The sequence below is a fragment of the Brackiella oedipodis DSM 13743 genome (assembly GCF_000621025.1).
Classification (GTDB): domain Bacteria; phylum Pseudomonadota; class Gammaproteobacteria; order Burkholderiales; family Burkholderiaceae_B; genus Oligella; species Oligella oedipodis.
This window is the reverse complement of sequence record NZ_KK211205.1, coordinates 1-57,671: the sequence shown is the minus strand read 5'-3', so window position 1 is coordinate 57,671 and position 57,671 is coordinate 1. Positions and strand designations below refer to the sequence as shown.

Annotated in this window: 48 protein-coding genes, 1 tRNA gene and 1 pseudogene (1 of these 50 running past the window's edge); 16 read left to right on the top strand and 34 right to left on the bottom strand. The window is 47.0% G+C overall.

Going from position 1 to position 57,671, the window contains the following annotated elements; genetic code table 11:
• Together Q335_RS09110 and Q335_RS0103595 are read left to right on the top strand one after the other, a co-directional pair.
• A protein-coding gene (locus tag Q335_RS09110) for a DUF2868 domain-containing protein (protein ID WP_084493531.1) crosses the window boundary here: on the top strand, window positions 1-1,368 show its 3' portion. 69 nt of this gene lie to the left of the window's left edge; the window shows 1,368 of its 1,437 coding nt (coding positions 70-1,437); the start codon falls outside the window, past its left edge; it ends in the stop codon at window positions 1,366-1,368.
• A 76-nt stretch (window positions 1,369-1,444) separates the two neighbouring features.
• Window positions 1,445-2,824 (top strand): DUF3482 domain-containing protein, encoded by a 1,380-nt coding sequence (locus tag Q335_RS0103595; RefSeq protein WP_028357465.1) that lies wholly within the window; start codon window positions 1,445-1,447, stop codon window positions 2,822-2,824.
• 157 nt (window positions 2,825-2,981) lie between these two features.
• Here the strand turns inward: Q335_RS0103595 and Q335_RS0103590 are convergent, their stop codons facing one another.
• The 14 genes from Q335_RS0103590 to Q335_RS0103525 all read right to left on the bottom strand — a co-directional run bounded on the left by Q335_RS0103590 (window position 2,982) and on the right by Q335_RS0103525 (window position 13,797).
• Window positions 2,982-3,473 (bottom strand): TPM domain-containing protein, encoded by a 492-nt coding sequence (locus Q335_RS0103590; protein ID WP_028357464.1) that lies wholly within the window; start codon window positions 3,471-3,473, stop codon window positions 2,982-2,984.
• Entirely contained in the window at window positions 3,463-4,446 is a 984-nt protein-coding gene (locus Q335_RS0103585) for a TPM domain-containing protein (protein ID WP_245588273.1), read from the bottom strand. The genes Q335_RS0103590 and Q335_RS0103585 overlap by 11 nt, the downstream gene beginning before the upstream one ends.
• Before the next feature lie 57 nt (window positions 4,447-4,503).
• Window positions 4,504-5,889, bottom strand: a complete 1,386-nt coding sequence (locus Q335_RS0103580; protein WP_028357462.1) for an FAD-binding oxidoreductase — start codon at window positions 5,887-5,889, stop codon at window positions 4,504-4,506.
• A 460-nt stretch (window positions 5,890-6,349) separates the two neighbouring features.
• Window positions 6,350-6,622, bottom strand: a complete 273-nt coding sequence (gene rpsQ / locus Q335_RS0103575; protein WP_028357461.1) for a 30S ribosomal protein S17 — start codon at window positions 6,620-6,622, stop codon at window positions 6,350-6,352.
• A gap of 1 nt (window position 6,623) precedes the next feature.
• On the bottom strand, window positions 6,624-6,815 hold the full coding sequence (rpmC, locus tag Q335_RS0103570) for a 50S ribosomal protein L29 (RefSeq protein ID WP_028357460.1): 192 nt from the start codon (window positions 6,813-6,815) through the stop codon (window positions 6,624-6,626).
• A gap of 9 nt (window positions 6,816-6,824) precedes the next feature.
• Entirely contained in the window at window positions 6,825-7,235 is a 411-nt protein-coding gene (gene rplP / locus Q335_RS0103565; RefSeq protein WP_028357459.1) for a 50S ribosomal protein L16, read from the bottom strand.
• A 2-nt stretch (window positions 7,236-7,237) separates the two neighbouring features.
• A complete protein-coding gene (gene rpsC / locus Q335_RS0103560; RefSeq protein ID WP_028357458.1) occupies window positions 7,238-8,059 on the bottom strand; it encodes a 30S ribosomal protein S3 in 822 nt (273 codons plus the stop codon).
• A gap of 9 nt (window positions 8,060-8,068) precedes the next feature.
• Window positions 8,069-8,398: a 50S ribosomal protein L22 gene (rplV, locus tag Q335_RS0103555; RefSeq protein WP_028357457.1), complete on the bottom strand. Its 330-nt coding sequence runs from the start codon at window positions 8,396-8,398 to the stop codon at window positions 8,069-8,071.
• A 3-nt stretch (window positions 8,399-8,401) separates the two neighbouring features.
• Complete coding sequence (rpsS, locus tag Q335_RS0103550) at window positions 8,402-8,677, bottom strand: 30S ribosomal protein S19 (RefSeq protein WP_028357456.1); 276 nt, start codon at window positions 8,675-8,677, stop codon at window positions 8,402-8,404.
• Window positions 8,678-8,690: 13 nt separating this feature from the next.
• Window positions 8,691-9,518: a 50S ribosomal protein L2 gene (gene rplB / locus Q335_RS0103545; protein ID WP_028357455.1), complete on the bottom strand. Its 828-nt coding sequence runs from the start codon at window positions 9,516-9,518 to the stop codon at window positions 8,691-8,693.
• Window position 9,519: 1 nt separating this feature from the next.
• A complete protein-coding gene (rplW, locus tag Q335_RS0103540) occupies window positions 9,520-9,822 on the bottom strand; it encodes a 50S ribosomal protein L23 (protein ID WP_028357454.1) in 303 nt (100 codons plus the stop codon).
• Complete coding sequence (gene rplD / locus Q335_RS0103535; RefSeq protein WP_028357453.1) at window positions 9,819-10,445, bottom strand: 50S ribosomal protein L4; 627 nt, start codon at window positions 10,443-10,445, stop codon at window positions 9,819-9,821. Before rplD ends, rplW begins: the two co-directional genes overlap by 4 nt.
• Window positions 10,445-11,134 carry a 50S ribosomal protein L3 gene (gene rplC / locus Q335_RS0103530; protein ID WP_038369351.1) on the bottom strand — a complete coding sequence of 230 codons (690 nt, stop codon included), beginning with the start codon at window positions 11,132-11,134 and terminating at the stop codon, window positions 10,445-10,447. Before rplC ends, rplD begins: the two co-directional genes overlap by 1 nt.
• Window positions 11,135-11,763: 629 nt before the next feature.
• Complete coding sequence (locus Q335_RS0103525; protein ID WP_084493529.1) at window positions 11,764-13,797, bottom strand: BCCT family transporter; 2,034 nt, start codon at window positions 13,795-13,797, stop codon at window positions 11,764-11,766.
• A gap of 306 nt (window positions 13,798-14,103) precedes the next feature.
• Here Q335_RS0103525 and Q335_RS0103520 point away from each other — a divergent pair, with 306 nt between their 5' ends.
• Window positions 14,104-15,477 (top strand): MATE family efflux transporter, encoded by a 1,374-nt coding sequence (locus Q335_RS0103520; protein ID WP_028357450.1) that lies wholly within the window; start codon window positions 14,104-14,106, stop codon window positions 15,475-15,477.
• 5 nt (window positions 15,478-15,482) lie between these two features.
• On the opposite strand, the gene Q335_RS0103515 is transcribed toward Q335_RS0103520, so the two are convergent.
• The 6 genes and pseudogenes from Q335_RS0103515 to Q335_RS0103490 form a co-directional block, all read right to left on the bottom strand.
• Window positions 15,483-16,706: an aromatic amino acid transporter gene (locus Q335_RS0103515; RefSeq protein WP_028357449.1), complete on the bottom strand. Its 1,224-nt coding sequence runs from the start codon at window positions 16,704-16,706 to the stop codon at window positions 15,483-15,485.
• A gap of 60 nt (window positions 16,707-16,766) precedes the next feature.
• Window positions 16,767-18,167 (bottom strand): DNA recombination protein RmuC, encoded by a 1,401-nt coding sequence (locus tag Q335_RS09105; RefSeq protein WP_051532274.1) that lies wholly within the window; start codon window positions 18,165-18,167, stop codon window positions 16,767-16,769.
• Window positions 18,168-18,292: 125 nt separating this feature from the next.
• Window positions 18,293-18,766 (bottom strand): hypothetical protein, encoded by a 474-nt coding sequence (locus tag Q335_RS0103505; RefSeq protein ID WP_028357448.1) that lies wholly within the window; start codon window positions 18,764-18,766, stop codon window positions 18,293-18,295.
• Between the two features lie 17 nt (window positions 18,767-18,783).
• Window positions 18,784-19,609, bottom strand: a pseudogene (locus Q335_RS09100) (class I SAM-dependent methyltransferase).
• 21 nt (window positions 19,610-19,630) lie between these two features.
• Window positions 19,631-20,992, bottom strand: a complete 1,362-nt coding sequence (gene hemN, locus Q335_RS0103495) for an oxygen-independent coproporphyrinogen III oxidase (RefSeq protein ID WP_028357447.1) — start codon at window positions 20,990-20,992, stop codon at window positions 19,631-19,633.
• 47 nt (window positions 20,993-21,039) lie between these two features.
• Window positions 21,040-23,721: a DNA topoisomerase III gene (locus tag Q335_RS0103490; protein ID WP_028357446.1), complete on the bottom strand. Its 2,682-nt coding sequence runs from the start codon at window positions 23,719-23,721 to the stop codon at window positions 21,040-21,042.
• A gap of 361 nt (window positions 23,722-24,082) precedes the next feature.
• Between Q335_RS0103490 and Q335_RS0103485 the strand changes: the two genes are divergently transcribed.
• Complete coding sequence (locus tag Q335_RS0103485; protein ID WP_028357445.1) at window positions 24,083-25,735, top strand: hypothetical protein; 1,653 nt, start codon at window positions 24,083-24,085, stop codon at window positions 25,733-25,735.
• Between the two features lie 9 nt (window positions 25,736-25,744).
• Here the strand turns inward: Q335_RS0103485 and gluQRS are convergent, their stop codons facing one another.
• Window positions 25,745-26,617 carry a tRNA glutamyl-Q(34) synthetase GluQRS gene (gene gluQRS / locus Q335_RS0103480; RefSeq protein WP_245588272.1) on the bottom strand — a complete coding sequence of 291 codons (873 nt, stop codon included), beginning with the start codon at window positions 26,615-26,617 and terminating at the stop codon, window positions 25,745-25,747.
• A gap of 282 nt (window positions 26,618-26,899) precedes the next feature.
• Here gluQRS and Q335_RS0103475 point away from each other — a divergent pair, with 282 nt between their 5' ends.
• Window positions 26,900-28,090, top strand: coding sequence for an acetylornithine transaminase (locus tag Q335_RS0103475; RefSeq protein WP_028357443.1), 1,191 nt, complete (start codon window positions 26,900-26,902; stop codon window positions 28,088-28,090).
• A 170-nt stretch (window positions 28,091-28,260) separates the two neighbouring features.
• Here Q335_RS0103475 and cysI read toward each other — a convergent pair whose 3' ends face one another.
• The 5 genes from cysI to Q335_RS0103450 are packed head-to-tail and all read right to left on the bottom strand — an operon-like array spanning window position 28,261 to window position 35,010.
• The gene (gene cysI, locus Q335_RS0103470; RefSeq protein WP_028357442.1) at window positions 28,261-30,027 is read right to left on the bottom strand and encodes an assimilatory sulfite reductase (NADPH) hemoprotein subunit; all 1,767 of its coding nucleotides are present in this window, start codon (window positions 30,025-30,027) and stop codon (window positions 28,261-28,263) included.
• Window positions 30,028-30,045: 18 nt separating this feature from the next.
• The gene (locus Q335_RS0103465) at window positions 30,046-31,857 is read right to left on the bottom strand and encodes an assimilatory sulfite reductase (NADPH) flavoprotein subunit (protein WP_028357441.1); all 1,812 of its coding nucleotides are present in this window, start codon (window positions 31,855-31,857) and stop codon (window positions 30,046-30,048) included.
• A 33-nt stretch (window positions 31,858-31,890) separates the two neighbouring features.
• Window positions 31,891-33,186: a sulfate adenylyltransferase subunit 1 gene (locus Q335_RS0103460; protein ID WP_028357440.1), complete on the bottom strand. Its 1,296-nt coding sequence runs from the start codon at window positions 33,184-33,186 to the stop codon at window positions 31,891-31,893.
• 40 nt (window positions 33,187-33,226) lie between these two features.
• Window positions 33,227-34,159 carry a sulfate adenylyltransferase subunit CysD gene (gene cysD, locus Q335_RS0103455; protein ID WP_028357439.1) on the bottom strand — a complete coding sequence of 311 codons (933 nt, stop codon included), beginning with the start codon at window positions 34,157-34,159 and terminating at the stop codon, window positions 33,227-33,229.
• An 11-nt stretch (window positions 34,160-34,170) separates the two neighbouring features.
• Entirely contained in the window at window positions 34,171-35,010 is an 840-nt protein-coding gene (locus Q335_RS0103450; protein WP_084493528.1) for a phosphoadenylyl-sulfate reductase, read from the bottom strand.
• A gap of 195 nt (window positions 35,011-35,205) precedes the next feature.
• On the opposite strand from Q335_RS0103450, the gene cysG reads away from it, so the two are divergent.
• From cysG to Q335_RS0103435, 3 genes are all read left to right on the top strand, one after another.
• Window positions 35,206-36,579 carry a siroheme synthase CysG gene (gene cysG / locus Q335_RS0103445; protein ID WP_028357437.1) on the top strand — a complete coding sequence of 458 codons (1,374 nt, stop codon included), beginning with the start codon at window positions 35,206-35,208 and terminating at the stop codon, window positions 36,577-36,579.
• Window positions 36,580-36,746: 167 nt separating this feature from the next.
• Window positions 36,747-38,210, top strand: coding sequence for a catalase (locus Q335_RS0103440; RefSeq protein ID WP_028357436.1), 1,464 nt, complete (start codon window positions 36,747-36,749; stop codon window positions 38,208-38,210).
• A 202-nt stretch (window positions 38,211-38,412) separates the two neighbouring features.
• Window positions 38,413-38,488 (top strand) — tRNA-Thr (locus tag Q335_RS0103435).
• Between the two features lie 177 nt (window positions 38,489-38,665).
• Here Q335_RS0103435 and Q335_RS0103430 read toward each other — a convergent pair.
• Window positions 38,666-38,926, bottom strand: coding sequence for a hypothetical protein (locus Q335_RS0103430; RefSeq protein ID WP_028357435.1), 261 nt, complete (start codon window positions 38,924-38,926; stop codon window positions 38,666-38,668).
• Window positions 38,927-39,239: 313 nt separating this feature from the next.
• Between Q335_RS0103430 and Q335_RS10400 the strand changes: the two genes are divergently transcribed.
• Complete coding sequence (locus Q335_RS10400) at window positions 39,240-39,362, top strand: hypothetical protein (RefSeq protein WP_281172885.1); 123 nt, start codon at window positions 39,240-39,242, stop codon at window positions 39,360-39,362.
• 96 nt (window positions 39,363-39,458) lie between these two features.
• Window positions 39,459-40,274, top strand: a complete 816-nt coding sequence (locus Q335_RS0103420) for a formate/nitrite transporter family protein (RefSeq protein WP_028357434.1) — start codon at window positions 39,459-39,461, stop codon at window positions 40,272-40,274.
• 866 nt (window positions 40,275-41,140) lie between these two features.
• On the opposite strand, the gene Q335_RS10000 is transcribed toward Q335_RS0103420, so the two are convergent.
• From Q335_RS10000 to Q335_RS09090, 4 genes are all read right to left on the bottom strand, one after another.
• Window positions 41,141-42,490, bottom strand: a complete 1,350-nt coding sequence (locus Q335_RS10000) for a MetQ/NlpA family ABC transporter substrate-binding protein (RefSeq protein ID WP_051532273.1) — start codon at window positions 42,488-42,490, stop codon at window positions 41,141-41,143.
• Between the two features lie 87 nt (window positions 42,491-42,577).
• Window positions 42,578-43,366, bottom strand: coding sequence for a MetQ/NlpA family ABC transporter substrate-binding protein (locus tag Q335_RS0103405; protein WP_028357433.1), 789 nt, complete (start codon window positions 43,364-43,366; stop codon window positions 42,578-42,580).
• Between the two features lie 151 nt (window positions 43,367-43,517).
• Complete coding sequence (locus Q335_RS0103400; RefSeq protein WP_028357432.1) at window positions 43,518-44,174, bottom strand: methionine ABC transporter permease; 657 nt, start codon at window positions 44,172-44,174, stop codon at window positions 43,518-43,520.
• Entirely contained in the window at window positions 44,171-45,187 is a 1,017-nt protein-coding gene (locus tag Q335_RS09090) for a methionine ABC transporter ATP-binding protein (protein WP_038369349.1), read from the bottom strand. The genes Q335_RS0103400 and Q335_RS09090 overlap by 4 nt, the downstream gene beginning before the upstream one ends.
• Window positions 45,188-45,429: 242 nt before the next feature.
• Here Q335_RS09090 and Q335_RS0103390 point away from each other — a divergent pair, with 242 nt between their 5' ends.
• The 5 genes from Q335_RS0103390 to phnX are packed head-to-tail and all read left to right on the top strand — an operon-like array spanning window position 45,430 to window position 50,804.
• A complete protein-coding gene (locus tag Q335_RS0103390; RefSeq protein WP_028357431.1) occupies window positions 45,430-46,185 on the top strand; it encodes an ABC transporter ATP-binding protein in 756 nt (251 codons plus the stop codon).
• Window positions 46,175-47,863 (top strand): ABC transporter permease subunit, encoded by a 1,689-nt coding sequence (locus Q335_RS0103385; RefSeq protein WP_028357430.1) that lies wholly within the window; start codon window positions 46,175-46,177, stop codon window positions 47,861-47,863. Before Q335_RS0103390 ends, Q335_RS0103385 begins: the two co-directional genes overlap by 11 nt.
• Before the next feature lie 20 nt (window positions 47,864-47,883).
• A complete protein-coding gene (locus Q335_RS0103380) occupies window positions 47,884-48,873 on the top strand; it encodes an extracellular solute-binding protein (protein WP_028357429.1) in 990 nt (329 codons plus the stop codon).
• Window positions 48,874-48,919: 46 nt separating this feature from the next.
• A complete protein-coding gene (locus tag Q335_RS0103375; protein ID WP_028357428.1) occupies window positions 48,920-50,023 on the top strand; it encodes a 2-aminoethylphosphonate--pyruvate transaminase in 1,104 nt (367 codons plus the stop codon).
• Window positions 50,013-50,804, top strand: coding sequence for a phosphonoacetaldehyde hydrolase (phnX, locus tag Q335_RS0103370; protein ID WP_038369347.1), 792 nt, complete (start codon window positions 50,013-50,015; stop codon window positions 50,802-50,804). Before Q335_RS0103375 ends, phnX begins: the two co-directional genes overlap by 11 nt.
• A gap of 186 nt (window positions 50,805-50,990) precedes the next feature.
• On the opposite strand, the gene Q335_RS0103365 is transcribed toward phnX, so the two are convergent.
• The gene (locus Q335_RS0103365) at window positions 50,991-52,364 is read right to left on the bottom strand and encodes an MFS transporter (RefSeq protein ID WP_038369345.1); all 1,374 of its coding nucleotides are present in this window, start codon (window positions 52,362-52,364) and stop codon (window positions 50,991-50,993) included.
• Window positions 52,365-52,468: 104 nt separating this feature from the next.
• On the opposite strand from Q335_RS0103365, the gene argE reads away from it, so the two are divergent.
• On the top strand, window positions 52,469-53,626 hold the full coding sequence (gene argE / locus Q335_RS0103360; RefSeq protein ID WP_028357425.1) for an acetylornithine deacetylase: 1,158 nt from the start codon (window positions 52,469-52,471) through the stop codon (window positions 53,624-53,626).
• Between the two features lie 175 nt (window positions 53,627-53,801).
• On the opposite strand, the gene Q335_RS0103355 is transcribed toward argE, so the two are convergent.
• Complete coding sequence (locus Q335_RS0103355) at window positions 53,802-54,875, bottom strand: alcohol dehydrogenase (protein ID WP_028357424.1); 1,074 nt, start codon at window positions 54,873-54,875, stop codon at window positions 53,802-53,804.
• Window positions 54,876-55,046: 171 nt separating this feature from the next.
• Window positions 55,047-57,671: YadA-like family protein (locus tag Q335_RS09085; protein ID WP_038369343.1), on the bottom strand; the 2,625-nt coding region annotated here is incomplete at its 5' end.

The following is a 57,671-nucleotide window of genomic DNA, read 5'->3' as shown; positions in this document are numbered from 1 at the left end:
ATCGACGATAGCGATATTATTTTTGAGGTCCGCAATCTGGATCTACCCTTATCTGCCAAGATTCAGACGCGAGCCGAGAAACTCGCGCACAGCAAACACATCGATCTCTATATTCAACGCTATCAACGCATTCTACAGCTCAGTGCCCGGCTCTTAGTGATCGTGGCGTTTTGCCTGGGGCTGGCCAGTGCCTATGCGGCACTTGGTAGTCACGGTGGTACGGTCAACTTAGTCACGGCCTGGTTAGGCTTATTGGGGCCGCATTTTTTAATGCTACTCTTATGGTGTCTCGGCCTACTGTGGCGGCGGCAAGCGGGGACATGGTTAGGCCAGCTTTGGCTCGACCTCAGTGGTAAGCTCGCTCGCGGTTCCGATCACAGTTTGCTTGTCAATGCGCTGATCCATACGCTACGCCACAAAAAACTGCTCACCCCCCTTACCTCTGGGCTCAGTCACGCTTTTTGGTTATTCTTTTTGAGTGGCTCATTAGCGGGCTTGTTGTTTTTATTGGCCACACGCAATTATCAATTTGTTTGGGCCACCACGATTTTGCCTTTGCAAACCTTTGATCAGCTTGCACATGGCCTAGCGCTGCTACCCGCGCTCTTTGGCTTTCCGAGTCCACAACAGTTGCCTTTAATCTCGCAACTCAATCAAAGCGTCCCCGAATCGCAGGCGCAATTGCAGCTCTACAGTCAATGGTCGGCCTGGTTAGTCGGTCAGGTGCTTTTTTATGGGGTGTTACCTCGCCTACTTTTGGCCATTTATTTTTTGGTACAAACTAAACGCCGCTTGCATAAGCCACAGGCCGCTTTAGATCTTAACCAGGCAGGTTTTGCTGAATTAGTACCACGCTTACAACCTAGTGTGCAATCATTGGGCATTGATGCACCAGCGCCTGCTGCCACCCCCGCATCTGCACCGCTTGATAGACAGCGCCCTGCGCATGGCAGCGGCTTAGCCATGTGTGCACTCGAACTTAATCCCGATCTAGATTGGCCAACACTCACAGCGGATGTGCACTTACAGAATCTGGGCCGCATCGACAGTCGCGAAGATCGTCAACAATTATTAGCCTACTTGGCTCAGCACGGTCCGCTCGAAGGGCTATTGATGGCTTGTGACGCTCGGCAAACGCCGGACCGCGGTATTTTAAATTTTGTGCAAAGTCTGAGTCGTAAATCTCAGCATACCGTCATATGGTTATGCCAAGCACAGCAGGCCGAGCGTCTGGCTTTATGGCAGCAGCAATTACAACAGCTCGGCTTTGAGGCTGAGGCCATTTGTATCGATGTGCACGCCGCACAAGCCCAACTGCAGGCCGACATTCAGGCCTCCCAAACGCCATCATCCCCTGCACAACCATAAATGAGTCAACAGCACGATGAATTTTGCAAACTCTTTGGATCATCTCGGTCAAACCCTCAGTCAAAAAGGCGGACAGTTGCGTAAAGCGGAACTGAAATTAGCTATTGTAGGGCATACCAATACTGGCAAGACCTCTTTGCTTCGCACCTTACTGCACAACGATCATTTCGGTGAGGTGCAAAATGCACCAGGCACTACCCGTCACGTGGAAGGCGCTCGCTTGACATTGAGTGACACCCATGGCGTGCAATGGTATGACACCCCAGGGCTCGAGGACAGTATTGCCCTGCTTGAATATATTGATCGCTTATCGCTGCAAAATGGGCAACGGCTCGACCCCGTTGCCAGCATCGAAAAATTTCTTGCTAGTCCAGAGAGTCAGGGCCGTTTTGAGCAAGAGGCTCGTGTCCTCAAACGCCTCATGGCGTGCGATGCTGGCCTCTATGTCGTGGACGTGCGCGATCCCGTATTACCGCGCCACAAAGACGAACTCGCAGTGCTCAATCGCTGTGGCAAACCATTAATACCGATTTTGAACTTTCTGCACAGCGAGCACAATTATTTAACCCAGTGGAAAGACAATTTTGCGCGTTTAGGTATCCACGTCAGTATTGAATTTGATACGGTGGCCCCGGCCTTAGATGGTGAAGTGCAGCTCTATCAAAAACTGGCTTTAGTGCTCGAAGAGCATAAGACTATCTTGCATCAATTGGCGGCACAAACGGATCAAGAACGGCGCCAACGGCGTCAGCAAGCCTGCCGACGTTTGGCGGAATTATTAATTAATGTCTGTGCCTTTAGACGTCGCAGCCAACCCGATAGTGCACAAGCTGCTGAGGTTTGGCAAACCATGCAAGAAGAGGTGCGCCGCGCCGAAAAAGACTTTATCCATGACCTTTTGCGTCTGTATCAATTCGATACTGCCATCTATCAAGATGATCCGCTACTTTTGCAAGAAGGGCGCTGGGGCATGGATTTATTCAGTCAGGAAGCGATTAAAGACATGGGTATTCAATTAAGCAAAGGGATTGCCACTGGAGCGACAGCGGGCATGGCCATTGACTTATTTACGGGTGGGCTAAGCTTAGGAGCGGCAACATTAATCGGTGGTTTAGCGGGTGGCCTCTGGCAAGGCGCCGATAAATGGGGCTCGCGCTTGATGGGGCATTTACAAGGTTACCGTGAATTAACCGTCGATGAAGCCGTGCTGCGCCACTTGGCCCTGCGTGGATTGGGCCTGATTAAGCGCCTAGAAAGCCGCGGTCATGCTGCGCAAACGCCTTTACAGCAAGTCGCTCTCGAAGACTCACCGCTTAAAGATCAATCCCTACCCGAATCGTTAAGTGAGGCTCGAGGCAGCACGCATTGGTCAGCGCTCAACCCAGATTTTAGAACCTCGTCACGGCGTCAAGAGGCGATTCAGTCCTTGACCGACTATTTGCAAAAGCAATTGTAAAGATACAAAAAAAGCCTAAGCACTGGGCTTAGACTTGAGTACGTCGCTCTCGCGCTTCTGCAAGAACGAAAGCGAGATAAAAACTGGCTCTAAAGTTTATGCTCTGCAAGGAGCCAAGGTACTTACTAGACGAGCGCTCATGCTCGTCTAGAAGGTATTAAAGCACGACTGGGGTATCAGAGAGCCAATTCTTTTCGTCATTTTCAGAGGGTGGGCACACTCGAATCAAGACCTCAGTGATGGCATTAATGGCATCATTAATGCCTTCTTTGTATTCACCCGCCTTAAAGCGACTCGCCATATGCTCACAGATGCGCGCCCACTCGGCATTATCGACCTCTAGACCGCGATCAGCGATGATTTCTATCGCCTGCAAATCAAAAGAGATATACAACAAAACCCCGGTATTACGAGGTGTGTCCCAAACGCCTAAACGACCAAATACTTCGAGGGCGCGCTCACGTGGAACATTAATGTGTGACGGTGTGACAGGTTCAAGCGCTAAGACAAATTCGGCTCCATGTTGGGACTCGGACAAAGCGATCTTGTCAGTTAAACGCTGTAAAACCTCCGTAGAAAAATGCTTGCGCGAAATATATTGACCCTTGATGGTCGACCAACCACTAAAATTACTTAACTTACCAACCACCTGAAGCACCTCCGCCGCCGCTCATACCGCCGCCGCCACTGAAACCACCCCCGCCGCCGAAGCCGCCGCCTCCAAAGCCACCAAAACCGCCTGGAAAGCCACCGCCACCGCCACCGCCACGACCACCACGGTGAGAATTAATCTGACGTAATTGTTCTAACGGGATGAAAAAGCGAATGATTCTTTGCAGCACAAAAGCGACGATCGCCCCGATCACACCAAAAATAATGGAACCGCTCAGTAAACCAATGACAATGCCTGCGAAAATAGCAAACATAATCCCTGGTAAAAACGTGCCCGCTATAAATAAGAAAAAAATCGTAAAGATGGAGAAGCCACCGACATCATCTTCGGCGGCATTGGCGTGTTTGCTCGGCGGTGGTAGATCCTCGCCACGAATCAGACCCGCTAAGTTGTCGACTCCAGCATTGACACCGCCCGCAAAATCATTTTGTTGGAAATGGGGCGCCACATATTCGGAAATAATGCGTGAGGCCTGTAAATCAGTAATCGCGCCTTCGAGGCCATACCCTGGCTCGATACGCATGCGTCTATCCTCTTTGGCGATCACAAACAGCACACCATCATCGATTTTTTTGCGACCAATACGCCATTGATCCATGACACGGCGCGCGTATTCCTCGATGGTTTCCTGGCCGGTGGTAGGCACCATCAGCACCGCCAGTTGTGCGCCCTTATCGGCCTCGAGTTGCGCGGATTTCTGTTCGAGCATTTGCAGTTGCTGGGCATTGAGGGTATGTGTAGTATCTGTAATCCGAGTATGTAACTCGGGTACGGCGACTAATTCTTGCGCCTGCACACCAGACACCAGAACCGAGACCATCAGTAATAACAACAAAAAGAAGGCGCCAAGACTGCGCTTAAATCGCTGCAAAAGGCGGACAGCAGATGTCTGACACCCTGCCTGCGAGGCCAAGTGGCGGGCACTTGGTGAGAGAATAGACAAACTCAAAACGGTTCCTAGAAAACGAAAAATAAACCTAGACCTACGGTCTGACTATTTTTAATATTAATCCAAGACTCGGCCTTGATTCAATAAATTGTCGCTATTGAGCAATTTTCTGAGGGCTTCTTGGATGGCAATCTCTGGCGCTGAGCGACTGCTACTCAAATACGGTTTTTTGAGGATACCTACGCCGTGTTCGGCCGTAATGCTGCCCTCATATTTCACAATAAGCGCCGACATGATCTGGTCCAAATCGTGCAGTTCTTGTTCTTTTAGTCCTGTGATGGTGGGATGTAAATTACCATCACCCAAGTGACCAAACAAGAGCAGGTGTGCGTCTTTAAAATTGTCTAGGATCGCCACTTCCATATCGTGTACAAAGGCCTTCATGTTCTTGAGCGGGAAGCTGACGTCATACGCGACATGCAAGCCTTTTTCACTAAACTTACCAATTAATTTACCAATAGCGTCACGGATATCCCATAAGCGTTGAGTCTGCTCAATGCTGTGCGGCAAGATGAGATCTTCGACTAAACCCTGCTCAACCGCGGCTTCGGCACAGGCCATAAAGCGATCATGAAAGTCTTGCGTATTAAGTCCTTCGGTTTCGACTAAGGCATAGAGTGGGTATTGACCATTAAATGGCGCCTCACGTTCGAGCGCTTGACTGGCAGCAATCAAATAATTATCCCACATCACCTCAAAGCTTGATAAATCGACTAATTGCTGACGCGCAAATTTAAGCATGGTAACCAATTGATCAAAATCTTTGAAGGCCATGAGGGCGGATTGCCGCGCTTGTGGTTTTGGAAAAAGGCGCAGAACAACACGGGTGATAATGCCATAACGCCCCTCAGTACCGATAAACAGATGTTTAAGATCCATGCCGGTATTATTTTTGAGCATACGCCGTAGCATATTGAGTACCGTACCATCTGGCAAGACCACCTCTAGGCCCAGTACTAATTCACGTGTCGTACCGTAGCGCAACACCCGATTACCCCCAGCGTTAGTGCTGACATTGCCACCAATTGTGCAGCTACCCCGAGCCCCCAGATCCAATGGGAAATACCAGTCTTTGGCTTGCACGGCTTCTGTCAGATTGTGCAATATAACCCCCGCCTGAGCCACCACAGTACCCCCTACATCATCGATTTCCTCGATTTGGGTCATATTATCGAGCGTAATGACTACCTCGCCCTCTTGCACCGTAGCCCCTGCGGCCAAACCCGTTAAGCCGCCTTGTACGACATATTTTTGGTGAAATTGACGACAGGCTTTAACGATTTGTACGACTTCTTCGGTGTTTTTGGGACGCAGCACAAGAAGGGGTAGCACCCCCTCGCGCGCAACCGTATAGTCACGCTGATATTTTTGCATGGCAGCAGCGTCAGAGAATTGACTAATCTCTGCCACCGCTTGTAGAAACTCAGAAGATAATTGACTCATAACATTCCTAATCGACGATAGCGGCTAGTGAGAACTTAGATAAGCTGCACAAAAATAGAGGTAGAAAACTAGCATACAGGCTTATGATCTGTTCGTAAGCGTTGTGCCTCATGCCTTGGTGGATTAAGGCTTAGTCTCGCGCTGTCTTAATTTGACAAAACGACTAGCTTCAATCGCTAAACCTAAACACACCTATGCTTATCCGTCCCAGCCGCAAAGCTAAAAGATTCAGTGTACTCCTCTCTGTCCTTAGCACTTTGGTCTCTCATCCCAGCCTAGTGAAACCCCTAGGTCATGAACTATAAAGTCGGTAATCATTGCTCTTTTAGGCGGCTTGACAGGCCTTCATCAACCACCACACTTCTGATCGGATAAACGCAAAAAACCCAGACAACTTAGGCCAAGGCTTAAGCTGTCTGGGTGGAATCGGCGACCTAGGTCGCCATCGCGTACGATTAACTTAGATAATACGTGCCGCTTCGATCAAACGAGTCACGCTCCAAGATTTGGAACGAGAGATCGGACGACCTTCAGCGATTTCGACGATATCACCTTCGTTGTACTGGTTGTTTTCGTCATGCGCTTTGTATTTACCTGAACGAATAACGATTTTGCCATAAATTGGATGTTTAACGCGGCGCTCTACGCGAACGACGACTGTTTTGTCCATTTTATTGCTAACCACTTTACCGACCAGGGTACGCTGACGTTTAGTGTCTTGAGTTTCGCTCATATTACTTTCCTGCTTTCTCGGTTAAGATGGTGCGTACACGGGCAATATCACGACGCACTTTACGTAACTGGCTGGTATCAGACAGTTGTTGAGTAGCGCGTTGCATACGCAAGTTAAATTGTGCTTTCAACAAGGACTCTAGCTCTTTATTAAGCCCGTCCGTGTCTTTTTCACGTAATTCAGTAGCTTTCATAAAGACCTCTTAGAAGTGACGAGTCACAAAAACGGTTGAAATAGGGAGTTTAGCGGCCGCTAAGCGGAAAGCTTCACGGGCTAATTCTTCACTGACACCATCCATTTCGTACAAGACTTTACCAGGTTGGATTTCAGCGACCCAGTACTCTGGGTTACCTTTACCTTTACCCATACGAACTTCGGCGGGTTTTTCAGAGATTGGCTTGTCCGGGAAAATACGGATCCAGACACGACCACCACGTTTAATGTGACGCGTCATGGCACGACGAGCTGCCTCGATTTGACGTGCCGTCAAACGACCACGACCCGTGGCTTTTAGACCGAAGTCGCCAAAGTTTACATTAGTACCGCGAGTAGCTAGACCCGTGTTACGGCCTTTCTGCTCTTTGCGGTATTTTCTGCGAGCTGGTGACAACATAATTACTCTCCTTTAGCTGCTTGAGCAGCTTCAGTCGTGTTAGCTTCTGGGGCTTTTTGTTGTTGTGCACTAGCTGCGCCAGAGGCTTTACGACGACCACCACGGCTAGGACGACGACCTTCACGATCACCACGTGGACGACGTGAACGACGATCATCTTCACGAGGGGCGTTGATTTCTGGTGGGACTTCACCGTTAGGCAATAAGTCACCTTTGTAGATCCATACTTTGATACCGATGATACCGTAAGTAGTCGCGGCTTCAGACGTTGCGTAGTCAATGATAGCGCGTAGGGTGTGTAGAGGTACACGGCCTTCGCGATACCATTCGGTACGAGCAATCTCGATACCGTTTAGACGACCAGAAGACGCGATCTTGATACCTTTAGCACCTGCACGCATAGCATTTTGCATAGCGCGTTTCATGGCACGACGGAACATGATACGTTTTTCAAGTTGTTGAGCGATAGAATCGGCAACAAGTTGTGCATCTGTTTCTGGTTTACGGATTTCTTCGATACCTACATGGACAGGTACGCCCATTAAACGTTGTAAGTCTTGGTTTAAAGCACCAATATCTTCGCCACCTTTACCGATGACAACGCCTGGACGAGCTGTGTGAATGGTAATACGTGCATTTTTGGCTGGACGCTCGATAAGCACACGACCCACAGATGCATGTTTAAGTTTACGTTTTAGATACTCACGTACTTGTACGTCTTCGATTAACATGCCTGCGTAATTTTTGCTTTTCGCATACCAGCGAGAGCTCCAATCACGGTTAACAGCGAGACGGAACCCTGTAGGGTTTACTTTTTGACCCATTATGACTCCTTATACGCCGACTTTAACCACGATGTGGCAAGTCTGCTTCTCTATACGGTTACCACGGCCTTTAGCACGTGCTGAGAATCGCTTCATTGATTGCGCTTTGTCTACGTAAATCGTAGTCACTTTAAGTTCATCAATATCAGCACCGTCATTGTGTTCAGCATTGGCAATGGCTGATTCCAATGCTTTTTTGACGATGCCAGCGGCTTTTTTCTGTGTGAATGTGAGAATATCTAGTGCTTGAGCCACAGACTTGCCACGGATTAAGTCCGCAACAAGACGGGTTTTTTGCGCTGAGATATGCACATTACGAATAATGGCTGTTGTTTCCATCGCTTACCTCTTAGACTTTTTGTCAGCAGCATGACCCTTGAATGTACGGGTATGCGCGAATTCGCCAAGCTTATGACCAACCATATTTTCGTTCACGTACACAGGTACATGTTGACGGCCGTTGTGTACGGCGATTGTCAAACCGATAAACTCGGGAAGAATGGTTGAACGACGAGACCAAGTTTTAATTGGTCGTTTGTTTTTGCCCTCGAGTGCCGTTTCTACCTTTTTGATAAGGTGAGCATCTACAAATGGGCCTTTTTTAGTTGAACGTGACATAGTTTATTGCCCCTTATTTACGCTTACGACGTGAGACAATCATATTGTCTGTACGTTTGTTACTGCGGGTTTTGAAACCTTTAGTAGGTGTACCCCAAGGACTTACAGGTTCACGTGCTTCACCCGTACGGCCTTCACCACCACCATGAGGGTGATCGACCGGGTTCATAGCCACACCGCGTACAGTTGGACGGAAACCGCGCCAACGTACCGCACCTGCTTTACCAAACTGACGTAAGCTATTTTCTTCATTGCCTACTTCACCTAGCGTTGCACGGCAGTCAATGTGAATACGACGTACTTCGCCAGAACGTAAACGCACTTGAGCGTATGTACCTTCACGTGCTAACAAGACTGCAGTGACACCTGCTGAGCGAGCTAATTGCGCGCCTTTGCCTGGTTTCAATTCGATGCAATGAATTTGAGAACCCACTGGAATATTACGGATAGGCATGCAGTTACCTGGACGAATAGCAACTTCTTTACCAGATTGAACTGTAGCGCCTACAGCTAGACCACGTGGGGCAATAATGTAACGACGCTCACCGTCGGCATAGCAAATTAATGCAATATGCGCAGTACGGTTAGGATCGTATTCCAAACGTTCTACTTTGCCTGGAATGTCGTCTTTATCACGACGGAAATCAATCACACGATAGTGTGATTTGTGGCCACCGCCACGGTGACGAACAGTGATATGGCCATGGTGATTACGGCCAGAACTGCGTTTTTTGGATTCGACTAAAGCAGCGTACGGCGCACCTTTGTGTAAGCCAGTAGTGACTACTTTAAGCATGCCGCGACGACCAGCTGAAGTTGGTTTTGTTTTTACTAGTGCCATCTTAGTTCACCTCCGAAAAGTCAAGTTCCTGACCTTTTTTGAGTGCAACGTAAGCAATGCGTTTAGCACGGCGACGGCCGACAAAACGACCGGTACGTTTTACTTTACCTTTACGGTTAAGTACGGAAACGGACTCAACTTCTACATTAAACAGTTTTTCTACTGCGGCTTTGATTTCTGGCTTGCTTGCATTAGGAGCAACGTGTAAAGCAATTTGTGTGTTATCGGCTTTTTCGGCGATAAACGTTGCTTTTTCTGTGATCACTGGAGCCAGAATGACTTGCATTAAACGATCTGCTCTCATCCTAAGATCTCCTCAATTTGTTGCACCGCTGCTTTGGTGATCACGACTTGTTTGTAGTACACCAAAGATAACGGATCGGCGTAACGTGGCTCGACAACAGCAACTTGCGCTAAGTTACGAGTAGCCAGATATAAGTTTTCATCAACAGTGTCAGTCACAATAAGGACTGAATCGTTGTTTAAACCCATGTCTTTAAGTTTAGTCACGGCCGCTTTAGTTTTTGGAGTGTCTAGAGTGAATGATTCAACCACTACTAAACGCTCTTCGCGCACGAGTTGTGACAAGATTGAGCGGATACCAGCACGGTACATTTTTTTGTTAACTTTCTGACTGAAGTTTTCGTCAGGTTTGTTAGGGAATGTACGGCCACCTCCACGCCACAATGGTGACGCAGTTGAACCAGCGCGGGCACGACCTGTGCCTTTTTGGCGCCATGGTTTTTTGGTGCTGTGTTTAACTTCGCTACGATCTTTTTGGGCACGGTTACCACTACGAGCGTTGGCTTGGTAAGCCACGATCAATTGGTGTACCAATGCTTGATTAAAGTCACGGGCAAAAATGGCGTCAGAAGCGCTAACAGTGGCGCTAGACTGACCTTGTTCGTTTAGGAGCTTAAGATCCATTATTTGGCTCCTTTTTGTGTCATTTTGATGGCAGGCCATACAACGATGTGACCATTTTTGTGGCCAGGTACAGCGCCTTTCACCATTAACAAACCGCGCTCTGCATCGACGCGGACGATATCAAGATTTTGGACGGTACGAGTCGCATCACCCATGTGACCGGCCATGCGTTTACCTTTGAGGACGCGACCTGGGTCTTGTGCTTGACCAGTTGAACCTGGCGCACGGTGAGAGACAGAGTTACCGTGAGTTTTGCGTTGAGCACCAAAGTTGTGGCGTTTGATAGTACCTGCGTAGCCTTTACCTTGAGTCGTACCTTGAACGTCGACTTTTTGGCCTGCTTCAAACACAGATTCTACAGCGACCACTGAACCAGCAGAAAGTTCTGCTAATTTAGCTGGGTCTAAACGGAACTCTTTGAGGATGGAACCGGCTTCGGTGCCTGCTTTAGCGTAGTGACCGGCTTGTGGCTTAGTCACACGGCTAGCACGGCGCTCGCCATAAGCAACTTGTACGGCGGCATAACCATCGGTTTCGACAGACTTGATTTGGGTAACACGGTTGTTTGATACATCTAGCACAGTGACAGGGATAGAATCGCCCTCTTCTGTGAAGATACGCATCATGCCAACTTTGCGACCCACAAGACCAAGCCTATGTGCGGCTGGTGTTTGTGTCGTGTTCGACATTTTTTTCTCCAATTCCCACTGCGATTGGTGGGGGCTAACTATTAATAAAACAACTCTTTAAAACAAAACACTTACCCATGACTGCACTAGCATAAAGTAGCAACAGCAGACACTAGACCTAGTCAATAAGCTACTAGGCCAGTCAGTAAAATCATCTTTAGTGGGTTAGTATTTTGGGTAGAATCCCTCTGGGTTAGTTACTATAGATTGAGTGTAGAAAAAACTATAGCTACTAAACTATGGCTACTTGCACTACTTGGATTGCTTACACTACTGCGACTACACGATATCCTGCAGCACGACTAAAGTACTGCAATATCGCCAACATCACATCATTAAGCCCAAATCGTTCAAATTAAGCTCAAATACCCCAAAGGTATTAGATGGTTGTCGTACAAATATAAATTGCGCAACGTTTGTACGATATCCCCTAGCCTTTAACTTGGCTAGTCTGAAACTATAACACTTTTATGTATTGAATACAAGCACTTATAGGATTTTGCTCAGTTAATTAAGCCATCTTGAATTGGCTTGGCTATATTTACAACACAAAAAAGGGCAAGCGCTTGGCTTGCCCTCGATGACTATTGCACTAATGGCTTAAGTGCCGTTAGCGATCAATAGCGATCCTAGTTGCTAGAAAGGTTATGCAATAAGTGCATGTGTTTTTGGTATTGCTCGACGATGTCATTAATTACACCTTCGCGTGACCAACCCATGATGTCATAACCTTGACCACCTTTTTCGAGGTGAACCTCGGCGCGGTAGTATTCGGTAGAACTATGATCTTTGCCATCACTATCAATAAAGCTTGGTTGCTGGTGCACAGATGGGATCACTGAGTAGACGAAGTCGATTTCATCGCCGTGATTAGTTTCCAGGCGTACACCCGTATTTTCGCCAGATAATTTGCTAACTTTGGCGCTAATATTGGCTTTTTGCAACTCTTCTGCGACTAATTCGCAAGCTTCATAGCAAGTGGTATTGATGAACTTATTGACTTCGTTTTGGTCAGGGAAGTTCACCACAACATGCAAACGCTCACGCCAGTTAGCGGCGTTTTGCGCGGTGGCTACGCGTGGCATAGCAATCGCCGCACGAGCAATTTCTTGTTGTACATCATCAATACGTAAGGCTTTAAAGAAGCCGATCACCGCAAAGATCAAGACAGTGACAAACGGCAGTGCCGTAGCAATGGCCATTGTTTGTAGGGCTTCAAGACCACCGAACCATAGTAAGACAATCGCCACTACACCAGAACCGGCGGCCCAGTAAATGCGGTAGCTGACTTTGCGGTTGGTTTCGCCGTGTGAGCAAAGCATATCCATGACTAAGGCCCCAGAGTCTGCAGAAGTCACGAAGAACACTACCACCATGAATAGAGCCACATAGGTGAAGATTTGTGATAGTGGGAAGTAGCTGAGGAACTCAAACAAGGCTACTGGCGTGTTGGCATCGACAGTTTGCGCCAAGCTTTCGTGACCACCATTGAGGATTAAGTCGATGGCACTGTTACCAAAGAACGTCATCCACATAAGGGTAAAGCCTGTCGGTACTAATAAGACACCGATAATGAATTCACGAATCGTACGACCGCGTGAAATCTTGGCAATAAAGAGACCCACAAATGGAGACCAGCTTAACCACCAGCCCCAATAGAAGATGGTCCAACCACCCAACCAATCGGTTTTGTGGTAAGCATACAAGTTAAACGTACGTCCAATTAAGGTTGAAGAATAGTCACCGATGTTCTGTACAAAGCTTTGTAAGAGATCGACTGTGTGACCTGCAAACAAAATGAACAATAGCAAGAGTACGGCTAAGGTGATATTGAGCTGAGAAAGGATTTTTACACCGCGATCCAGACCAGACACCACTGATAAGGTAGCCAATGAAGTCACTGCCACAATTAAGATGACTTGGGTCGTCGTACTTTCGGCAATCACAGGGAATAAATAATGAAGACCTGAGTTGACCTGTTGTACACCAAAACCTAAAGAGGTAGCGACCCCGAATAAAGTACCGATCACCGCAAAAACATCGACGGCATGACCAATCGGACCATTTACACGATCACCAATGATTGGATAAAAGGCAGAGCGTAAGGTTAATGGTAAGTTATGACGATAACTAAAGAACGCCAAAATCACCGCCACGAGGGCATAAATACCCCAGGCGTGCAAACCCCAATGGAAAAAGGTAAGACTCAAGGCTTCGCGAGCGGCATCAATAGTGCCCTCGTTACCTGGATGTGGCGGGTGTAAGAAGTGCATGACCGGTTCAGCGACACCATAAAACATCAAACCGATACCCATACCCGCTGAAAATAGCATGGCAAACCAAGAGATATAACCATATTCAGGTCGGGAATGATCAGGACCTAGACGGATATTACCGTATTTAGAGAAGGCTAGGAAAACGCAAACGAGTAAGATGAGCGCGACGGTAAGAACGTAGTACCAGCCGCCATTATTGACAATTGCGTCTTGTAATGCAGAAAACGTAGCCGCCGCTTGATCGTTAGCGATCGCAGCGTATGCAATAATAGCTAAAATAATGACCGAAGCGGTAATAAAAACGGGGGCGTTAATATTGCCACTTGGCTGGGACGTCGCATCGGCATCTACTGCCTGCGGTTTAGTTTTTTCTAAATGTTCAGACAAGATTTACCTCGACTTTTGGGTTAAAAAAAGAATTTGATTCTAAATGGAGCATTTTGATTACAAAATGTGCTCACTTGACACATTTTAACACTTTTTGGTATTTTGATAAAATCACCCCTATAAGCCTTGTGTAGCCTGGCTTGCGCGCCGCTGACCAAACGGTAGCAAGTGCGGATTTTTGCAATACGGCTAATCCCGCTTATTTCGGTGGCTAGACTAGACTAGCCTCCAGCCTGTTTCGCATCACAAGGCGTTAAAATAAAGCACTCACACTCCCTTTGATTTCCTTTCTTCATCAATCATCCTATGGCCTCGTCTCATCACGCTCCTGCGCCGTCACAGTGGCAACTTTATAAACAACTCATTTGGCTGGCGATCCCGATTATTTTGGCCAATGCCACTGTCCCCCTATTAGGCTTAGCAGACACAGCCGTCATCGGTCATAATGGCACACCCCAAGATTTAGCTGCGATTGCCCTAGCTGCCTTAATTTTTAATTTTGTGTATTGGAGTTTTGGTTTTTTGCGTATGGCCACCACTGGCTTTGTGGCACAGGCCAAAGGGGCGCGCCAGCGTGACGAATTACTGGCGGTGATTTATCGCGCTTTACTACTAGCGGCCCTTATCGGTCTGGTTCTTTTGTTGTTACAAACGCCGATTGTCTATATCGCTATGCAGTTTTTGTCAGCCAGCGATACGGTTAATGACAAAATGCTCGATTACTTTTATGTCCGTATTTGGGACGCGCCCGCCAGTCTCATGATCTACGTGGTATTAGGCAGTCTGATTGGGTTGAGTCAAAGCCGTAGTATTATGTGGTTTCAAATCTTATTGAATGCCCTAAATATCATTCTCAATGTGAGTCTAGTCTGGGGCTTACAAATGGGCGTAAAAGGCATTGCACTGGGCACGGTATTGGCGCAATACTTTATGTTGCTTTGCGGCTTGGTCGTATTATTTAGGCACCTTGGCGTAAGCGCACCTTGGCTTCACCTGCGGCAATTATGGTCTCGTGTTTGCCAACGCGACAAGTTGTTGCAGATGTTTCATGTCAATCGCGATATTATGATTCGCACGCTGGCACTGACTGCTGGCTTTGCCTGGTTTGCGCGCCAAGGCGCACAATTAGGCGATGATGTCTTAGCCGCCAATCATATCCTCCTACAATTTGTGGCGCTAGCGGCTTTTTTCTTGGATGGTTTTGCGAATGTGGCCGAAATGCGCGTGGGTCACGCGTTTGGGGCTGGCGATGCGCCGCGCTTTAAGCAAGAGGTCAAAGCCTCCGCCATATTATCCCTCATCGCTGCCGCCATTTTGGCCTTGGGGATTTATTTGGGATCTGAGCAAATCATTCAATGGCTTACCGAAGACAGCGACTTACAACGCTTGGCACATACCTATGCGTGGCTCGCCTGCCTTTATATTTTCTTCTCGTTTGGCGCCTTTTTATTGGATGGAGTGTTTATTGGCGTTACCTACTCTAAGGCCATGCGGAACTCTACCGTCATTGCTTTTGTGTCATTGATTCTTCTAAGTTTGTGGTGGTTAGATGATTTTGGCAATACGGGGTTGTGGGCGGCCTTAATTGCCTACGTGATTATGCGTGCGATTGTGTTGATCTTTTATTTGCCCAAACTACAACAACAAATCAGCACTAAATCAAAAGCGCCGAACCAATAACTGACCTAACCTCTAAAAACAGGCAAGAGCTGGCACTCGTACAGGCCCTGAACCAAGAGTGTAAGAAGACCTACAAACAGGAGTCCCCAGCTGAGTAGTAAGGGCAGACGGCTACTAGAGGTTGGCCGCTTAAGCGAGCGGCGCCGTAATTTAAGGTGTAATAGTGCGGGGGTGATGCAGGTCCAAATGGTGCAGGCCACCCCAGCAAAGGCAATCGCCTGCACAAAACCAAATGGCGCCACTAAAGAAAATACTAAAGGCAAAATAAAGGTCAAGGCCCAAACCTGACTACGTCCCTTGCGCTGCGTGGTGTCGATCTTGAATAAATCGGCCAAATAATCAAAAACGCCCAAGCCGACACCAATAAAGGATGAAATAATGGCTGCCAAAGAAAAGGCTTGCAAGCTCATGCGTACCGATTCCGAGGCCAGCGAAGCACCAATTTTTTCGATTAAGACCTTGACTTCACCATTGGCGGCAATCACAGAGGCAAATTCATGGCGTGGCAAATTACCAAACACCCCGATCATCCACACCAGATACAGCGTCAGAGCAATCGTCGTGCCGCCCGCAATCGCCCATTTGGCTTTGCGTTCATCGCGATAATATAAGCGCAATGAGGTCACAGAATGGTGATAACCAAACGAGGTTAAAGACACGGGCAATAGCGCTAAGGCATATTTGCTATAGTGGGCATCGATCAAAGCATAACTATCTGCGAGGATATGCCATTGCATATGCCCCAAAAGACCACTGACACTAAAGATAAATGTCAGCACCATGAGTATGATGAGTAAGACAGAGACGCGATCCACCGCTCGGGTCGACCACCAGACCACCGCCGAACACAGCACAACACTAACCACGGAAGCTAAGCGCGGCGTCAAATGCAGAGGCTCAGCCAAGCTCGAACCCAAACTACTGGTGTATGCATAAAGCAAAATCGCCCCCACAAAATACACCGATAGATTATTGATAACACTGGCGCTTTTGCCAAGCAGATCTTGAGTCACCGTGTTGTAAGAAACGGCATAGTCGTAATGCTTGTAAACGTCTAATAACAAACAGCCCGACAAGGTCATAAAAATCATGCAAACCGTGATAATGGCGCAAGCATAAAAAATCCAAGGTCCCGCCCCCACGGTGGGGAGACCCAACATACCCGCGCCCACACAGACGCCAGCAATAATGCAGGCACCACCAAAAACCGAAGCTTGCTTATTCTTCATTGTTATGACAAAACGACGTCGCGCTCACTGACTCTCGCCCAATAAATAATACAAAAGCCATTATTCTACCTGTGTCACTTGGCCCTCAGGGGTATTTTGTGGCGCCTTGCTGTAATTTGCTGGCTTGGCTGAAGTCGGCTCCACTTTAAAATACGCTTCTGACTCGTGTAACTCTGGCATTTGTTTCACGGCTTTTGCACTCAGTTCTTTGAAGCTCGCCACCTTATTGATTAAGCCGCGTTGCCCTGAAAAAGCCCGCACAATCTGATTAAATTGCTTCGCCGTGGTATTAAAGCTGCCGCCCAATTTCTCCAGGTACTCCGCCACAGTAACCACTTGATTGTATAAATCGGCGGCTTTATGACCTAATTGCAAGACCTGCTGATTGCTATTTTCCATCATCCACAAAAAGCCAATGGTTTTGAGCATCGGAATGAGTGTACTTGGCGACGCTAACACAATGTTTTTGCTATAGGCGTATTGAAAAATGGTCTCGTCAGTTTTGAGTGTTTGAATATAGGCCGATTCTATGGGCATAAACATGAAGACAAAACCTGGACTATTGAGTCCAGGTAGGTTGCTGTAGTTTTTGGCACTTAAATCATCAATATGATGTTTAACGGCTTTAAGATGTCTTTGCAAATAATGGCTTTGCTCAGCTTCGCTACAGCTCGTGGCTTGTTGATAGTCGTTTAAGGAGACCTTACTATCGACCACCAGATGCTTATGATCAGGCAAGGCAATGACCGCATCAGGTATCAACCGCTGACCGCTCGGCGTTGTGAAACTACGCTGCGTAAAGTAATGGCGATCTTTTTGTAGACCTGCTTGCTGCATGGCCAGTTCCAGCTGCATCTCGCCCCAATTACCCAGGATTTTTTTGTTACCTTTGAGGGCTTGCGACAAATGCTGCGCCTCTTGACTCATACTTAACCCCATTTGCATGACTTGCTGGATTTGCGATTGCAGCACGGTATTGTCTTGCACGCTTTGGTGATGAATTTGGTTGATGCGATTTTGAAAGCTCTCTAGGCGTTCTCTAAAAGGTTGCATCACGGTATCGAGCGAATGCTTATTTTGTGTCACCAAGGATTGGCTTTGTTGCTGAAACATTTGCTCAGAGACATACTTAAATTGCTGCATCAAGGCTTCTTGCCGTCGCGCTTCGATTTGTTCTTCTTGGTCTTGCTGACGTCGCACTAAATTGAGCTCTGTATAAGTGGCCGCTAGACGCTGAGCAAGTTGTAACTTCTCCTCGCTGAGGTCTTGTAGATCTTGTTGCAGCGTCTGAGCTTCCTGTTCAAGTTGCTGGAGTTGTTGGTAGGCATCATCACTGCGATTAAGTGCTAACTTACTTGTCAACAAAGCTTTGAGATACAAAGCAAGCAATACGACGACTAGCAAAAGCCCTAGCGCACACGCCCACAACGGTATTGGCAACACTTGATGCAATACGTCCATGTGTTTTTCCTACAAAAAGAGCCAATCATGATTGGCTCACAAATACTGTATATATTAGCAGTTATAAAGAGACAAAGCTATAGACGGTCGCCAGCGATCATGGCGCTGTAGAGGTCGACTAACGCTTATTTGCCTTGCTCCTTCAAGAAAGCTGCACTGTCTTCGTAGAAGGCAAAATACCCCTCAAAAAGATTATCGAGTAGCTGCTCAACGTCTTGCTTAGAGGTGGACTTGGTGTTTTGGAGCTTGACGAAGGTCTGTGCATCTGCATAGCAGTCTTGCATCACAGCTTTTTTGATGGCTGCTTTGTGTTGCACAATAGGTTCGACAAAGTGCTTAGCGTCCTCTTGTTTGTGGATATCATATTGCTCAAAAACTTGATCCGGCACGGTATCTAGCGTGTGACTGGCCAAGCAACGGCCAATATTGGCAGCGCTTTGAGTTTTGGAGGCGTCTTTGTCGGTTTTTTGGGTCACAGAGGCAAAGCTAGTCGCAATCTCATCGATTATCACGGCTTTGTCTGAAGGCGCTGCCACCGCACTATGAAAACACGCGGTGGCGAGCAAAGCGGTGCAAAAGGCGTAAGAACTAAGTTTCATGGACACTCTACAAAAATCTAATAAACAAAACGATGGCTTAGGGCTTGTAATTGACAATCTTGGAGCAGCTGCAATTGCCGTTCACGTGCACTGCGCTTATAGGCAGCGACCTTGCGGGCAATAATGAGCTCATTTTTCATGGAGTGCTCCCATCCGACTAACTCCGTGACTGTGACCTTATAGCCATGCGACTCTAATAACAAACACCGTAACACATTGGTAATGTGGCTGCCAAACTCGCGGGTGTGAATAGGATGACGCCATAATTCGGCGAGGGCGCCTGTTTGCAGGCTTTGCGCTTTTTGACGACGCAACTCAGCGGCTACCTCCGCCTGGCAGCACGGTACTAACACAATATACTGTGCTTTACGCTCGAGTGCAAAACGAATCGCATCATCGGTGGCGGTATTACAGGCATGCAAGGCGGTGACCATATCGACCTTGCTGGGTAGCTGTGTGGCTTGCCTGGCTTCTTCGACAGTCATGGAACAAAATGTCATCCCCTGACTAAAGCCCAGACGTTGCGCGAGCGCCTGCGATTTTTGCACCAAATCCGCGCGACTTTCTATGCCATAAACATGAGCCCGCTCGTACTTTTTGAGCAATAAATCATACAAAATAAAACCCAAATACGATTTACCCGCACCGTGATCGACGACGGAGATACTATTTTTTTTGCTGGAGTACCTCGAGCATGAGAGTCTCGATAAACTGATAAAGATGATAGACCTGCTTGAGCTTGCGACGCGTATCTTGATTGATTTTGCCGTCGCGCGTCAAGATATGGAGTTCTTTGAGTAATTCTATCGATTGCTCAGGTTTGATTTCGGGGATAAGGCTCATAACAATGGACGACTGTGGGACTTAGACCGTCATAGAGAAAATACGCGTTTCAGGTTTTTTAAGGAGCATGCGCAAATCAAAGGCCATACACACATTACGTACATAAGGTCGACCTTTTTCAGTGACACTTAATGCATGCTCAGTAATGTTGATCAGGCCATCTTGCTGCATCTCTTGTAAACTACTCAAGACCTGCGGCAATTGTGCAAATTGCAATGCGGGATCTTGCCAAGAAGTTTCGAGACGACACATTAAATTCAGAATATGACGACGAATGATTAAATCCTCTGCAGTCAGGAGGTGACCACGCACCAAAGGCAATTGATTGGCTTCAAGCTTGGCATAGTAATCTTCGATGACTTTTTCATTTTGGCCAAAGCCATACCAAGTATCACTAATAGAAGATACGCCTAAGCCGATCATCACTTGAGTAGACGAAGAGCTATAGCCCATAAAATTCCGATGGATATGGCGGTTCAGTAAGGATTGATAGAGCTCATCTTCAGGTAAGGAAAAGTGATCCATACCGATTTCCACATAACCTAAATCCAAAAATAATTGTTTGCCTTTTTCATAAAGGGCACGTTTTTCTTCGCCCGTCGGTAAGTCTTTTTCATCAAAACCTCGTTGCCCTACGCCTTTAAGCCAAGGTACGTGAGCATAGGAATAAAAAGCGAGGCGATCCGGCTTGAGGCTGATAGTGCGACGAATGGTATCTTGCATGGAAGCCCACGTCTGGAAAGGCAAGCCAAACACCAAGTCGTGATTGACACTGGTATAGCCGATTTCACGCGCTTGCTCGGTGACCCGCTGAACATGCTCAAAAGGTTGCACTCGGTGAATCGCTATTTGCACTTTTGGATTGTAGTCTTGGACGCCAAAACTCACCCGTCTAAACCCCAGCTCATACAAGGTTTGCATATGTTCATAAGTGGTGTTGTTAGGGTGGCCCTCAAAACTGAAGGCATGAGGTTCAGCAATACAGGCATGCTCGTAAATATGCTCGAGCAGGCGACGCAGTTGTTCAGGCGCAAAAAAAGTGGGGGTACCGCCACCTAGATGGATCTCGCGAATCAGCGGTTTGCGACCCAAGACCTGCAAATATAAATCCCATTCATGTATGACCGCATCGATGTAACTGCCTTCTACACTGTGCTTTTTGGTGATGCGCTTATTACAGGCGCAAAACGTACAGAGGCTTTCACAGTAAGGTAAATGGATATATAAACTGATGCCCTCACGGTCATTTGACTCATTAAAACTACGTTGTAGTGTCTGTAAATAAGCTTGCGGACTAAAACTAGCCTCATCCCAATACGGCACTGTGGGATAACTGGTGTAACGAGGACCGGGTACATTGTATTTGTTGATTAAGTCATCCATAAGACTCACTAATTTTCACATTCATGACGCATGAGGTACGTGCAGCATCAAGACGTACCTTCACTGGTTTTTTTGGAGCTGCTTTTGCGCGTTTTAGTGCTTTTGGCAGCGCTTTTGGAGGCGCTTTTTGTCGCGGTTTTGGTGCTGCTCTTAGTACGAGTGCTTTTCGTGGCACTCTGGGTGTTTTTCTTGGTGGCCGCTTTAGTAGCCGCTTTAGTAGCCGCTTTGGTAGCCGCTTTGGTAGCCGATTTTGCCTCGAACTCAAAGCCGACCTTACCTTTTTTGTCGAGCACCAAGAAGGCTTTAAACTTGCGATGGGTACGATTAGACACAAAGCCCTCGAGCAAATCTGTCTTGTGCTCTTTGAGTAGTTTTTGGAGCTGCTCTTGCGAGACTTCTTGTTGCAAAATCACCTTGCCAACGCGAAAGTCACAACTTTTTTGCTCACCTACCGCATGATCACATAGGTAGGCCATGCCAGTATCGTACACCTTACCCTGGCATTTTGGACAATCACCTAGCGGTGTTAGGGCCGAAAAATCAATATCTTGGTCTTGTTCTTCTTGACCAAAATCGAACTCCAGCTTGTAATCAGGCGGCGTTAACTTAATGATGGCACTAAAAGGCCGACCCATTTTACTAATAAAGCCATTTAAGGGTCCTAAGCTATGCTCTTTGAGTAAATCCTCAACCTCCGGTAATTCGAAGGTGCGCCCGCCCGGATGCTTAGTAATAGAAAAATCACAGTCACTACAGGCATAGCGGCGGTAATTTTCTTTGACCACACCGCCACATTTAGGGCAAGGGGTTTTGAGGACGGCATAATCGCCGGGCACGGTGTCGTGCTCATATTCTTTGGCGCGTTTGACAATAATTTGTGTGTTGCGCGCAATTTCTTGCATGAAAGAGTCTCGATCTAATTTGCCCTCTTCCATTTGCTTGAGCTTTTGTTCCCAATCAGCGGTGAGCTCAGGTGACGTCAATTCATTGACCTTGAGGCCATTAAGTAGGGTCATGAGCTGGCGAGCCTTAGAGGTAGGTAACAATTCACGATCCTCGCGGCGTAAATAATGCTCGTTTAACAGCCCCTCTATAATGGTCGCGCGGGTGGCTGGGGTACCTAAACCGCGCTCACTCATGGCATCGCGCAATTCATCGTCATCGACCAACTTACCGGCATTTTCCATGGCACTCAATAAGGTCGCCTCCGTGTAACGAGCCGGTGGCTTGGTTTGTAACGGAAGGATTTGCACAGCTTCAGTTTGTACTTTTTCGTTGGCCTGTACAGGCACTAATGTCGCCGTTTTGCTCTTGGCAGTCGCGGCGGTAGAAGCTTTGGAGTCGGTTGCTTCCCGACCGTAAATGGCTAACCAGCCCGGTTTGACCAAGACTTTACCATCGGTTTTGAAATGCTGACCTCGCACCAAGGTGATGCGAGTGGTTACCCGATATTCGGCAGGCGGGAAAAACACCGCCATAAAACGCTTAACCACCAAATCATAAATCCGAGATTCGGCTTCCGACAACTCCTTAGGCATTTGTAAGGTCGGAATGATGGCAAAGTGATCTGAGACTTTGGCGTTATTAAACACTCTTTTGTTGGGTTTGACCCATTTTTCTGCCAAGATTTTGGTCGCATGTGTCTTGTGAGCTTGATTCAGATGCGAGCTACTTTGACTAATATTATCGAGAGTCTTGAGGACCTCTGTGAGGTAGTCTTCTGGCAGATGCTTGGAGTCGGTCCGCGGATAGGTCAGTACTTTATGACGCTCATACAAGGCTTGAGCCAAGGCCAAAGTGGTTTTGGCACTAAAGCCGAATTTACTGTTGGCCTCACGCTGCAAAGAAGTCAAATCAAACAAAGGCGGTGCCATTTGTGTTGAGGGTTTGGACTCTTCTGTGACTGTGCCGGCTTGGCCCTCGACCGCAATTTGCACAGATTTGGCTGCATTTTCGGACCAAAGGCGAAATTCTTTTTTCTCGGTGTCTTGCGGATCCTTTTTGAATTCGGGATCGAACCAGCGCCCCTCATAGAATCCAGCCGCACAAGCAAATTGCGCATGCACTTCCCAGTAGTCACGTGACTTAAAGTTACGAATGCGTTGCTCACGTTCGTAAACAATCGCTAGGGTCGGGGTCTGTACACGTCCGATAGGCGTCTTAAAAAAGCCGCCATCTTTGCTGTTGAAGGCGGTCATGGCACGCGTACCATTAATGCCTACCAACCAGTCTGCCTCAGCGCGAGAGCGTGCCGCCGCTTCTAGGGGTTTCATTTGCTCGTCATCGCGCAAATGATCAAAGGCCTGGCGAATGGCATCACGCGTCATGGATTGCAACCACAAGCGTTGGATGGGCTTTTTGACCTTGGACCACTGCATGATGTAGCGGAAGATTAACTCACCTTCACGCCCCGCATCACAGGCATTAATGACCGAGTCTACATCTTTGCGCTTGAGCAATTTGACCAACATTTTGAGGCGCGCCTCACCCTTTTTGTCAGTGGGTTTAAGGTCAAATTGCTTATTAGGAATGGCTGGTAAATGATTAAAAGACCACTTTCCGCGCGTCACATCATCTGGATTGGTTAGCGTCAATAAGTGTCCGACACTCGATGAGAGGACATAATCATCACTTTCAAAATAATCACCTTGACGCGAAAAACCACCCAGGGCACGTGAGATATCGAGGGCAACGGAAGGTTTCTCGGCAATAATCAGTGTTTTTGACATAATTTATAGATAACGGTTGCAATCACAATGCTTAAAATTGAAGCGACAATACGTGTGAATCGTTCAGGCAAATACCTTGCAAGGCGCCCTCGCTCTGCTCAGCGATGCGTCGCTAGGCATGCTAAATCCATGGTGTTGAGCGCTGTACGATAGCCTTTGTTTAGATCACGCTTAGGAAAGCGTGAGGTTATAATCTTGGGTTTTGGGAAGATTGTTAAGACGCTATTTTGCCTTATACCTTACCTAACTTACAATAGACTTTTCTAAAAAAGAGTAGCATAAATTACGTAATCACACGCAAAAGCGCCCCCGACCGAAACGGTTATAAGTACTCAACGACACCCTGACACCCAGGCTTCACATGAAAACAGACCCACCTTTAGCGGCTACGCAGCCAACGCCCACATCACTAGCCATGATTCTGCGCCCTGCGCCAGCCGTGTATTTTGGGCAGTGGCTGATGACCTTAGCGCTGTGTTATCCTTTGGCCGCCCTCTTTGTGTGGCGTAATCCCATGGGACTCAGTGCGAATCTCAGAGCCGTTGCGTGCTATGGGCTGGTGTTATGGATCAGTAGTGCCACATGGTTGAGCGCTTGCGCCATGGCCTTTGCTCATTTTAGGTCAGGACTGACACAGAAACAAAAACAGCTTTGTTTGGGCTTGCATTATCTGGCCATGTGTTTGGCGATGATCTTTATGCTCATGCTTAATCAAAGACTTTATGGGCGCCTGACGTGGGAACTTAATTTAAGCTTCGGGGTGTTATTGATCATCCCTTGCGTCTTGATAGTTCCCAAAGACTTCATCTGTTCCCTATGTAGGGATTTTTGCCACAAAATTCAAGCCCTTCGCCCTGTGTATGGCAATCTTGCCACTCTCGGTTTGAGCCTCTTGCTACTGTTTATCTTGCTACAGCTCCAAAGCCAAGCCAATCATTTTCAGAATTTTGGCGCTCGTCTATCCATCCCTTACATTGTTTTATGCGTTTTATTTTTTGGCTTTGGGCAATTGCTCTTAAAACGCCACCCACAAACAAAACTACGTCACTTGTATCAGTGCATAAGCCTAAGTTGTATCATGGCGTTGGGCTTAAATTCTCTACCCTATATGGATTATGGCCATCAGCTCGCACCCGCTAATCTTTGGTTTTTTGTGACTATGGGCTTATTAGTGCTTAATGCCTCTCTGACACCAGAACAGAGCGTACGTGGCCTACTGCTGTGCTTGGGCTTGTTGCTCTGCAGTGCTCACCTAGAGTTGTTTTTATTAAAAAACGCCCTCACGAATGTCGAATTTGTGAACTTACTTAGCGTCTTTGTGAGCCCATTATTAGGCGCGATGGTTTTGTGGCTGCTCTACCGACCCACTTGCTCACAGTATGTCTATGTGCGACAGTGCTTAGCATCGTTAGTGGCCATCTTTTTAGTATACAGCCTCTGCGAGCCTACATTCAAACAGAGCACCTGGCTCGCGGCAGCGATTGGCACAAGTCAGGCCACCCATCCGCTTATCTTGGCGCACATCGCTACCGTTTGGGGGCAATTTAATAGTTGGTTTTGGACACTGCTCCCCGCCATCATTGTCTTGCAGCGTAATCGCCATTGGCCATTTTCTATATACCGTATTGCAGAAGTCTTTTTGTGGCTAGCCCTAGGCCTGGCCTGGTTTGCGGATCTATTTTTGTTAATGTCACTGAGTTTGTGGCTGTACTGCAGCCGCTATCAGCAAGCACAGGCCGCGGGGCTGTTTGCAGTGATACTGATCATCGCGCTACTCAATCATCATATCGACCTAGGCTTGCTCCATAGTGCTCCTGTGTCTACAAGTTATGCGCTCAGTCTCGCCTGCTTGCTGACCTTACATCAGCTGAGTCAGCCGCAGCCAACGAGCACACCACACCAACCACAACGGACGGCGACACCTGTCACTCATTATGGTTGGCAACGTCATTGCATCTGGCTTGTTTTAGGACTCGCGACGTTCATTAGTCTATGGCATGGTCTGAGCCATTAAGACTAAGTCTCACGCCGCTATGCCAAAACGATTCGCCCATTGTCGTGTCGCTGAGCCCAAAAAATCATCGACGCTAGTAGCGCTAATCGATAAGAAACCCAAGTCTTGCCAGGCTTGCTGCAAGGCCAGCAAGGGTTGACGACTATCGAGCGCTGGAGCGTGGTTTTGCTTGGATAGTTTGTGACCATAGTCATCCAGCACTAAAGGCACATGTAAGTATGTAGGCACAGTACCGTGCAGGTAGTGGGTCAAAAGCATTTGTCTAGCAGTAGAACTGCTTAAGTCCTGCCCGCGTACGATATGTGTAATGCCTTGCTCAATATCATCAGCGACCACCACGAACTGGTAGGCATATAAGCCATCGGCGCGCTTAACAATAAAATCCCCTACTTCTTGCAACACATTTTGCTGTTGCGGGCCGCACCATCGATCTTGCCAAGCAATCACTTGATCCTTGGTTTTGAGGCGCCACGCTCGGGCTTGTCGACCCGCAGGCACTCCATGTCGACAGGTGCCTGGGTAAACATGAGCCTGCGTCTTAGGATGTGGCGCGACGGCAAAAATTTCTTTGCGTGTGCAGGCGCAACCATAAATCAATTGCTGTGCTTGTAACTGAGCAAATAAACGATCGTAATAAGCAATCCGCTTAGATTGCCAAAGTACAGGGCCTTGCCAATGTAGTCCGAGGTGTTGCAACTGCTGCATAATAACGGTATCGGCACCAGCGATGACGCGCGGCATATCAATGTCTTCAATCCGCAAGCGCCACTGCCCATGGTGAGCTTTGGCATCCAAATAAGAAGCCAGGGCAGCCACCAGAGAGCCACGATGTAAGGGGCCGCTGGGACTGGGCGCAAAGCGCCCGATATAACTTGAGTTCATAGGTATTATTTTATGACTTAGCATTTGACGCAATGGCTTAGGTTTAACGCCAAGCTAATTTTATGTGCTGATAGGACGCCGCCATTGCAGATGGTATAAGTTTAGATAAAATTCATAACTGGCCTATTATTTTTAGTCACTAAACCACTGCATACTGACACCAATTGTGTTGCAAACAGGTTTAGCATAAAACAAGCAACCCTAGTTTTGCTTAGGCAAACAGCGACATGCTCTTCAGTGACATCCTCACAAGGGCAAGCGCTTTATCGATAAGGATTCCATATGACAAACACCGTACCGCACAGCGATGCACTCATGGAGATAACCCCCCGTCCAGACATTGTTTTTACCAAAGGTAAGGGCTCTTGGCTCGAAGATAGTACAGGCCGCGCCTATCTCGACATGATTCAAGGGTGGGCTGTTAATTGTTTGGGCCACTGTCCACCGCAAATCAGCCAAGCCCTGACAGAACAAGGTCAACGCTTAATCAATCCCTCACCTGCTTTTTTTAATCAAGCGATGCTCGATTTGGCGCAGCGCCTATGCTCTGCCTCATGTTTTGATCGTGTTTTCTTTGCCAATAGTGGCGCTGAAGCCAATGAGGGGGCGATTAAACTCGCACGTAAATGGGGTCAAAAACACCGCCATGGTGCCTACAAAATCATCACCTTTGACCATAGTTTCCATGGTCGCACCCTAGCGACAATGTCGGCCTCTGGCAAAGAAGGTTGGGATCGCAAGTTTGCACCGCAAGTCGAAGGTTTCCCAAAAGCTGAGTTTAATGATCTCGATTCTGTCAAAGCGCTGCTTGACGACGACACCGTAGCGGTCATGCTCGAACCCGTGCAGGGAGAAGGCGGTGTGATCCCAGCAACGCCCGAATTTATACAAGGCCTTAGAGCCTTAACGAAAGACCACAATATTCTCTTGATTGTCGATGAGGTTCAAAGTGGTATGGGCCGTTGTGGTGCTTTATTTGCACATCAATTATTCGATATCGCGCCCGATATCATGACGCTAGGCAAAGGCATTGGTGGCGGCGTGCCCTTAGCCGCGCTGCTTAGCACCGAAGCAGTCTCCTGCTTTGAGTACGGTGATCAAGGGGGAACTTATAATGGCAATCCATTGATGTGCGCCGTCGGCGTCGCTGTGTTTGATGCACTGACGGCACCGGAATTTATGAGCACTGTGCAAACCCGAGCCCAACAATTATCAGATGGGCTCTTGGCCTTAGCCGACAAACATGGCTTAGAGGGCGAGCGTGGCTTGGGTCTACTGCGTGCACTTAAATTGGGCGGTGATTTTGGCCCCGCTTTGGTAGATGCTGCGCGTCAACGCCCCGAACAAGGGCTGCTACTCAATGCTCCGCGACCTAATTTATTGCGCTTTATGCCTGCCTTAAATATCAGCCAAGAAGATCTGCAATTGGCACTGCAATGGCTGGATGTCTTGATTAGCAAATGCCAACGCTAAATGCTACTAAACATCGTTAAATACCTTTAGCCACTAAAAAAGGGCTGCCGCATCGCGGCAGCCCTACCCCCCTCAAGCAGTTACCTCTCCTTAACATGACAAGCAAGCCATGCATCAGCGTGGTAACCGTCCTTCCTTAATCATTGCAGCTTCGCGCTCGTGCTGAGCCCCTAAGCCGCCCAAAAATCAACGGCAGAATCTTTGATTTCGGCAATAATTCCGGTGCGAATCGCAAAATCCCCAAATTCTTCTTGATCCTGGCGCTCCTGCGCCCAAGCCTTAATCCAAGTTTCAATGATTGCCAAACATTCCTCGAGAGGAATATTTTCTTTGAACATTTTGGGGATACGGGTGCCTTTTTTGTTACCACCAACATGTAAATTATAGCGGCCAATCGCCTTACCCACTAAGCCGATTTCGGCTAACATCGCACGCCCACAGCCATTATTACAGCCTTGGATACGCAAAATAATATGCTCATGCGCCAAGCCATTGGCTGCTAACATTTGCTCCACAGCACTGACCACGCTTGGTAAGACCCGCTCGGACTCGGCCATGGCCAAAGGACAGGTAGGCAGTGCCACACAAGACATACTGTTTTTGCGTTGTTCAGTGAGCTCGTCGACGATCAGACCGTGGGCTTTGGCAATACTCTCGATTTGCGCCTTATCGGCTTCTTCAATATTGGAGACAATCAGATTTTGATTCGGGGTAATTCTAAATTCCCCTTTGTTGAGTTTGGCGATCTCGCGCATCCCCGTCTTGAGCGCGGGTCCCCCTTGCTTATCAATTAAGCGACCACTTTCAATAAACAAGGTTAGATGCCAACGCTTGTCTTCGCCTTGAGTCCAGCCGATATCATCACCGCGATGCGTAAATTCATACGGATGCACCGGTGCAAATTGGCTTTCCATGCGTTTCTCGACCTCTGCTTTGAAGACATCGACACCCACTCGCAAGATGGTGTAACGAGTTTTGGCCAATTTACGCTGCGCACGGTTGCCCCAATCGCGCTGCACCGTCATGACGGCTTCGGCGGCTTTAAACACCAAATCTACCGGGATAAAGCCAAAGTCATGCGCCAGAATGGGGAAGGTTTCTTTGTTGCCAAAATCAAAGGCCAGACCGCCACCGACTAAGACATTAAAGCCGAACAATTTGCCGTTTTCGTGCACCGCTAAAAAGTTCAAATCATTGGCGTGAACGTCGACATCATTCTGTGGCGGGATCACAAAGGCGGTTTTAAATTTGCGAGGCATATAAGTTTTGCCCATGATGGGCTCCTTATCCTCGGCCAATTGTTTGGTTTGCGGTTTAGTGCGAGGTTCTGGGAACACTTTTTCGCCATCGAGCCAAATATCTGCGTAAGCGGTGGGATTCGGCAATAAGTGTTTAGAGACACGACAGGCGATGTCATACACTTCGGCATGCAAGCGGCTCAAACGCGGGTTCGTCGCACAGAGCGTATTGCGGTTAACGTCACCCGAGCTAGCAATAGAATCCAAACCTATGCTATGCAACATTTGCATCATGGGTTTAATGTCTTTTTTGAGGACCCCATGATACTGAAAAGTTTGTCGATTAGTGAGGCGTATACTCTGATAGAAACTATGCTCATCTGCGAATTTATCGATTGTTAACCACTGCTCAGGGGTTAGAATCCCGCCCGGTAAGCGACAACGGAGCATCACTGTTTTACGCGGTTCCAGTTTCGCGGCCACTCTATCGGCACGGAGATCACGATCATCTTGTTCGTACATGCCGTGGTAACGGATCAATTTATAGTTATCCCCCCTAAAACCACCGGTCAGGCCATCTTTGAGATCCTCGGCAATCGTGCCATGCAAATAATCACTCTCGGCCTTCATGCGCTCATCGTCATTGAGCGGCTTATTAAAATCTAATTTTGTACGTGGGTCATTCACTCTTGTACTCATTGAAACCTCTTCGTTTTCTTAGTACACATCGCGTTGATAGCGTTTATCCTCGCGCAAGGTATTTAAATAATCGTCGGCGTCGTCCAGGTCCATCGCCCCTTCTTTGGCGATAATTTGCAATAGGGTTTGCTCGACGTCTTTGGCCATTTTTTTGGCATCGCCGCACACATAAATATGCGCGCCTCGTTGTAACCACTGCCAGATTTCTTGGCTGCGTTGCGCCATTTTGTGCTGCACATAGACTTTTTCGGCGCCATCGCGTGACCAAGCAAAATCATAATTATGCAGCAAGCCATCTTTACGGTATTGTTGCCACTCAAGTTGATACAAAAAGTCATCAACGAATTTTTGGTTACCAAAGAATAGCCAATGCTTACCACTGGCTTCTTGGGCGGCGCGCTGCTGCATAAAGGCTCTAAAAGGCGCCACACCAGTGCCCGCACCTATCATAATAATGTCCGTCTCGGGATTATCCGGTAAGCGAAAATTGCGGTTTTCCTCGATAAACACGCGCACTTGACCGTCTTCTTCTAGGTACTGACCCAAAAAACCTGAGGCCCCGCCCGTATAGGTCTTGCGGTCAAGTTCATAGCGCACTACCCCAACGGTCACATGCACCTCGTCACCGACTTCTTGTTGCGAAGAGGCAATGGAGTATAAACGCGGCGTGAGCGGTCGGAACACATCGAATAATTGTTGTGCACTCAAGGCCACCGGATAGTCTAAGACGACTTTTGCCGGCGGATTATTTTCGACATAATCAGCCAACAAATCCTTATCCTGCAGCATCGCTTGTAAAGGAGCGGCCGCACTTAAGGCGGCATAGTCTTTGACAAAAATCGGCGAATTCAGCGTGATATCGGCATGCGCCACCAAGGCCTGGGTTATGCTTACGGTTTCACCATTAGGTAATTTGACGTCGGCGTCTGGATCAACCTGCGTAGCGGCGAGTAACTCGGCCACTAGCGCTGATGAGTTTTCGTAGAAAACGCCCAAGGCATCGCCCGCTTCATAGTGAATATCCGAGCCTTCGAGGTCAAACTCTAGATGTTGAATATCCTTGTTAGCCCCCTCAGCGGTGATCTTTTGTTTGTTTAATAAGGTCGCAGTAAAGGGAGATTCGCGCGTATACAATGAAGCCCCAGAAGGCACCGTGGCATGTGAGCTAAAACTAGCGGTACCGCCTTGTGCATGACTTTGGGCTTGGCATAACTGGCTAAATTCGCTACTGACGGCTTCTTGCCATGCTTCAGCTGGCTCATGGTAATCAAGATCGCAATCGACGCGTGGCATTAAACGCGTGGCCCCCAGCTCGGCCAATAACTCATCGAGTTCGCGTCCGGCCTGACAATAGCTATTGGTATAGCTGCTATCGCCCAACGCCAACACCGCATAATTGAGTGCACTAAGATCTGGTTTTTTCTTGCCTTTGAGGAATTTGAACAAAGGCATCGCTTCTTCGGGTGGATCGCCTTCACCCTGAGTGGAGATAGTAAAGGCCACGATATCGAGCTGCGGTAATTGCTTACTCTTAAAATCAGAGGCTGAGACGACCTCGCAATTGAGACCCTGCGCTTGTAAGCGCGCCCCCAATTGCTCCGCTAAGCGACGAGCATTACCAGTCTGCGAGGCCGAAAACACCGTAACGCGGCGTTCTACACTGGCTTGCGGACTGACCCCAGCGGTAGGCGCTGCGCTCGTTTGTGATACGGCCATATTTGCCTGCCCTTGTTGGCTACAGGCCCAAGCATAACCAGAGAGCCATGCCATTTCGGTCGGACTTAAATTTTGTATTTGTTGTAGGAAATCTTCAGAAAAAGGTAAGTTCATAGTTATCCTTGAACCGCCATGCCTTCATGGCGCCTAGTTAAGAGCAGTAATTAAGCCCGCCGCTACCGTGTTATTCGTGGCCTCATCAATCAAAATAAACGCACCTAAGCTATTATTATCGGCATAAAGACTGGCCACAATGGGTTTTTGCAGACTGATATTGACCTGACCAATATCATTGAGCTGCAGACTGGTCACCTCCTGCCTTTGTGCTAACTCCTTGATATCCCACACATAATCAATGCTTTTGATCTTGGCAAACACGGTGTTATGAGCGTGCTTAAGAAGATACTTACGTGCTGGATTCAGCGCCTGATCATCCATCCAACAGAGTTGAGCCTGGATCGATTTATGTTTTTGTAAGTCGCTGTTCTGTGCAAGAATCGTATCGCCCCGCGAAATATCAATCTCATCGCTCAGGCTGACCGTGATCACCTCGCCACTTTGAGCCGATGATTGTTCGCCTTGTGGGCCATAAATGGCGCTAATAGTTGTGGTCGCGCCATTAGGTTCTATACGGACGGCATCGCCGACCTGTAAAGTACCTTGTGCTAATAAACCTTGATAACCACGGAAATGCTCGGTCGAACTGCCTTCTAGGCGACTGACATATTGCACGGGCAAAACGGCCGCTTTAGATTGGAGATGATGCGCCTCTGAATTGTCTGGCAAGTTTTCTAATAAAGGCAATAAAGGCTCGCCATGGTACCAAGGCATATTATCGCTAGGATTGACGATATTATCGCCCTTGAGTGCAGAAATGGGGACATAAGTCACGTCTTTAATGCCTAAATGCTGCGCCAATTTGGCGTAAGCATCAACAATTTGTTTAAATTTGTCTTCGCTATAGTCCAGCAAATCCAGTTTGTTAACGGCTACCAAAATATGCGGGGTATCCAATAAATGCACCAAGGCACTATGACGCTTAGTCTGTGGTAAGAGTTGTAATGGTGTTTGCGAGAAATCCAAGCGTGTGGCATCGATCAAAATAATCGCGGCATCCGCTGTCGAGGCCCCCGTCACCATATTACGGGTATATTGTTCATGCCCTGGGGTGTCGGCCAAGATAAATTTGCGCTTAGGCGTCGCAAAATAACGATACGCCACATCAATAGTAATGCCTTGTTCACGCTCAGCGGCCAGGCCATCGGTGAGTTGCGCAAAATCAGGCACGCCTTGAGCCGTACGGCGGTATTTGCCTTCATACAGTGATTGTAATTGATCGGCCATTAAGCCTTGGCTGTCAAACAATAAGCGACCAATCAGGGTAGACTTGCCGTCATCCACGCTACCGGCGGTGATCACTCGTAATACAGAATTATGTGTCATGTTCTTATCCGTTTAAATTTGCCTCTCTGCTGTACCGAAATTAGAAATAGCCAGCACGTTTACGATCTTCCATGGCGGACTCTGAAGCCTTATCGTCCATTCGCGTCGCACTGCGCTCAGAAATCGTCGACTGGGCTGTTTCGGCAATGATTTGTTGAACCGTTTTGGCTTCACTCGGGACGGGGCACGTACAAGAAATATCACCCACAGTACGGAAGCGAACGGAGGCGACTTTGGCGGTTTCGCCATCTTTGAGAGGTGTGAGTTCGGTGACGGGCACCAACATATGATTGCGCTCGACGACCTCACGCTCATGCGCATAATAAATCGCCGGCAACTCTAAATTTTCGCGAGCGATATATTGCCAAACGTCCAACTCTGTCCAGTTAGAAATTGGAAAAACCCGCATGTTTTCGCCCGCATGTAAGCGGGTGTTGTAGAGATTCCATAACTCAGGCCGTTGATTCTTAGGATCCCACTGACCGAATTCGTCGCGGAACGAGAAAATCCGCTCTTTGGCACGCGCTTTTTCTTCGTCACGGCGGGCTCCTCCCATAAGCGCATCAAAACCATGTTCCTCGATGGCTTCAAGCAAGGTCACCGCTTGAGCCGCATTGCGTGATGCATTCTCGTGACGCAACACAACAGTGCCTTTTTTGATGGAATCTTCAACCTTGGCGACCACCAAATTGGCGCCATACTTACTCACTATATGATCCCTAAACTCAATCACTTCGGGATAGTTGTGCCCCGTATCGACATGCACTAAGGTAAACGGTAGATGCAGTTGGCGCCCCGGAATTTGGAAGGCTTTGACCGCCAAGGCCAGCAACACCACTGAGTCCTTACCCCCCGAAAATAATAAGGCGGGTTTTTGAGACTCAGCAATCACTTCACGAATAATAAAAATGGACTCTGCTTCTAGTGCGTTTAAATGTTGATCTTGGATATTAATAGTATTGCTTTTATTCATAGTGTCCCGTTTTATCGATGCAATCCGCATTCTTTTGTGTCTTGATTCTCCCACCACCAACGGCCTGCCCGAATATCTTCGTGTAGCTTTACTGGACGCGTACAGGGCTCACAGCCAATACTTGGATAGCCTTGATAGTAAAGATGATTAATAGGTAGATCATGAGTCTGCACATAGGCCCAGACCGCTGCTTCAGACCAATCAAACAAGGGATTAAATTTGGCGATTTGATGCCCCTTATCGAATTCTTCAAAGGCCAGTTCAGTGCGTGTTACCGATTGCTCGCGACGTTGACCCGTCAACCATGCATCGGCATGTTGGAGGGCTCGATTGAGCGGCTCGATCTTACGGATACGACAACATTCGCGACGCAAATCCACTGACTCATAAAAGGCATATTTGCCATGCGCCTGGATATATTGCTCAACCGCGGCCGGATCTGGCGTATATTGCTGCAAGTGAATTTGCCAATGGGCATGTACCTGCTCAATTAAAGCGACCGTTTCGGCATTGAGCATACCGGTATTGAGTGTAAAAATCTGAATGGGAAGCTTGAGTTTAGCGATGCAATCGGTCAACACCATATCTTCTACGGCTAGGCTACTCGCTAACTTGACCGTCTCGAAGCGCTCGGCAATACTTACTAAACGCTGCTCGAGCGTACGACTGAGGCGCTGCAACTCTTCACTATGTTGCAGGGCCTCGGTATTAGGCACTTGCCATAATGCAGGGCGCCAAAGACTAGAAACCCCAGCCTCGGAAGCTTGCGTATCTGGCAGTTCCTCAGATTGGGGCGATTGAGCATTAACTGACTGCGGCGAATTTGGCGCGTTGTTGACACGCTCATTCATAACACTAAAACCCTTGTTAAGCACAAAAAAATATCATTCCATACTAACAAGGGACGTCATAAAACTAAACGATGTAAATTTTATTTTTATATAACTTAATTTTATATTAAATTATTTTAATATATATTTTTATAATATAAATACTATCAAGAGCGGACCCAAGTGTCTAGCTCTTTCAGCATTATTATTCTAACAATGAGTTATTTTCCCCTCTTTGCCGATCTTAACCATCGCAAAGTATTAGTTGTGGGTGCAGGTACAGTCGCAGAACGCAAAATCACCGCCCTCCTCAAAGCGCAAGCGCAAGTCTATATCGTTGCCCAAAAACTCAATCCACAAATACAAACGTGGGTTGAGCAGCAGCGCGTCCATTATTTGGGCGAGCAATTCGAAGAGTCACAATTGCTTCCCGTTTTTTTGGTGATTGCGGCATCCAACGATCGTAGCCTGAATCAGCAGGTATACGCCTGTGCTGAGCGGCACGCCAAGTTCTGTAACACGGTCGATGATAAAGCGCTCTGTAGTTATATCATGCCTTCTATTGTTGACCGCGACCCCTTACAGATCGCGATTTCGAGTGCCGGCAGCGCACCGGTGCTCGCTAAACAACTTCGCCAACAACTAGAGACGACCTTACCTGCGCAATTGGGTCAGGCGGCCTGTATTGCGCAGCAATGGCGTGACAAGGTCAAACAACAACTCCCCGATGAGCAGCAACGGCGACTGTTTTGGGAGCAATTGTTTGCCAGCTCATTTACGACACTCGCCAGCAGTGGTCAAGCAGATAAGGCTCAAGCACTGTTAGCTCAGCGTCTAGACCATCCAGACCATCGCGAATCAGGCTTAGTCACTTTAGTAGGCGCAGGTCCCGGCGATCCCGGCTTGCTCACTCTCAATGCTTTGCAAGCGATGCAAAAAGCCGACGTCGTGCTCCATGACGCGCTGATTAGTCCAGAGATTCTGGAATTGGTGCGCCGTGATGCTAAACGCATTAATGTTGGCAAACGGGCAGGCGCACATTTGAGTAAACAAGAAGAAATCAATCAATTATTAGTGCAATATGCACAACAAGGGCTGAATGTCGTGCGCCTCAAAGGCGGCGATCCCTTCGTCTTTGGGCGCGGTGGTGAAGAATGCGAAACCCTAGTGGCGCATGGAATTAATTTTAGGATTGTGCCTGGCGTGACGGCGGCACTAGGCGCTACAGCGTATGCGGGTATCCCGCTCACGCATCGTGATTATGCCCAAACCGTGCAATTTATCACGGGTCATCTCAAAGGCGATCATGCCCAAGTTAGCTGGAAGTGCTTGGCTCGCAGCCAACAAACCTTAGTCATTTATATGGGCACGCTTAAAAGCGAGATTCTCTCTAAAGAACTCATCGCTCACGGGCGCGACGCCGATACACCCGTCGCCTTGGTCAGTCACGGTACCATGGCCAAGCAGCACGTGACAGTGGGCACTTTGCAGACCCTGCCACAACTGGCGCAGCAGGCACAAAGACCGACCTTGATCATCATTGGTGAGGTCGTCAAGCTGCGCCAAACTATCCAATGGTTTCAACCCTAATATCAAAAATTCAGCTGTTTATGGATGGCTCTTGATCTAGCTCATCGCTATCGAGGTTTTAATTTTAATGTCAAAACACAAGGAGTATGATGAAGGCGTAAGTGCCTATCCTAGGCACGGCTGTTATTGATGCAATGACAGTGTACAAACACAAAAAGGAGTTTGTAATGAGCCAAAACAATGACACCAAAGACCCGAAATCTACGATGCTCAACGGCGCACCCTGTGCTAGCGAACGTCGCTCTATTTCGATTGGTCCAGACGGTCCATTGGTACTGCATGATTCACATTTAATCAGCACCCTCGCTAATTTTAATCGCGAAAACATTCCAGAACGCAAACCCCACGCTAAGGGTTCCGGCGCGTTTGGTGTGTTTGAAACGACCGAGGACGTGTCTAAATACACCAAAGCCGCTCTTTTCCAAAAAGGCTGTAAGACCGAAATGCTGGCCCGCTTTTCGACGGTGGCAGGCGAATTAGGCAGTCCAGATACCTGGCGCGATCCCCGCGGGTTTGCACTCCGTTTTTATACTGAAGAAGGTAATTACGACTTGGTCGGTAACAACACCCCCGTCTTTTTTATGCGTGACCCAATGAAGTTTCCACACTTTATTCGCAGCCAAAAACGCACCCCCGACTCAAGTCTACGCAGTCAACATATGCAATGGGACTGGTGGACGCTTAATCCTGAATCAACGCATCAAGTCACCTGGCTAATGGGCGATCGAGGTATTCCTAAATCTTGGCGTCACATGAATGGTTACGGTTCACATACGTTTATGTGGATTAATGCTCAAAACGAGCGTTTCTGGGTCAAATATCATTTCAAAACCGACCAAGGCATCGCCTGTTTGACCAATGAAGAGGCCACTAAAACCGCTGGTGAAGACGCGGACTATCACCGTCGTGACCTCTTCGAAAGTATCGAAAAAGGTGATTTCCCAAGCTGGACACTCTATGTCCAAATCATGCCTTTTGAGGAAGCCAAAAACTATCGTTTCAACCCCTTCGATCTCACCAAGGTCTGGCCACACGGCGACTATCCTTTGATCAAAGTTGGCAAAATGACCCTCAATCGCAACCCAGAAAACCATTTTGCTCAAATTGATCAAGCCGGTTTCTCTCCTAGCAATGTGGTGCCAGGGATTGGTTTGTCCCCCGACAAAATGCTGTTAGGTCGTAGTTTTGCCTACAATGACGCCCATCGCTATCGTTTAGGCCCTAATTTTGAACAATTACCTGTCAACCAACCTAAAACCAAAACTAATTACTATTCTTTTGATGGCGCCATGAATTACCATCACAGTGGTAAGGCAGCCACTTATGCGGCTAACTCTCAAGGACGTCCTTATGCTGATGAGGAAGGTCCAACTGAAGCCACTTGGGAAAGTGATGGTGAGTTGGTCCGTGCGGCTTATACCTTGCGTTCCGACGATGATGATGTCGGCCAAGCTCGCACCATGATGCTTGACGTCTGGGATGATGCTCAACGTGAACGCTTTGTAGATACCGTGGTTGGCGCTCTCAAAGACGGCGTCAAAAGCCCTGTATTAGAGCGAGTCTTCGAGTACTGGAAAAACGTTGATCCAACGATAGGTCAAAAAATCGAAGACAAGTACAAGCAAGGCTAACGTCAGCAAATACCTAAATATGTCCCAGCACCAAGGTGTGCTGAGAGGTGTTATGGGTTAAGGGGTTAAGGCTTTGTGAAGTGAGTGCTTAGCGCTCACTCTCAGAGCCTTTTTTTTCAGAAATATCGATCTAAATAAAAAACGCTCAATTCTTACGTGCAAAAAAACAGTTTTTTGCTACAATAGACGTTTGCTATTTAATGCCGATGTAGCTCAGTTGGTAGAGCAGCGCATTCGTAATGCGAAGGTCGAAGGTTCGACTCCTTTCATCGGCACCAGCCATCTATCCCATTACGCGGGATTACGAGGGATTACGCGAAATTACATAGAATTCACTAAGCTAGATTTAGTCGCCGTACTCTCTATCCTAACTACACAATCGGCGACTCAGAGCTGGTATTGCTAGTCTTAAGTAAGCACCCAATAAAAAACCCCGTGAATACGGGGCTATTTTTTCATAATTCATCCTGTTTCTTTAATTTACGTTTTACTAGAAAATCCGTAATTTGATAAATCCAAGCCAAAGCAAGATAACCAATTATAGGCGTAATCATTACGCTTATAAAAAACCATTTAATAGGATTTTTATCTAAACAATACGCTATATAAGCGACAAGCGCACATCCTAAAAAGTAATAGAACCATACCCCTTGTACGGTTCCAAACTTTGGTAAAAAATCAAACAACCCACACAAGCTACTATATAGAATAAGCATCTTTCACTCCTGTAACGAGTTTTTACCCCATTATATCGCTATCGCGCCCGCGGCTAGGACTTCTAATGTCTCACTCTCGTGCTCAACCTCTGTATTGTTGTTATTTTGCTAAAACGGCATTAACTTTCTTAGCTCCCTACCGCCAATTAGTGCGATATGACCATCACTACCTCACTGCCTGAGCACTCGCTTGCACAAACAAACAATCATCCCCCCGTCAATTAATACCATTGTTGCATTTTTGCTGCTGTCATTAATCCTTCACACAAACGTCCTACACTGCAACTAGTCATATACCAAAGGATAAAACCCTATGGAAAACCCTAATAGTCGCTTCAAGGCCTCGGGTATGGCTTGTATGGCATTACTCGCGGTGCCTATTTATATCCTGATTATATTAGTGCAATATCTTTATAAACTCGGTGTAGCTGGCTAAGCCAGTTGGGCTTTATTTGATCTACATCCTCGCCTTTGAATTCTAAGTGTGTATATATTTATAAACACACCTTCTTAATTTTATAAAGCCCATCTTATGTTTAAAAACAGCCAAACCTCTTCATCGTCAGCCGAGGACAGCCAAAAATCCTCCAAACTTAGCCCCAGCGAAATTTACAATAGCATCAAAAAAGACGGTCTCAAAGAGCTCTGCCGCCCCGTCAGTGCGCTGATTTTCTCAGGGATAAGTGCCGGCTTATTTATCAGTTTTTCTTTTTTGTTCACAGCCGTTCTGACTGCTGCCCTGCCAGATGAACCCTGGAGCGCACTGATTACCAGTATGGGGTATACGGTCGGTTTCATCATTATTATCTTGGGTCATCTACAACTTTTCACAGAAAACACCATCACTACCGTCATTCCCCTATTTCAGCCCTTTACTGCACACAAGCTCTATCTAGTGGCACGTCTCTGGCTCGTGGTCTTCATTAGCAATATTATCGGCACCACTATCGCGGCGCTTTTCTTAAACACGCCTGACCTATTCGAGCCAGCGGTCGATGCTGCCATGCTTAAAGTCGCAGAGCATGTGGCGAGTCAAGATGCGATGAGCAATATTATCAAGGGGATTCCAGCTGGGATTTTGATTTCTGCCTTGGTCTGGATTATGGCCAATATGAAGCACCGCTTGGGCATTATCTTTTTCGTGACTTACTTGATGGCTCTGGGCAGTTTTAGTCACGTGATTGTAGGTTCTGCAGAAATGGCCTATGCGGTTTTACACGATATAGCGGGCCTTGGCGATTATTTCTTGCGGTTCTTATTGCCCACCGCTCTCGGTAATATTATTGGCGGCACCTTAATTTTTACGTTGATGATTCACGGACAAGTCAGTAGTGACAGCCCGCAATAATGTTACAAAGCGATGAACTATTTATTTTTGTTGCGATTTAACAACAGTCTTTTTGAGCACTTCATATAGTGTGCTCACAACAAGCCCTCATCCTCTCATATCCCCCGTATGACGGGGGATATCAAAGATAGACTAACTTATCCATCTTCAATCAAATTTATAAGCAAATAATTTAAAATTTCCTTTAAATTACACTAAGTTACAAATTCCGATAAACAATAAGAGTAAAATAATTTTCTTTGTTAGGGATAAACCCTAGGTTGCTTATTTATTTGATTGATAGTTAATGAATTTAAGTTTGTAAATAACTATACAATTATTGCTTTTGGGATCTTGCCTCTTGAGGGTAAGGGACGATAAGCAAAAAAAGACCCACCACAAAATGTGGTGAGCAAAAAAACATAACATTGATATGAATAACAAAATACACACAGATAATCTGTAAACAGTAATAAGTTATTCAGTTACTAGCATAACATTTCAAACTTAAAATACCTTAACATCAATCAAATATAAGCACTAATTTAGGTTTTCTCATACTAAAAAACCACAAATAAGGGTTCAAATTTCAGTATTTGAACCCTTATTTTTATGTCCCATCCTTAAATAAGCCGTATAACCACTTGATTAATAGGGTTTTTTATTTCTCTGACTCTGAGAAGCCCAAAAATACTTTAAGCTTGAAGAATTAACACTTTATTCATATTAATTTCGAGCTCGGCCACCGCTTTAGCACGGCGCTTGTGCGGTTCTGGGCAGCTTCCCAGCACAAAAAAAACCGCCTCCCACAGCACCATGTGGGGGCGGTTTTTTGCGCGTAGAGGCTGTATCTGTCCCTACAGCCTCTGGCCATCCCTGTAGCAGGGTTATTGCATGGGGGTACTTGCCGTCTCGCGCGCGTTCACTTCTATTTCGACGCGACGGTCAGGTGCCAGGCAAGCTTTAAGGGCTTCACCACTCTTGTGATCACATTGTGCCAAAGGCTGGCTCGCGCCTTTGCCAGTGACGGCAATCAAATCAGCCGTAATGCCTTGTGCCACGAGATAGTCCTTAACGGCTTGAGCCCGTTGTTGGGAAAGTTGAAGATTGTAATGGCTATCACCAATAGGATCCGAATAACCAGTGAGGTCGATGTGTTTAAGGCTTTGAATGCCTTGCAATTGTTGGACGATTTCTTGCAAGCGACGCTGTCCCGCGCTGGTTAGCTGTGCCTTATCAAAGCCAAACAAGGCGTCAGATTGCAGAATCAATTTTTGTGCGTTTGGTGAATTACTGAAGTGATCCACCGTGGTGCTGGATGCTGTCTCTTGGCCTTGCGATTGAGCGGCGACTTGGGCGATTTGCTGATGCGAGCGCGCGTGATTACTGACCACGGGCTGTGGTTGATAGTCAGCGGGCAGCGGAATCACACTTCCATGATATTTTTGTTGGATGAAATCTTTAGTGGCGTCACTATGCCAAGCCTGCATAAAACGTTGAATAATGTCTTTATGAACTTTGCCGGGCATGGTAGCGCATAAGATAGGGTAAGGTGTTTGTTCGTCTTCGACAAAAATCGCGTCTTGATTAGGATTCATATAGCCTTGCATGGCAGAACCACTATCCATCACGGCGACATCGGCTTGCTGCAAGCTATTGGGCAACATGCGTGAAGCTATCGGTCGAAATACCAAACCTTTAGGGTTCTCGACTACGTCTTTGATCACTGCATAGCGGCCACTGTTTTGACGCAATTTAATCATGCCGGCGTTTTGTAGTAAATACAAGGCGCGACTCGTGCTGACCATATCATTTGGAATCACGACCATGGCATTTTGTCTGAGATCTTGCAAACTCTTAACATGCTTAGAATAGGCCGCCATCGGCATATCATACACATAGCCAATAGCTTGTAACTGCACATGGCGTTGGCCATTGAAGGCTTGTAATTGTTGCAGATTCTGCGAGCAATTAATATCGGAATTGCCTTGCGCCACCGCTTGATTTGGCTGCAAAAGGTTATTGTATTCCTTGATGTGGAGATCAATGCCCGCTTGTTCGAGTTGCGGCTTCATAAACCCTAAGATTTCGGCCGCAGGGATTGGCGAGGCCGCCACGGTAAGCACCTTATGATCGTATTTGGAGTCGGCCTGGTCTGCCGCATATACCGGTGCCAGCAAAGAACAGCTGGCGCACAAAGCCAAAATAGAAGCGGTTTTGAGAGTGAATGATTTCATGATCCGTAGCAAGACAAGTAGTGATTAGCACAAACGGCGATAGTAGCTTAGCCACTATCGCCGTTTAGTATTGTAAACCAGCCTTAATTAAAAGGCAGGCACTATAGCGCCTTTGTATTTATCGCTGATGAATTTTTTGACATCTTCTGATTGTAAAGCTTTAAGTAATTTTTGAACCTTAGGATCGTTTTCATTACCTTTGTTGACGGCCAATAAATTGGCATAAGGAGAATCTTTATCCTCGATTAACAAGGCGTCTTGGACTGGATTCAAGCCAGCTTCTAGCGCGTAATTTGTGTTAATTAAGGCAAGATCCACATCGTCTAAGACGCGTGGTAACATGGCGCCATCGAGCTCTTTGAATTTGAGTTTTTTGGGATTCTCGGTGACATCTGCGGCCGTCGCTAGCGTGTTTGATGGATCTTTGAGTTTAATAAGACCGTTTTTTTCTAGGAGCAATAAGGCACGGGCACCATTGGATGGATCATTCGGTACAGCAATGGTAGCGCCGTCTTTGAGGTCCTTGATGTCTTTGATTTTTTTGGAGTAGGCGGCAAACGGCTCAATATGCACGGCGCCGACGCTCACAATATGCGTACCACGCTCTTTATTGAACGTATCCATATAAGGTTGGTGCTGAATGAAATTAGCATCGAATTGTTTTTCGGCTAATTGCACATTAGGCTGAATGTAATCAGTAAACTCACGAATCTTAAGATCAATGCCTTCTTTCTCTAGGGCAGGTTTAACATGCGCTAGGATTTCGCCGTGTGGGATAGGATTAGTGGCCACTGATAATGTCTCATTTGCCATGGCAGCGCTTGCAAATGACAAGCTCAACGCTGTGAGTACAGCACTAATGGTTTTTAGTTTCATTAATTTCTCCTGAGTGCTAAGGTGCTAAAGACCTAAGTTTATATAATGCTATAAATTTAACTACCTATTTTTCTACTTAAATAACTATTAGTAATTAAATTTCTCCATTACAGAGCATAAAGTAATATAAAATCGAATCTCTGTGCCGTCACTAACGTCGTAGCCAAGATACTAAAGCATCACCAATACTTTGGATAATTTGTACCATCACCACGAGTACCAGTACCGTGACTATCATCACTTCAGTTTGATAGCGTTGATAACCAAAGCGAATCGCCACATCACCCAGACCACCGCCACCAATCACACCTGACATTGCAGAATAACCAATCAAGGCAATCGCCGTCACGATCACTGCACTGACAATACCGGGCTTGGCTTCGGGCAGTAAAGCCCAAAGAATCGTTTGGCGTGAGTTGGCGCCCATAGCGCGACAAGCTTCCGAAATACCGGGATCGAGCTCGCGCAATACGGTTTCTATGAGACGCGCAAAAAACGGCGCTGTCCCCACAACTAACGATGGAATCGCGCCAGAGACACCCAAGGTGCTGCCGACTAAAACGCGGGTGACCGGGATCATCACGATTAACAAAATAATAAAAGGTACGGAGCGTAGAATATTGACGATGATCGAGAGCACTTGATAGATCGCTTTGTTTTCTAGTAGTTGTCCAGGACTACAGAGAAATAAATACACGCCCAATGGCAAACCGATAATCACCGTGAACAATAAAGACCACCCCGTCATGAGTAAGGTATCGATCGTGGCTTCTATAATTAAATCCCAATCTATGATTGACCAATTCATGCGCTTAACTCCTCGCACATCACATCATGTGCCTCAAAATAACGCTGGATATTTTTGTATTGTTGCTGATCGGCGTTGACCGCAATAATTAACTGACCGTAAGCAATGTCTTTGAGCTTACTGACCGTGCCTTGCAAGATACTGATATCGACATCTAAGTCCTTAGAGAGTCGACTAATCAAAGGCTCAGCCGTGGTATCGCCCTGATAGCTGAGACGTAAATATTTAGCCGCTGAGGAGGTTTGATAAGATCGCCAAGCCTCACCGTCCAAAGCACTGGACTCTAGTAATAAAGATTGAGTAGTGGCGTGTTGTGGATGCAAGAAGACATCAATCACCTTGCCTTGCTCAATAATCCTACCCTGTTCAATAACCGCTACCTCATCACAAATTGCACGAATCACATCCATACCGTGCGTAATCAAAACGATGGTCAAATTCAGTCGTTGATTAATATCCAACAAAAGATTGAGAATCGCTTGTGTAGTTTCGGGATCCAGAGCACTGGTGGCTTCATCACACAAGAGGACTTCAGGGTCATTGGCCAAGGCACGAGCAATCCCTACGCGCTGTTTTTGACCCCCAGATAATTGGCGGGGATACTTGTCAGCATGTTCTTTGAGGCCGACAAGCTCTAATAATTGCAGAGCTTTTTGCTGACGCTCGGCTTTGGGGATATTTTTGAGACGCAAAGGAAAGCAGACATTTTGCATGACGGTGCGTGAGTTGAGCAGATTAAAGTGCTGAAACACCATGCCAATGCGTTGCCGTAACGAGCGTAGCGCGCCGCCTCGTAAATGCGTAATGTCTTGGCCGTCTAGGGTAATCGTGCCAGAACTTGGTTTTTCGAGCAGGTTTAGGAGCCGAATCAATGAGCTCTTACCGGCTCCAGAGCGACCGATAATGCCATATATGCTGCCCTTAGGGACATGTAGGTCAATATCGATTAAGGCATGGTGCTGCGGTCGCCCTTTAGTTTTGTAGATCTTGTTAATGGCTTTTAAGCGTATCAAAGCAGCATCCTTGTAAAAATTTGTAACCTGTAATTTTAACTGATTTTCGGCAAGGATTAAGTTATAGCATTATGCACAACATGAATAAAGCGGAAAACTAACACATGATGGTGCTTCGCAAAACCTCGGTGTGGCAAGTGCTAACTGTCTGAATTATTAAAAAAAGTCATGTCATACTAGTGTCATATTGACTACTTATAATGCAGCTTTTAAAACCCATTATCATTATTATAGGTTTATAAATGCTATCTCTCCAACATCTGCAAAAGTCCTACAACAATCGCTATGTACTCGACGATATCTCTCTGGATATCAATAACGGCGAAATTGTTTCCATCCTCGGCCCTTCTGGTTGCGGTAAGACGACATTGCTCAATATCGTGTTGGGATTAGTGCAAGCAGATCAAGGCAAGATTATTTTCAATAACGAAGACATCACTCGTAAGCCCATGGTCGAGCGCGGCTTTAATATTGTGTTCCAAGACTACGCCCTCTTTCCAAATCTGACGGCGCTTGGCAATATCATGTATGGGGTCAAAAACAAACCCAATATCAGCACTCGCCAAGAGATTGATGAACTGATCGAGTTACTTAATCTGCAAGAGCATCTTAACAAACGTATCGATCAACTCTCTGGTGGCCAAAAGCAACGTGTAGCGCTAGCACGCACACTAGTCATGAAACCCAAAGTCTTGCTGCTTGACGAGCCTTTAAGTGCACTCGACGGCATTATCAAAGAATCCATCAAACAACGTATTAAGGCGATTGTTGATCGTTTCCAACTCACCACGTTGATCGTCACGCATGATCCCGAAGAAGCCATGACCTTATCTGACAAGGTCTTGCTGCTCAATCAAGGTAAAGTGGTGCAATATGCACATGCATCAGAGATCATTAACCACCCAGCTTCGCCGTTTGTGACTGATTTTATTCTCAACCAGCTCACCATCAAGCGTCACAACATCTTAAATCTCTTCGGTCTCAAAAATGCAGCCTAATCCGCACGTCTCCAAATATGTCTGGCTATTCATTGGTGTAACACTCGGTTTATTTTTGATAGTGCCCATTGGGCAACTGATCGCCAACTCCTGGTTAGACAATGGTCAATTTTCTCTGACCTATTACCAACAAATTTTAGGTAGCGGCCGTTTTCATACGGCCTTTCTTAATAGCTTAACCGTCGCTGCTATTAGTTCGCTGACGGCAACGGTCTTGGCCTTTATCCTCGCCTATACCATTCATTGGTCACAATTACCCAACGGCTACAAAAAGTTCCTGGGTATCATGGCGCAATTTCCGATGCTGTTGCCCACCATTACCTATGGTTTTGCGATTATTTACACCTTCGGTAAAAAAGGTCTGCTCACGCAACTCTTTGGCGTGCAACTGATTGACAATTTGTACGGTTTCAAGGGCTTGTGGATGGGTTACACCATTTATACACTGCCTATCGCCTTCTTATTGTTAAACAATACCTTTTTTTATCTCGACAAAAAAACCTCATTAGTTTCTAAACTCATGGGCGATAATCAATGGCGCACCTTCAAAACCAGTGTGGTCGTACCCTTGATCGAAACCTTGGCGATGGCCTTTATCCAATGTTTCTTTTTGTCATTCACGGATTATGGTATTCCTGCCTCGATTGGTGGCCGCTACGAAGTGATTGCTACACAACTGTATAACGAGCTGCTCGGCTCTTCGCCTTCTTTTGGTCGTGGTGCCGTGGTCGCTATCTGCATGTTAATCCCTTCTATTATTAGTGTGATTTTGCTCAGTAAATTGGCCAAATATCGCATCAAACCGAATCAAACCCAGCCTATTGATCTACCTCGTAACCGTGTCAGCGACTACTGCTTGGGCACCTTATCAGGCTTTATTATCTTGGCAGTCAGTAGCGTATTTGCCGTTATTTTGGTGGCACCCTTTGTACAACAATGGCCGTACAATCTCACCCCTTCTATCAGCATGCTGCAAAGCGTGTTGGCCTCTACCAATTTATTACAGGTTTACCAAAACTCTATTATTGTGGCCTTGCTCACCGCCCTGGTGGGTACGATTGTTAGCTATACCCTCGCCCTCATTGCCGAGCGCACTCAACTGTGGCGCAACGCCAAGATCGCTTCAGATGGCTTGGCGATGATTAGTAATACCACTCCAGGCATGGTCTTAGGTATTGCTTATCTCATGCTGTTTTCGGGTACTAGCATTGCCAATACTTTAGCCATTATCGTGATTTGTAACGTGGTGCACTATTTCGCTACCCCTTATCTTATGGCCAAAAATGCCCTCTCCAAGCTCAATAATGGTTGGGAATTAACGGCAGGCTTATTAGGCGATAGCTGGATTAAATCGATCTTTAAAGTGGTGCTACCCAATAGCTTTTTGACGCTATTAGAGATCTTTAGCTATTACTTCATTAATGCCATGGTGACCGTCAGTGCCGTGATCTTTATTGCCGGCGCGCAAACCATGGTCTTGACCAGTAAGGTCAAGGAACTCGAGCATTATGCTCGCTTTAATGAAATCTTCATCGTGTCTCTCATGATTCTGCTGACCAATTTGGCCGCGTTGGCCGTGATCTTTGGTTTACGTTTTTATCTCAAGCGTCGCAGTGCCAGTCCGCGACGTACCAAAAAAGTCCCTGTGCTGGCACAATCCATCATCAAACAAAGTTAACCCTTCTCTAAAGGAACATTATGTCTAGTCTTTTAAAAAAATGCTTTTCAGCGCTTCTGGTTTGCGGCTTAGTCGCTTGCGGTGACTCTGGTGACGACGCTCAAGACAAAAAAGTCGTTTTTTATACGAATGCTGATAAAGAAGCGACTGACGCTTTTACCCATGCGTTGGACAAAGCGGGCTATCAAGGTCAATACATCCTACAAAGCTTTGGTACGTCTGAGCTTGGCGGAAAATTACTCACTGAAGGCAAAAACATTGAAGCCGATATGCTCACCATGAGTTCTTATTATCTAGAGTCTGCACAAGCCAAAAACCAAATGTTCAAAAAATTGGATTTTGACGTCAAGACGACTAAAGAATTCCCTGACTATATGGCACCTACCACGGTTCAAGAAGGTACGATTCTCTTGAATACGCAAGAACTTGAAGCCCAAAAACTCGAGCGTCCGACCAGCTTTAAAGACTTGACGAAACCTGAATATAAAGACAATCTATCTATTGTTGATCCCAATGGTTCTTCCACCGCATGGTTAATGGTACAAGCCATTGTCGACGCCTATGGTGATGGCGATGAAGGCAAAGCCGTCATCAACAAAATCATCGATAATGCCGGCAGCCATGTTGAGCAATCTGGTTCTGCCCCGATGAAGCAATTATTAGCTGGCGAAGTGCCTGTTGGCTTTGGTTTACGTCAACAAGCCGTCGCCGAGAAACAACGTGGTGGTCCGATTGACTTTGTTGACCCTACCGAAGGTAACTTCTCTCTCGTCGAAGCCGTCACTGTCGTCGATAAAGGCGAAAAAACCAATCCTAAAGCGATGGAAATGGCCCAAGCGATTATCAAAGAAGGCCGTGCTGAGTTGATCAAAAGCTATCCAATCGCCCTTTATGAAGGCGAAACCACAGATGCGGCTAATAAATCAGCTTACCCTAAAACCTTCCCAGAGCCTTTGAGCATCGAATTACTCGAAAAACACAAAAAGTTTTTCCATAACCGTGATCACTAATTAATACAGTCATCACTTTTTTCACAACTACGTTTACTTTAGAAGCATGAAACAATATAAACTTCTCACCCCAGGTCCTTTAACCACCACCAGTAGCGTTAAAGCCAAGATGCAGGTCGATCACTGCACTTGGGACGACGACTACAAGTCGATCACGCGCTGGATTCGAGAGCAATTGCTGGCGCTGGCGCAATGTGACGCTAACCAGTACAGTAGTGTGCTGATGCAAGGCTCGGGTACTTTTGGTGTAGAGTCGGCCGTGTCGAGTTTGATCAATCCAGACAGCAAGGCCTTGGTATTGCATAATGGCGTCTATGGTAAACGTATTGTGACCATGCTCAAATACGCTAAGCGTGATTACGTCGAATACGGTGAGGATTACAAAAATACCTTTGATCTTGATAAGGTTCGCGAATACCTCGACCAAGACGACGCCATCACCCATGTGATCGTCGTGCACTCCGAAACCACTACCGGCATGCTCAATGATGTCGAAGCCATTGGTAAGCTGACGCACGAATACAATAAGACCTTTATCGTCGATGCGATGAGCAGTTTTGGGGGTATTCCGATGGCCGTGCAAGACTGGCATATCGACTGCTTAATCAGTAGCGCGAACAAATGCATTCAAGGCGTCCCAGGCTTTTCTTTTATTATTGCCAAACGCGATTTACTTGAAGCCAGCAAGGGCCAAGCTACGACCTTATCACTTGATTTATACGATCAATGGCAAGAACTCGAAAAAGATAATAAATGGCGTTTTACCTCACCTACGCATGTGGTCTTGGCCTTTGCCCAAGCCATTCAAGAACTTCATGATGAAGGCGGTATTGAGGCTCGCTACCAACGCTATAAACACAACAATCAACTCATGCGTCAGGAACTCGCCAAATGCGGTATCCGTGCTTATATTGATGAATCGCTCCAATCCCCATTCATCACCACCTTTATGTTCCCGGATCACGTGCCATTTAACTTCAAAGACATGTACGAATACATCAAAGCGCGTGGCTTTGTGATCTATCCAGGCAAACTCACCGACGCCGATACATTCCGCTTGGGTAATATCGGTGAAATCTACGAAGAAGACGTACGCAACGTCACTCATCACATTGCTAGTTATATTAAGGAACTCCAAGATGCCAAATAATATTGAAGCCGTAATTTTTGATTGGGCGGGGACTACCGTCGATTTTGGCTGCATGGCACCCGTACAAGCCTTTGTTCAAGCCTTTAAAAAATCTGGCCTAGAAGTCACCATTGCCGAAACGCGTGAACCGATGGGCATGACTAAGCGCGATCACGTCGAAACCATGCTCAAGATGCCGCGAATTAGTGATGCCTTCAAAGAGGCCAAAGGTCGCGCTTTTACGCAAGACGATGTAGACACAATTTATAACGATTTCCAAGAGCAGTTATTTGTGAGTCTTGCCGATTACACAGAGCCTAAACCTCTCGTGCTCGAAACGGTCAAACAATTACGTGAAGACGGCATCAAAATCGGCTCGACCACTGGCTACACCGCCAAAATGATGGAAGTAGTTTCTCCTAATGCCAAAGAAAAAGGTTATGAGCCCGACTGCATGTTTTGTGCCGATGACGTCGATAACTACGGTCGCCCTTATCCGTATATGATTTTTGCCGCCATGCAAAAATTAGGCATTACGTCTGTCAAAAACACCATTAAAGTCGGTGACACCAAGTCTGACATCGAAGAAGGTGTGAATGCAGGCGTTTGGACTGTGGGTATTATTGAGGGCAGCTCTGAAGCGGGCTTGTCCGCCGAAGAATTCGAGCAACTCAGCGAGCAAGAACGCCAAGACCTAAGCCAAAAGGTCGAAGCGAAATACCGCTCTTATGGTGCTGACTTTGTGATCAAAGACCTGTCAGGCATTTTTGAGGTCATCCAACACATCCAAAGTCACGACTAAGACGGGCTTATCGAGACTTTTAACTTACTAAAGTCATCACAAAAACGCTAGGCTGTTAGCTATACAGCCTAGCGTTTTTTATGAGTTAAACGTCTATGCGAGCGCAAGTGATAAGGCTAACGCGCTGCGCCGCTGACGACTGGTTATAGTGTGCGCTTGACGACCAGCCTGACGACGGCTCCCATGCTAGGCCGTATGCTCGTCGTAATCATCACGCTCAGCTTGTGGCCCCAGGAAGTAAGCCGCGATGGCACCTAAAAGCAAACCGAAGCTGACATAATAAGCCGGTGCCATGCTCGAACCCGTCGCCTGAATCAGCCAAGTGACAATAAACTGCGCAAAACCACCAATGGTGAGTACCGCAAAATTATAGAAAATCGATAAAGCAAAGGTTCGCACCTTGGTCGGGAATAATACCGCCGTCACGGTACTACTGACCGAGAAAATCATCGAGGCACATACACTGGCCACGACTTGCACGGCCATCAGACGCCAAGCAGACGGTGCTTGGGTGAGCCAATAGTAAAGCGGCAAATTCAACACTAAAAAGAGCAACATGCCACTTAAGAGCACAGTACGGCGTTTATAACGATCCGCCAATAAACCAAACAAAGGCGTACAAATCACCACAATCACGGCACTAAGCATTTGCACCACAAAAGCAGAGCGTAACTCAATATGCAAAATCTGTGTGGTGTAGGTCACTAAATACGTGAAGGTAATGTAAATCGTCACCGTGAGCGCCGCGATAATACCTACCCCTTTGAGCAACTCGCGCCAATACTGTGCCACTGCCTTAATCTTGTCAAGGTGAGACTCCTGTTGTGCTTCTGCCAACGGTTGATGGGCTTGCACGTGCGCCTCAAGTTGCTGTTGTTCCTGCGCTTGGATCTCTAGGAAAGCGTCAGTTTCGTCCAAGTGCTTACGAATATAGAGCACTAGTGGAATAATCACTAAACCCAAGAAAAACGGAATACGCCAAGCCCAATCATTGATTTGTTCTTCCGTAAAGGCGTAACTCGTCAGAATCCCCGCTAAGGCACCAAACATCAACCCCAGCATCTGACCGGTCATTTGCCAGGAGCCGTAAAAACTTTTTTTGCCTTTGGGGGCCATCTCAATCAAAATCGAGGTCGCCGTACCATACACGCCCCCTGCAGAAAAGCCCTGGACTAAGCGTGCCACCAAAATCATTAAGGGCGCTAAGATCCCCGCCTTTTCATAGGTGGGCGCAAAACAGATCAGCGCCAAGGCCAAAGCCATCATAGCGGTAATTAACACCAGAGCCGCTTTACGCCCTTTTTGATCAGCGTACCAGCCCAAGACTAAGCCCCCAATCGGTCGCATAAAAAAGCCCACACCAAAAATAGCGGTGGTATAGAGAATCCCCGTCAGATTGACCTGATCAGGATTGCCCTCTTGCACCGGGAAAAATAAATGCGCAATAAAAGGGGTCATAAACGCGAAAATCAAAAAGTCATACCACTCCAGAGCATTGCCAACAATGGCAGCTGCCACATTTTTGATGATCTTTTTCTTACTTTTGGGCTCGTTACTCATGTTTTTCCTGTTTTGTGATTGTGTTCTTACTATTTAGGAATATACTTTAACATTAGGTTTTATTGTTCTTTTTGATTTGTTTGGAGTGTTTTATGTCCGCTAACGTGTCACAACGTGAATGGTTAAAAAAACTGGTTGGCTTTGATACCACCAGTCGTAATTCTAATTTGGCGTTAATTGCCGAGGTTCAAAACTATCTCGATAGTTTTGGTATTAAGCACTGGCTCAGTAAGAATCCCGAAGGCAATAAGGCCAATTTATTTGCCACACTTCCCGCACACGATGGCCATACTGAAGGTGGTGTGATTTTGTCTGGTCATACGGATGTGGTGCCTGTCGATAATCAAGATTGGCATAGTGATCCCTTTGTTTTAACCGAAAAAGATGGCTTATTATACGGCCGTGGTACCTGCGACATGAAAGGTTATCTGGCCACCGCACTGAGCTTAGTGCCAGAATTTCTGGCTCACAAACGTCACAAACCACTGCATTTTGCTTTTTCGTATGACGAAGAAGTCGGTTGTATGGGGGCGCCCGTGATGCTCAAAGAGCTTCAAAACCGCCAATTACACTTTGATGGCTGTGTCGTGGGTGAACCTAGCAGCATGAAAGTCGTAGTCGCCCACAAAGGCATTAATTTATATCGTTGCGATGTGCATGGCCATGCCGCTCATTCGTCTCTGACCCCGCATGGTTGTAATGCAATTGAGTACGCGGCACGCTTGATTTGCTTTATTCGTCAAATGGCTGATCAATTCAAAGCCAAAGGGCCGTTTGATAAGTTCTTTGATGTGCCTTTTACCAGTATGACCACCAATTTAATCGACGGTGGCATTGCCTCTAACATCATCCCAGAGGCCTGCAGCTTCCAATACGAATTCCGTAATCTGCCAGTCGCCCCTGTATCAGAGATTCAGAGTAAGATCGAGCAGTTTATCGACAATGAATTATTGCCCGATATGCGCCAAGAATACCCAGAAGCGCAAATCGTCCTCGAAAAACTTGGCGGTGCGCCGTTCTTGGATGCCGCCGAAAAAGCCGCGATTACGCAACTCGCTCGTGGTCTGCTCAACGACAAGGACACCACCAAAGTCGCCTATGGTACCGAAGCGGGTCAATTCCAAGAAATAGGCGTGCCGACCATTGTGTGTGGTCCTGGCTCTATTCAACAAGCCCATAAACCCGATGAATTTGTGTCTATCGAGCAGTTACAGCTTTGTGATGACTTTTTGCGTCGCCTCTCACAACGCTTATGTGACTAGTGACTGAGTGACTTGGGGGCTATCTCCTTATTCGCTCACTCTATACGGCAGTCAAGCGTTTGCTATAGCTGCTCATACAAAAAGGTCTGCGAGGATATCACGCAGACCTTTTTAGTGTTGTATTACTGCCTAGTAAAACATAGGCATGCTAGGCTAAAGTAAACGCGGTCGTGGCTTAGTTGTAGACCAAGACCTGACGTTTGTCGGCGGTGCCTTGACGCAAGCGTTCGAGTGCTTGATTGACATTGTCTTCGGAGGCAGGAATATCCTGGGTTGGGATATCGCCAATCTTGCCGTCCTTAGCAAGCTCGACTAATTCCCGTAACTCATTGAGATTACCCACAAAGCTACCACGAATAATGCGGCTCTCTAGGGCCGTCAGCGGTAGGATAAGATCCAAATCACCACCAAATAAACCCACAATAATATACGTGCCCCCTTTACTCAAAATACCTGTGCCTAATTGCGCCGTTTGACCAGATCCCACAAAGTCCAACACTTGGTACACACCGCCTTCAAGGCCTTTGAGTGTCTCTAGGGCTCCTTCGTTTTTGGAGTTGACAGTTTGTGTGGCGCCTAATTTTTTGGAGGTCGCTAATTTTTCATCGCTAATATCGACGGTCACGATGTTTTTAAAGCCTAAGGCTTTGGCAATCAATAAGGCTGAGGTACCCACACCACCTTGGCCGATAATCACCAACGGTAGTTCTTTATATTGGGGGGTTTGTTTGAGTGCCGCAAAGGCGGTGAGGCCAGAGCAGGCTAAGATAGCCGCTTCACTCGGATTCATCTCCCCAAAATCTAATAAATATTTGCTATCTGGGACACGCACTACCTCACCGTAACCCCCGTGTTTGGCAACGCCAAGATTACGGCCTTTGGCACAAAGGTTCTCACGATCGTCTTGGCAAACGGCACACTCACCGCAACCAATCCACGGATAGACAATATAGCTTTTACCTTTTTCGATGTGGCTTAGGTCAGCATCAGGACCTGCATCTATGACTTCGGCAACGATTTCATGGCCTAGCACTAGGGGCGGCGTCAAACCACGTTTTTCAAAGCTTAATTTACGGTCTTGACCGAGGTCGTAGTAGCCATCATACAAATGTAAATCCGAGTGACATACACCGCAGCGTGTCGTCTTGAGGACGATCTCCTTACCTTCAGCTTTTTTGAGCGGTTCTTCGGCTTGTTTTACGGGTTGGCCGAAGCGCTCGACACGATATGCAAGATAGGTTCCAGACATGTTATCTCCTTTTTGATGTTGTAGTCATGTAGTCGACCCAAAAGGGTCAGTTTTATTGATATAAGACTTTTGTCCTACAAAATTTACCTATAAATATAACAGATATTAAAAAGGGCTTAGGTAAATTCCTAAGCCCTTTGGTCACTCTAAGTTAACGCTGATGCGTTTTTCTTAGAACTGGTACGAAACGCCTGCACCACCAGAGATATCGCCACGAGTATTACTGCTTGTGCTCGCTTTGATGATCCACTTACCATTTTCACTAATCGTTGAAGCACCGATAGCAAAACCGCTTTCACCACGGTAAGTACCTGTACCTAAACCGACTGTGCTCTTACCTGGCAAGTAAGCTTGAGGAATATGAGCAGCAGCAATCGCACTTGCTACACCTGCGCGCAATTTACGATCGTTGCGGTCCATCTCGCCTTGCAAGCTACGGATGGCATTGGCATTTGAATTCACACCACTGGCCACGCTAGTGATGGCGGTATTCACGCCATTCATGGCACCTTGTAAGTCACCCACATTGACAGCGTTATTGAGGGTGTCACCGGTAGCATCAAAGACGCTGACGGCATTACCACTAGGATCCACTAAGCCACTAGCGACATTGGTCACTTGTTGGTTGCCAGCATTGATACCGGCGGCAGACATGCTAGGGCCGTTATCGCTAATGCTGACGCTATCCACAGTGATGTTTTTGTTGAGTGAATAGGTGACTTCTTGGCCATTGTGGCTAATCACCATATTGTCACCCGCTTTCAGCGTGACGTTAGCGTCTGGAGCGACATTCAACACATCATCCGTAGCACCACGGTAAACACCGGTACCTTCAGCACCATACGTCATATGCCAACCTTTAGGCTCGACATTTTTGGTGACTTCGTACAAGTCGTTTAACTGACCTTGAGTTGCCGCTTGGGTAAGATCATAACCGTCATCGAAGCGATCGGCAGGTGTCCATTCGGTGTTGGTAAGGCCAGTGATTGCGCCTTCTTTACCGTCAACGGTCACTGGATGATTAGCTTCATCAGAACCACCGATAGTGACTTGGTCATTTAGTGATAAACCAATTTGACCCGCTTCACCTTTGGCCGTGATATTACCATCGGTACCTTTAAGGTTGACCGTATCACCTAGTTTAATAGGACCGGTTTCACCTTCATTGCCTGCAAAGTTAATACCTGCATTGTTAGCCTTGTCGATGCCTTGTTTTGCTTCATCGCTAAGGTCAACTTGGTAGTCGGTATTCAAGCCTTCTGTGCTGCTAGTGACTACAAGCTTGTCTGATCCTGTACTAACGCTTGCGCTCTTAGCATTGACAGTGTAGACGTCTTGGCCATTTGCTCCTTTGCTGGTGTCAACCGTCACATTAGCACCGGCTTTGACTTCAGTCTTAGCGGCAGCGGTAGAGGCATTCAATTGGCTCACATTCACCGCATCGGTTGGATCTTCACCTGCGGCCAGACCTGTGATCTTCGTGTTGCCCATGTTGATACCACCTTGGCTAATGCTAGGGCCTTGGTCACCAAATTTAAGGGTGCCTTTGTCGCCCATATCAATACCAGCATTGTCGATGCGTGGACCATTTGTACCGATTTGCAATGAACCGTTATCGCTCAATTGGATGTTGTCAGCCAATTTCACGTTGAGATGACCACCCTCGTCAGCGACGATACCGATGTTATTATCACTGAGTTTGTTCAGATCAGCACCACCAAGAATGTCTAATTTGTCATTCAATGGTTTAGCAATGATCTTGCCATCATCACCGGCAAAATTAAGGCCGTCATGAAGCGTAGCCACAACTTCTGGCTCTTCATCATCCCACGCATAGTACACGATGCGTGAGCTACGATCACCGATCTTACCGTCTACGCCGGCTGGACCTTCTTCACCCTTAATGGTGATGCCGTTTTCACCGTCTTTACCATTCAGGCCGATAGAACCGTCCTTACCGTTTAAGACCACAGCAGAGCCGTCTTTACCATTGACACCGATCGTGCCGTCAACGCCGTCTTTGCCGTCTTTACCTCTTTCGCCCACTTGGATGCTATCAATATCATCTAAGTTTCTGTTGATGTCGATTTGGAAGTTAGTGATGTTGCCATCTTCTTCAACTGGTGTAACGGTTAGGTTATCCTTATCAAGTGAAGTGACCTTAGTACCTTTAGCATTCACCGTGTAGATGGCGTGACCATCTTCAGCTTGTGAGGCATCGACAGAAACGATGTTAGTACCGGCTTTAACTTCAGTGGCTGAAGCCGCCGCGGCTTGTTTCAATTGATCAAGGTTAACAGCATCTGAACCTTCTTCGGCTGGCGCCAAGTGAGTGATGCGGGTATTACCCATATCAAAACCACCTTGGCTAAGGGTTGGACCGTGGTCACCGAAGGCCACAATACCGTTTTCACCTAAGTTCAAGCCATGACTAGAAAGTTTAGGACCTTCTTGACCAATGCTGAGGGAACCCTTGTCGGTCAGTTGGATATTGTCCGCTAATTGAACATTCAAACGACCGTTTTCGTCAGCGTTCACACCGATATTGCCATCAGTTAAGTTGCCTTCTGCACCACCAACGATGTCTAATTGCTCGTTAAGTTTCTTAGCGATGACTTGACCGTCATCACCGGCAAATTTAAGACCGTCGTTAAGCGTCGCTACCGTTTCTGGTTCAGCACCTTCGGTGGCTGGTTGATAAACAAGGCGAGTTTTGTTTTCACCGTCTTTACCGTCCACACCGGCTGGACCTTGAGCGCCTTTAATAGAAAGACCGTCTTTACCGTCTTTACCATT

Bases quoted from the DNA above. Each gene is read 5' to 3' on its own strand.
- rpmC (WP_028357460.1), bottom strand. From the start codon at position 6,815: ATGAAAGCTACTGAATTACGTGAAAAAGACACGGACGGGCTTAATAAA.
- cysG (WP_028357437.1), top strand. From the start codon at position 35,206: ATGAGTTATTTTCCCCTCTTTGCCGATCTTAACCATCGCAAAGTATTA.
- phnX (WP_038369347.1), top strand. From the start codon at position 50,013: ATGCCAAATAATATTGAAGCCGTAATTTTTGATTGGGCGGGGACTACC.
- rplW (WP_028357454.1), bottom strand. From the start codon at position 9,822: ATGAGAGCAGATCGTTTAATGCAAGTCATTCTGGCTCCAGTGATCACA.
- Q335_RS0103400 (WP_028357432.1), bottom strand. From the start codon at position 44,174: ATGAATTGGTCAATCATAGATTGGGATTTAATTATAGAAGCCACGATC.
- Q335_RS0103420 (WP_028357434.1), top strand. From the start codon at position 39,459: ATGTTTAAAAACAGCCAAACCTCTTCATCGTCAGCCGAGGACAGCCAA.
- Q335_RS0103355 (WP_028357424.1), bottom strand. From the start codon at position 54,875: ATGTCTGGAACCTATCTTGCATATCGTGTCGAGCGCTTCGGCCAACCC.
- rplP (WP_028357459.1), bottom strand. From the start codon at position 7,235: ATGTTGTCACCAGCTCGCAGAAAATACCGCAAAGAGCAGAAAGGCCGT.
- Q335_RS0103580 (WP_028357462.1), bottom strand. From the start codon at position 5,889: ATGAGTCAATTATCTTCTGAGTTTCTACAAGCGGTGGCAGAGATTAGT.
- Q335_RS09105 (WP_051532274.1), bottom strand. From the start codon at position 18,167: ATGGACGTATTGCATCAAGTGTTGCCAATACCGTTGTGGGCGTGTGCG.
- Q335_RS0103430 (WP_028357435.1), bottom strand. From the start codon at position 38,926: ATGCTTATTCTATATAGTAGCTTGTGTGGGTTGTTTGATTTTTTACCA.
- Q335_RS0103380 (WP_028357429.1), top strand. From the start codon at position 47,884: ATGTCTAGTCTTTTAAAAAAATGCTTTTCAGCGCTTCTGGTTTGCGGC.
- rpsQ (WP_028357461.1), bottom strand. From the start codon at position 6,622: ATGAGCGAAACTCAAGACACTAAACGTCAGCGTACCCTGGTCGGTAAA.
- cysD (WP_028357439.1), bottom strand. From the start codon at position 34,159: ATGAATAAAAGCAATACTATTAATATCCAAGATCAACATTTAAACGCA.
- Q335_RS10000 (WP_051532273.1), bottom strand. From the start codon at position 42,490: ATGAAATCATTCACTCTCAAAACCGCTTCTATTTTGGCTTTGTGCGCC.
- Q335_RS0103450 (WP_084493528.1), bottom strand. From the start codon at position 35,010: ATGAATGAGCGTGTCAACAACGCGCCAAATTCGCCGCAGTCAGTTAAT.
- Q335_RS0103520 (WP_028357450.1), top strand. From the start codon at position 14,104: ATGGCCTCGTCTCATCACGCTCCTGCGCCGTCACAGTGGCAACTTTAT.
- Q335_RS0103515 (WP_028357449.1), bottom strand. From the start codon at position 16,706: ATGAAGAATAAGCAAGCTTCGGTTTTTGGTGGTGCCTGCATTATTGCT.
- Q335_RS0103465 (WP_028357441.1), bottom strand. From the start codon at position 31,857: ATGAACTTACCTTTTTCTGAAGATTTCCTACAACAAATACAAAATTTA.
- Q335_RS10400 (WP_281172885.1), top strand. From the start codon at position 39,240: ATGGAAAACCCTAATAGTCGCTTCAAGGCCTCGGGTATGGCTTGTATG.
- rpsC (WP_028357458.1), bottom strand. From the start codon at position 8,059: ATGGGTCAAAAAGTAAACCCTACAGGGTTCCGTCTCGCTGTTAACCGT.
- rplB (WP_028357455.1), bottom strand. From the start codon at position 9,518: ATGGCACTAGTAAAAACAAAACCAACTTCAGCTGGTCGTCGCGGCATG.
- Q335_RS0103405 (WP_028357433.1), bottom strand. From the start codon at position 43,366: ATGAAACTAAAAACCATTAGTGCTGTACTCACAGCGTTGAGCTTGTCA.
- rplC (WP_038369351.1), bottom strand. From the start codon at position 11,134: ATGTCGAACACGACACAAACACCAGCCGCACATAGGCTTGGTCTTGTG.
- gluQRS (WP_245588272.1), bottom strand. From the start codon at position 26,617: ATGAACTCAAGTTATATCGGGCGCTTTGCGCCCAGTCCCAGCGGCCCC.
- Q335_RS0103490 (WP_028357446.1), bottom strand. From the start codon at position 23,721: ATGTCAAAAACACTGATTATTGCCGAGAAACCTTCCGTTGCCCTCGAT.
- rpsS (WP_028357456.1), bottom strand. From the start codon at position 8,677: ATGTCACGTTCAACTAAAAAAGGCCCATTTGTAGATGCTCACCTTATC.
- Q335_RS0103375 (WP_028357428.1), top strand. From the start codon at position 48,920: ATGAAACAATATAAACTTCTCACCCCAGGTCCTTTAACCACCACCAGT.
- Q335_RS0103505 (WP_028357448.1), bottom strand. From the start codon at position 18,766: ATGAAACTTAGTTCTTACGCCTTTTGCACCGCTTTGCTCGCCACCGCG.
- rplD (WP_028357453.1), bottom strand. From the start codon at position 10,445: ATGGATCTTAAGCTCCTAAACGAACAAGGTCAGTCTAGCGCCACTGTT.
- Q335_RS0103460 (WP_028357440.1), bottom strand. From the start codon at position 33,186: ATGACACATAATTCTGTATTACGAGTGATCACCGCCGGTAGCGTGGAT.
- cysI (WP_028357442.1), bottom strand. From the start codon at position 30,027: ATGAGTACAAGAGTGAATGACCCACGTACAAAATTAGATTTTAATAAG.
- Q335_RS0103475 (WP_028357443.1), top strand. From the start codon at position 26,900: ATGACAAACACCGTACCGCACAGCGATGCACTCATGGAGATAACCCCC.
- Q335_RS0103485 (WP_028357445.1), top strand. From the start codon at position 24,083: ATGAAAACAGACCCACCTTTAGCGGCTACGCAGCCAACGCCCACATCA.
- Q335_RS0103390 (WP_028357431.1), top strand. From the start codon at position 45,430: ATGCTATCTCTCCAACATCTGCAAAAGTCCTACAACAATCGCTATGTA.
- hemN (WP_028357447.1), bottom strand. From the start codon at position 20,992: ATGGATGACTTAATCAACAAATACAATGTACCCGGTCCTCGTTACACC.
- Q335_RS0103365 (WP_038369345.1), bottom strand. From the start codon at position 52,364: ATGAGTAACGAGCCCAAAAGTAAGAAAAAGATCATCAAAAATGTGGCA.
- rplV (WP_028357457.1), bottom strand. From the start codon at position 8,398: ATGGAAACAACAGCCATTATTCGTAATGTGCATATCTCAGCGCAAAAA.
- Q335_RS0103385 (WP_028357430.1), top strand. From the start codon at position 46,175: ATGCAGCCTAATCCGCACGTCTCCAAATATGTCTGGCTATTCATTGGT.
- Q335_RS0103440 (WP_028357436.1), top strand. From the start codon at position 36,747: ATGAGCCAAAACAATGACACCAAAGACCCGAAATCTACGATGCTCAAC.